This is a genomic window from Streptomyces sp. D2-8 (assembly GCF_023184515.1).
In the GTDB taxonomy this organism is placed as follows: Bacteria; Actinomycetota; Actinomycetes; order Streptomycetales; family Streptomycetaceae; genus Streptomyces.
In genome coordinates, this window is the sequence record NZ_JAAHBP010000015.1 from 1 (window position 1) to 56,505 (window position 56,505).

Consider the following 56,505-nt stretch of genomic DNA (forward strand, 5'->3'; position numbering starts at 1 on the left):
CAGCTCAAACGCGCCATGTTCCTGTCCGCGTTCGCAGCCCTGCACGATCCCGCCTCCCGCACCTACTACGACAAATGCCGGGCCCGGGGCAAGACTCACACCCAGGCCCTCCTCCGCCTCGCCCGCCCCCGCATCAGCGTCCTGTTCGCCATGCTCCGCGACGGCACCTTCTACGAACCACGCCTCCCCGAAGCAACCGCCGCATGACCAGCTCAGGCTTGACGAAAGACATAGAGGCACCCCCCCCCGAGGCCGGTTACGGACGGTCAGTTTTCGGCCAAGCTGCGGGCCCGGCACCGGACTTGGTGCCGGGCCCGCGGCATTCACACACCGTGTGCGCGCCGGGCTCGCATATGCCCCTCGCACACTCTCCCCAGCCGCCCACCAGGCGAGTTGACTCCTCATGCGCATACAAGGGATGTGAAACGACTACGGAAAGGAGCGGACACGTGACCGCCGATCCCGAGCATCCCGTCGTTCATGGAGAACTCGCAGAGTTACGGCGCCGCCTCGATGTGGCATACGCCCGCGTCGAGGGCGGGCTGGCTCTGCTCAGCCACCGCACCGAGGAGACCGCCAAGGAGATCGACGAGCTCAACACCCGGATCCACACGCTCGAACACGCGCGCTGGCCGCTGCCCGCGGTCGCCGCCCTCACCGCCGTGGGTGCCCTCGTCGTGGCGATCTGGCAGGCGCTGGGACATTAGCTCAGGGCACCATGTCCTGACCGAGCCTGAGATGGTGCAGCAGAAGTAACGCGGCCGCCATGTTGGCGGCCGGGACCTCGCCGCGGGCGACCATGTCGGGGACGAGCTTGAGAGGCACCCATTCCCGGCGGTCCGACTCGAAGTCGTCCACGGGGTGCCCGACGTACTCGCCCTCGTCGGCCCAGTACACGTGATGCCGGGCGTCGGTGAGCCCGTTGGACGGCTCCACGCTCATGAGGTGGTACAGGGGTCCCGGCCGCCAGCCGGTCTCCTCCTCCAGTTCCCTGGCGGCCGCGCGGGCGATGTCCTCGCCGTCCTCGACCACCCCGGCCGCGAGTTCCCACCCCCAGCTGTCGGTGATGAAGCGGTGCCGCCAGAGCAGCAGCACCTCGTTGGCCTCGTTCACGACCGTGGCCACCGCAACGGGCCGCAGCCGTATGAGGAAGTGGTCCAGGTGCCGGCCGTCCGGCAGTTCGACATCCGCGAGATTGACGCTGAACCAGCGGTTTGAGTACACAGTTTGTTCGTTGTGTTTCGTCCACTGCACGGTTCTGCCACCTTCCGTCGAGTAAGTGGCAATATCGCAGCAGGGACGGACTGACAGCAGGCGCACGGGAAGCGCCTCGGAGCGACACGGGCACCACCGCCCGGATCTACAACGGTACGCGCAGTGCTCCGTCGATGAGTTCGGCGGCCTCGGCCGTGCCCGCGCAACCACTGCGCACCAGGTGCTCCCGCACCGCGCGCAGCCGGTCGCGCAGCCGCTGGGACTCCATGCCCCGGGCCTGCTCGGCCATCTGCACGGCGATGGCCACCGCCTTGTCGGCGTTGCCCTGCCGCAGCTCGATGGTGCTGAGCATCGCCAGCCGGTGCACCCGGCCGCGGTCGTGCGCCGGGTTGTCGACGGCGGCCGCGGCATGCTCCCCGGCGGCCGCGATTTCGCCCAGGCTCAGCAGCGCCTCCGCCACCTGCACGTTGACCAGGCCCGGCTGCACATAGCCGGTCTCGTCCGGCTCGTAGCCGCGCCGGATGCGCTCGGCGGCCTGCTCGGCCCGCCGGATGCAGGACAGGGCGCTACCGCCGTCGCCGAGATGCGCGTACGCCTTGGCCTGCATCGCGTACAGGTCGGAGGCGAGCGCCGGGGTGATGTGCTTGCCGGCGGCCCGCAGCGCGGCCTCCGCGAAGGCGACCGACTGCCGGTACTCCCGCATGAACAGCGACTGGTTGACGAGCAGGGCGATCACATACGCCCCCAGCCCCCGGTCCCCGCTGGCCTTCGCGAGCCGCAGCGCCTGGTGGAAGTAGCGCTGGGCGAGTCCGTGGGCGTCGGAGTCGTACGCACAGATGCCGGCGACCGCCACCAACCCGCCCGTGGCGCGGTGCAGTTGACGTCCGGTCTCGTCGGTGTAGCTGCCGCGCAGCAGCGGCGCGGCCTCGGCGTTGAGAAAGCCGACGATGCGCGCCCGCGTGGCGATGCCCCCGGCCTTGCGGTACATCTGCTCGTAGTGGGTCCGGGCCGCCCGCAGCGTCTCCAGGTCGCCTGCGGTGACCCGGTGTCTGCCGCCGCGGGATACGTCCACGTCCTCGGGCGGGTTCTCCCACTCCCACACCGGCATCACGGCGGGTGTGCCGGTGAGGGCGGGCGCGCCCAGGATGTGCGGGCGCTGCTGCTGGTCGGAGCGCCACAGGGCGGTGGCCCGTTCGACGAACCCGGACAGGGAGCCGGTGTGCGGGGCGGACGGCTCGCCGGGCACACCGAGGCCGATGTCGTCGAGGGTGACCTGGCGCTGCAGCCGGGCCGCGAGCACCTCGCAGATCAGGTCGGGCACCTGGCCCCGGGGGCGCTGCCCCTTCAACCACCGGGCGACGGCGGTGTGTTCGTACCTCAGGGACAGACCACGTGCCCGTCCCGCCTGGTTGACGTGTGCGGCCAGCCCCGCGTGCGAGATCCCCGCCTCGTCCAGGATCGCGTCGAGCAGAGTGTTGGGCTGCATGTGGGCCCCCCGGATGGCTCGGTGCGGCCAGATTAGTGGTTCCGTCTTCACACGGGGTGTGAACGGAGTGCTCGAATCCGCACTGTGTGCGCACTGTCGCTCAGAGTCGCCGGCCGGTTGACTGAGTTTCCTCGAAAGAGGCCGGCCGGGCCGCCGGCTCCCCCTCGTACAGTGCGGCGGCCCGCTTTCGCCGTCCGCCCGGCTGCCTGCCCGACACTCCGTGGCGGGGCGGACGGCATCGCCGGCGGTGCGTTCTCCCGCCGTGGTGTCAGGGGTGTGTGGTCGGCTGCGGCTACGTCGTGGCCGTTCGCGCAGTTCCCCGCGCCCCCAGGTGAGCGGGCCGCCCGTTCCTCAGTACCAGCAGCGCGCGCTGAGCGGCACCCGCGACCCTGCGCAACTGCCGCATATGCAGGATCAGCCCGGTCCCGACCGCGAAGAACACCGCACTGGTGACGATCCGCGCCGGAAGACCGGTCTCCTGGGCGAGCGGACAGGCCAGCTTGTACGTGGCGGCCGCCGCGCCCCACACCGCGAGCAGACCGAGGCTGCGCACCCGACCCCTGATGCGGATCATGCCGACGGCCCCCCCCAATAGGCCCTGACACACAGAATCGGACCGGCCCAAGAAGGCCGGTCCGATTCTGTCGACAGTGCATCCGCGAGGGCAGGGATCACCGCCGTTTACCACTCGAACGAGTGAGACCTTCAGGGGCGCGGGGAACTGCGCGAACGCCCACGACGAATCGCGGCCGCCAACACTCCGCAGCTCCCCGCCCCTTGGGCTCTCAGCTCCTCAGCTCGGCACCCACCCGCTCGCCCGCGAGGGCGACCGCCGCGTCCCGGGCCGCGGAGGCCTCGTCCACGGTCAGCGTCCGGTCGGTCGCGCGGAACCGCAGCGCGTACGCGAGCGACTTCCGCCCCTCCCCCAACTGCTCGGCGTTCTCGTACACATCGAACAGCCGGATGGACTCCAGCAGCTCCCCGGCCCCGTCCCGCAACGCCGCCTCGACATCCACGGCCGGCACGAACGCGTCGACGACCAGGGCGACATCCTGCGTGGCGACGGGGAACGCGGAGATCCGAGGCGCCGCGGCCGTGGCGTCACCGGCGGCCTCCACCGCGTCCAGGTCGAGCTCCATCGCGCAGGTGCGCGCGGGCAGCCCGAGGGCCTTCACGACCCGCGGGTGCAACTCGCCCGCGTGCCCCACGACCCGCTCGGCGCCGTCCAGGGTGACCGCCAGCTCGGCACACCGCCCCGGGTGCCACGGCCCGTACTGGCTCTTGCGGATGACGAGCTCGGCGCCGGCCTCGTGCGCGATCGTGCGCGCCGCCTCGACCGCGTCGGCCCAGTCGGCCGGACGGCCCTTGCCCCACCAGCCGGCCTGCTCGCGCGCACCGGCGAGGACGACGGCCACCTGCCGCGGCTGGTCGGGCAGCGCCGCGTTCAGCTCGGCGAGCTCCTCGTCGGTCGGGCGGCGGTCGACGGGCAGCACGGCAGCGATCCGCTGCTCCTCGCGCGGCCGGAAGACCAGGCCGGACTCGAACAGCGCGAGGTCGTGCGAACCCCGGCCGTCGTTGCGGCGCAGCGCGGCGAGCAGACCCGGAAGCAGCGACGTGCGCAGCGCGGGCTCCTCGTCGCTCAGCGGGTTGCTGAGCTTCACGACGCGGCGGGCCGGGTCGTCCGCATCGAGGCCGAGCTGGTCGAAGACCTGCTCGCCGATGAACGGGTAGTTCAGCGCCTCGACGTATCCGGCACCGGCCAGGGCTCGGCCGACGCGGCGGTGCAGCCGCTGCCGGTCGGTCAGGCCGAGGCCCGCCGGGGGCTTGGGCAGCGTGGAGGGCAGGTTCTCGTAGCCCTCCAGCCGGATGACCTCTTCGGCCAGGTCGTTCGGGTCGGTGAGGTCGGGGCGCCAGGACGGCACGGTGACGATCAGCTCGTCCTGCCCGTACACGTCGCAGCCGACCTCCTGGAGGCGGCGTACGACGGTCTCGCGGCCGTAGGCGACGCCCGCGACCTTGTCCGGGTGGTCGGCCGGGATGGTGATGGTGTGCGGCGCGGACGGGGCGAGGACCTCGGTGACGCCGGCGTCGGCGGTGCCGCCCGCGAGCAGGACCAGCAGGTCGACGGTGCGCTGCGCGGCGGCCGCCGCGGCCTGCGGGTCGACGCCGCGCTCGAAGCGCCGGGACGCCTCGGAGGACAGCTTGTGCCGACGGGCCGTGCGCGCGATCGACACGGCGTCGAAGTGCGCGGCCTCGATCACGACGTCCGCCGTGGCGTTCTCGGTGTCGTCGTGGTCGGCGATCTCCGTGTTGGCGCCGCCCATGACGCCGGCGAGCCCGATCGGGCCGCGGTCGTCGGTGATCACCAGGTCCTCGGCGTCCAGCGTGCGCTCGACACCGTCGAGGGTGGTGAGCTTCTCGCCCGCTTCGGCCCGGCGCACGCCGATGGTGCCCTGGAGCAGGCCGCGGTCGTAGGCGTGCAGCGGCTGGCCGAGCTCCGTCATCACGTAGTTGGTGACGTCGACGGCGAGCGAGATCGGGCGCATGCCGACCTTCTGCAGCCGGCGCTGGAGCCAGATCGGGGAGCGGGCCTCGGCGCTGAGGCCGGTCACCGTGCGGGCCGTGAAGCGGTCGCAGCCGGTGGGGTCGGAGATCTGCACCGGGTAGCCGTACGCGTTCGGGCCGGGCACGTCGATCAGCGCCGGGTCGCGCAGCGGCAGGCCGTAGGCGGTGGCGGTCTCGCGGGCCACGCCGCGCAGCGACAGGCAGTAGCCGCGGTCGGGCGTGACCGCGATGTCGAGGACCTCGTCGACCAGTTCCAGCAGCTCGACGGCGTCCTTGCCGATCTCGGTCTCCGGCGGCAGGACGATGATGCCCTTGGTGCCGTCGTCGCCCATGTTCAGCTCGTCGCTGGAGCAGATCATGCCGCGGGACATCCGGCCGTAGGTCTTGCGCTCGGCGATCTGGAAGTCACCGGGCAGGACGGCGCCGGGCAGGGCCACGACGACCTTGTCGCCCACGGCGAAGTTGCGGGCGCCGCAGATGATCTCCTGCGGCTCGCCCGTCCCGTTGGCCTGGCCGACGTCGACGGTGCAGAAGCGGATCGGCTTCTTGAACTCCGTCAGCTCCTCGATCGTCGCCACCTGGCCGACGACCAGCGGGCCCTTGAGGTCGGCGCCGAGCTGCTCGACGGTCTCGACCTCCAGACCGGCCGAAATGAGCTTGGCCTGGACGTCCCGGCCGGTCTCCGTCGCCGGCAGGTCGACGTACTCCCGCAGCCAAGAAAGCGGGACCCGCATCAGATCTCCATCCCGAACGGCCGGGTGAACCGGACGTCACCCTCGACCATGTCTCGCATGTCTTCGACGTTGTGGCGGAACATCAGCATCCGCTCGATGCCGAACCCGAAGGCGAACCCGCTGTACTTCTCGGGGTCGACGCCGCAGGCGGTGAGCACCCGCGGGTTGACCATGCCGCAGCCGCCGAGCTCGATCCAGCCCTCGGACGAGCAGGTGCGGCAGGGGCGGTCGGGGTTGCCGATGGACTCGCCCTTGCAGACGTAGCAGAGCATGTCCATCTCGGCGCTCGGCTCGGTGAACGGGAAGTAGTTCGGCCGCAGCCGGGTCTTCATGTCCTCGCCGAACAGGGCCTGGACCATGTGGTCCAGGGTGCCCTTGAGGTCGGCCATCGTCAGGCCCTCGTCCACCGCCAGCAGCTCGATCTGGTGGAAGACGGGCGTGTGCGTGGCGTCCAGCTCGTCGGTGCGGAACACGCGGCCGGGGCAGACGATGTAGACCGGCAGCTCACGGTCGAGCAGCGCGCGGGCCTGCACCGGGGAGGTGTGCGTGCGCAGGACGACGCCGGACCCGGACTCGTCGGTGCCCTCGGGGCCCTGCACGAAGAAGGTGTCCTGCATCTGCCGGGCCGGGTGGTCGGGCAGGAAGTTCAGGGCGTCGAAGTTGAACCACTCCGCCTCGGCCTCCGGCCCTTCGGCGACCTCGTAGCCCATGGCCACGAAGACGTCCGCGACCCGCTCCATCATCGTGGTGAGCGGGTGCCGGGCGCCGGACGGTACACGGTCGTACGGCAGCGTGACGTCCACCGCCTCCTCGACGAGCACCCGCGCGTCCCGCTCGGCCTCCAGTTCCACCTGGCGGGCGGCGAGCGCCTTGTTCACGGCACCGCGGGCCTGGCCGACGCGCTTGCCGGCCTCGGCCTTGGCGTGCGGGGGCAGGGCGCCGATCTCGCGGTTGGCGAGGGCCAGCGGGGAGGTGGGGCCGGTCTGGGCGACCTTGGCCTCGTGGAGCGCGTCGAGGGAGTCCGCGGCGGCGAAGGCGGCGAGCGCCTCGTCCCGCATGCGCTCGATCTCTTCCGGTTTCAACGTCTCGACCTCGACAGGGTCGTACGACTTATTCGGTGCCGACATCTCTTCCCGTGCTTCCGATTGGCTGGCTGAAGGTCCCCGTCACCGACTCGGACGGCCGTCTCCGGGACACGAAGGTGCCAATGGCCGAGTCTAACGGGGTGGAGGTATACGAATGCGCCCGCGGGGCTCAGGCGAGATAGGCCGGAGCGCTCACGGGCAACGTAAATCGGAACTCGGCACCGGCGCCGGGGGCGCGGCCGACCGTGATGGTGCCGCCGTGGGCCTCGACGATGCCCTTGACGATGTAGAGCCCGAGGCCCGTCCCGCCGCGCTTGCTGCCCCGCCAGAAGCGGGTGAAGACGCGGTTCATGGACTCCTCCGGGATGCCGGGCCCCTCGTCGCTCACCGTGACCGACGTGGCTGCGTTCTCGGCGTACTCGCCCTCGCGGAGGGACGCCGTGGCCGTGACGTCGATCGTGACAGTTCCCTCGCCGTGCCGCACGGCATTTTCCAGCAGGTTGCTGAGCACCTGGTCGATCTTGTCGGGGTCGGCCCACAGGGCGGGCAGGGGCTGCTGGACGCGCAGCAGGAACCGGTCGGCGGGCTGCCCGGCGGCGACGTGGGCCTGGATGTGCCGGCTGACGGCGGCGCCCATGTCGACGGGCTGGCGGCGCAGCTCCAGGCGGCCGGAGTCGATCCGGGAGATGTCGAGCAGCTCGGCGATGAGGCGGGTGACCCGGTCGGCGTCGGCGTCGACGGTCTCCAGCATCAGGCGCTTCTGGTCGTCGGTGAAGCGTTCCCACTTGGCGAGCAGGGTGGCGGTGAAGCCCTTGACGGAGGTCAGCGGGGAGCGCAGTTCGTGGGCGACGGTGGCGATCAGCTCGGCGTGGCTGCGCTCGGTGCGGCGGCGGGCCTCGGTGTCGCGCAGGGTGACGACCAGGCGCCGGACGGGTCCGGTGGGCCGGGTGCGGACGTAGCGCGCGGAGACCAGCACCTCACGGCCGCCGGGCAGGAGCAGGTTGCGCTCGGGCTGTCCGACGCGGATGGCGAGGCCGCCGTACGGGTCGGTCAGCTGCCACCAGCGCCGGCCTTCCAGGTCCTCTAACGGCAGGGCCTTCTCCAGGCCCTGCCCGAGGGCGTCCCGGGCGCGGACGGCGGTGATGCGCTCGGCGGCCGCGTTGAAGCAGATGACGCGGCCCTGCTCGTCGGCGACGACGAGCCCGTCGGGCAGCTGGTCGGGGTCGATGCCGAGGCCGGCGGGATCACCGGGTGACCGGGACGCGGCGGGCGGGCTCCCGGCGTCCTGGGCTCCCGGTGCGCTGCTCGTGCCGACGCTCATCCCCGTACCCCACCTCCAAGGCTCCGCAGAGGGGTCCCTGAGCTGGTCACCCTACTAGTTCCCGGTGACGGAGCGGCACCCTCCGGAGGCGCGCTGTGCACGCGCCGACGCGTAGAGACATACGGCGGCGGCGGTGGCGAGGTTCAGGCTCTCGGCCTTTCCGTGGATCGGAACGCGCACGACGGCGTCCGTGAGGGCCCGGGTCTCCTCCGGGAGGCCCCAGGCCTCGTTGCCGAAGACCCAGGCGGTCGGCCCGCCCATGGTGCCCTTGTCGAGCTCGTCGTCGAGGTCGCGGTCGCCCGCCCCGTCGGCGGCGAGGACCCGGACCCCGGCGTCCCGCAGCCCCTCGACGGCCTGCTCCACGGGGACGCCGACGGCGACGGGCAGATGGAACAGGGAGCCGACGGAGGCGCGGACGGCCTTGGGGTTGTACACGTCGACGGAGGCGTCGGTCAGGACCACGGCCTCGGCCCCGGCGGCGTCGGCGCAGCGCAGCACGGTCCCGGCGTTTCCGGGGTCACGGACGTTGGCGAGGAGGGCGACGAGCCGGGGGCGGGCCGCGAGGACCTCCTCGAACGGCGTGTCCAGGAACCGGCAGACGCCGACGAGCCCTTGCGGGGTGACGGTGGTGGAGATGTCGGCGATGACCTGCTCGGCGGCGAGGTGCACCCGGGCTCCGGCGTCCCGGGCCGCCCCGACGATGTCGGCGTGGCGCTCTGCAGCCTCCAGCGTCGTGAACAGCTCCACGAGCGTGGCAGCGCCCCCGGTCAGGTGCCCGGCCGCCTCCCGCACGGCCTGCGGCCCCTCCGCCAGAAAGAGCCGGTCCTTCCCCCGGAAGTTCCGCTTGGCCAGCCGCCGCGCGGCCTGGACGCGGGGGGAGCGGGGAGAGATGAGCTCGGGGGTGGCAGGGGGCATCCTGTTCGCTTTCTCAGTAGCTGCACAGCAGGACCCGCAGACCGTCCGGCCTGCGGGTCCTTCAGTCACATCGGCTCAGAGCCGGCGTCACGCAGCCTTCGGCGCGTTCACGTCGCTCGGCAGCGCCTTCTGGGCGACCTCGACGAGCGCGGCGAACGCACCGGCGTCGTTGACGGCCAGCTCGGCCAGGATCTTGCGGTCGACCTCGATGTTCGCGGCCTTCAGACCCTGGATGAAGCGGTTGTAGGTCATGCCGTTGGCGCGGGCAGCGGCGTTGATGCGCTGGATCCACAGCTGACGGAAGTCGCCCTTGCGCTTCTTGCGGTCGTTGTAGTTGTAGACCAGCGAGTGGGTGACCTGCTCCTTGGCCTTGCGGTACAGGCGCGAGCGCTGACCGCGGTAGCCGGAGGCCTGCTCGAGGATCGCCCGACGCTTCTTGTGGGCGTTGACTGCCCGCTTGACGCGTGCCACTTGTTAACTCCTTGTAGCGGGGTCGTGGGGGTGCTCACACGACCCGAAATCGATTGGGTCCCGGTCTGACGTGCGTCCGGCGCTCACGCGCCCGGGCGTCACTTGCCGAGAAGCTTCTTGATCTTCGCGGCGTCGCCCGGGGCCATCTCGGCGTTGCCGGTGAGGCGACGCGTCACACGGGACGACTTGTGCTCGAGCAGGTGGCGCTTGCCGGCGCGCTCGCGCAGCACCTTGCCGGAGCCGGTGATCTTGAAGCGCTTGCTGGCACCGCTGTGCGACTTGTTCTTCGGCATAGCGCCGTTCTCTCCTCGTCGGTGGCGCTCCGGTGCCCGGTCGCGAAACCGGGCACGGTGGAGCGTCGTCTTGTATCGGTTGCTTCCTGGGACTGGCGTCCCGGGGAGTCACGCCTCGGCGGGCTCCTCAGCCGGCGCCTCGGCCATCGCCTCGGCCTCCGCGGCGTTCTGCGACTTGCCGGGGTTGGCCTTCGCTTCCGCCTTGCGGGCTTCCTGCGCCTGGCGGGCCTCGGCCATCGCCTCGGTCTTCTTCTTGTGCGGACCGAGAACCATGATCATGTTGCGGCCGTCCTGCTTCGGGTTCGACTCAACGAAACCGAGGTCGGCAACGTCCTCCGCGAGCCGCTGCAGCAGTCGGTAGCCCAGCTCGGGCCGGGACTGCTCGCGACCACGGAACATGATCGTGATCTTGACCTTGTCGCCCTGCTTGAGGAACCGAACGACGTGACCCTTCTTGGTGTCATAGTCGTGCGGGTCGATCTTCGGCCGGAGCTTCATCTCCTTGATGACCGTGTGCGCCTGGTTCTTGCGCGCCTCACGGGCCTTCATGGCCGACTCGTACTTGAACTTCCCGTAGTCCATGAGCTTGCACACGGGCGGACGGGCGTTCGCCGCGACCTCGACCAGGTCCAGGTCGTACTCCTGCGCAAGCTCCAGTGCCTTGGCCAGGGGGACGATGCCCACCTGCTCGCCACTGGGACCGACAAGTCGCACCTCGGGAACGCGAATCCGGTCGTTGATGCGGGGCTCGGCGCTGATGGATCCTCCTCGGTAGCACCACGCGACGGTCTGGCGGACGGCCGCGTAACGTCTGTGTTCGATAGACCTAACCGCGTCGAAGCAACAAAAATGCCCCGGACGATCCCAGGCGGGGCTCCTCGAACTACCGGAGCACCGCCGTGGGGGGCCACGGGGCGCGCTTTCGGACGGATCGCCGCCGCTGGGACGGGACCGCCTGACCGGTGACCCGCCGCCCAGAGGGCGATCGGGTGGGAGTTCGAAAGCCTCCACTTGTGGGCCGGATTCGCGGGCTGTGAGGCACACGTGTCCGACCGGTCGTTACACGAGGTTACCAGCAAGGGCCAGGAACGGCCAATTGCGGCGAGCCGGGGTCACGTGGGGGTCGCCCGCTTCCTGCGCCTATCGTGTGGGGCATGAGTGAGACCCCTCCTGAGTCCCCCGACTTCGACGCCATGGCCCGCGACATCGCCGAGGTCCCGGCGGTCGAGGTGATCGTGACGGTCGCCGTCAACCTGATGAGCGCCGCCGCGGTGAAGCTCGGTCTGACCGAGGAGGGCGAGAAGCACAAGGACCTGGACGAGGCCCGCAAGCTGGTGCACGCCCTGGCCGGTCTGCTGGACGCGACGGCGACCGAGATCAGCTCCTTCCACGCGGCGCCGCTGCGCGACGGCCTGAAGTCGCTGCAGCTGGCGTTCCGCGAGGCCTCGCTCGTCCCGGACGAGCCGGGCCAGGGCCCGGGCGAGAAGTACACGGGCCCGGTCTACGGCTAGGTCTACGGCTGGTTCAGCCGCGTACGTACAGGGGCTCGCCCGGTGGCGTCGCCTCGGCCGGCAGCAGTGCCAGGTCGAGGCCGCGCACCAGGCGGGCCCTCAGTGTTTCGTCGGCGGCGAGCCGCTGGGCGACGGACCGGGCGGCCTCGGCGGGGGCCGCGGACGGGTCCAGCACCAGGGCGAGGGTGCCGTCGGCCTGGCCGGGTCCGAGGTGGGCGCGCAGGACGGCGGGCTCGGCGGCCACGGCACCGCGTACGGCGTCGACGACGGCCGGGTCCACGAGCGGGTCGGTGCTCGCGCGGCCCTCGGCGAGGGCGAGCAGGGCGGGGCCGGTCAGCTCGAAGGGCACCGGTCCGGCCATGTCGAGCACGATCGTGTCCGCCTTCTCGTGCGCGGCGGCCTGCAGGGCCTGGTGCAGCGGTACGGCGACGGGGCGGGCCTGCGGGTCCCAGCGGGCGAGGGAGTCCGTGGAGGTGAAGGCCGGCAGGGCGGTGCGGTCGCCGGCCTTCAGGGTCGGTACGGCCATGTCGCTGGTCTTCTCGCGGCGCAGTCCCCGCTCGTCCTCCTCGACCTCGCCGAGCACGGCCACGACGGGCACGAGGAGCCGGGCACCCTTGAGTGCGGCGAGGACCGGACCCACGGCGCCGCGGTCGGCGGACCAGGCGGCGAGTGCCGCGCTCAGCCGGGGATCGGCGGAGCCGTCGTCGTCGGAGAAGCCGGAGTCCGGGATGTTCTTGTTCGCCACGCGTCGACCCTATCGGCCGGATGAGCCGCTCCCGGCAGCGGCTCAGAAGTCCTCGCGGCTCGTACGGCGGCCGCGCCACAGGACGACCGCCGCGACCAGCAGGACGCCGCCGGCGCTGCCCGCGAGAGGGGCGGCCCAGTCGGCGGTGTCGTCGCCGGAGGCGTCGGCGTCCGGTCCGCTGCCGAAGTACTTCGCGCCGTAGGACGCCGACTGGAGGCCCTCGGGCTTGAGGCGGCCGGCGGCCTCGATGGCGGCGGCCGGGTCGACGAAGCCGAAGCCGCGGGAGTCGTCGCGGCCCCCGGAGGGGGCGTTGCGGGCGGTGTCCTCCAGGAGCGACTTGATCTGGGCCGGGGCGAGGTCCGGGTGGGCGGCCTTGACCAGGGCGGCGGCGCCGGAGACGAAGGCGGCGGCGGCGCTGGTGCCCCAGCCCTCGTAGTACTTGTGGTCGGGGTCGGCGATGACGACGTCGACGCCGGGGGCGCTGACGGTGGCGTACCAGCGGCGGGTGGAGAAGGAGGCGCGGGTTCCGGCGCGGTCGACGGCGGTGGCGGCGATGACGCCCGGGTAGGCGGCCGGGTAGGAGATGTGGTCGCCCTTCTCGCCGCCGTTGCCGGCGGAGGCGACGACGACCACGCCCTTCTTCAGGGCGTACTGGATCGCCTGGTCCTCGGTGGGTTCGGGGTGCGCGGAGGCGGAGTCGTCGCCGAGGGAGAGGTTGATGACGTCGGCGCCGTGGTCGGCGGCCCAGCGGATGCCCTCGGCGAGGGCGTTGCCGCGGGTGCTGCGGGCCTTGGCGCGGGAGGGGTCGCCGTCCTCCAGGATCACGCGGACGGGGAGGATCTTCGCCTCGGGGGCGATGCCGAGAACGCCGTCGGCGTCGCCCGGGCCGTGTCCGTGGCCGGCGATGATGCCGGCCATGGCGGTGCCGTGCCGGGCCCAGGCGCGGTCCCCGGGTTCGGCTCCGAAGCCGACCAGGTCCTTGCCGGGGAGGACGTTGCCGGCCAGGTCGGGGTGGTCTTCCTCCACGCCGGTGTCCAGGACGGCGACGGTGACGCCCTGGCCCTTCGTGGTCTGCCAGGCCTGCTCGGTGTGCATGGCCTCCAGGGCCCACTGCTGGGCGCGGATGCCGTCGGCGTGCGCGGTGGCGGCGGGGAGGAGGACGAGGCCGGCGGTGAGCAGGGCGCCGAGGGCGGTGGCCCTCCGGGACGGCCTGCGCGGGCGTTTCCGGGCCGGGGGGTGCACTGCGGTCACGAGGGCTGCTCCGAGGCCGAGCGGACGTTTCTGCGGAAGTCGCGTTCGACGCGGTCGGCGAGGCCCTTCGCCTCGTTGCCGAGTCCGGCCTGGGCGACGGTGCTGGTGGCGCCGGCCTCCACGGCGTTCCCGGCGGGCTGTGGGTCGTCGACGGTACGGCCGTCGGCCCAGCCGGAGACGGCGTAGACGACGACGGGGGCCTCGGTGAGCACGGAGACGGTCCAGGAGGCACGCTGCGGGGCGCCGAAGCCGGCGGCGGGCGTGCCCTTCGCGGCGTAGGGCAGGGGCATCAGGTCGCTGCGGCGGTCCAGGCGTTCCTTGCGGAAACGGTTCGCGAGGGCGGTCATGCCGGGGGCGTCGGCCGTGGTGAAGAGCAGGCCGACGGTGGTCAGGTAGCTCTCGGTGGCGTCGGTGTAGGTGGCGCGCAGGAGACGTTCGCAGCCGGCGGGGGCGAGGGCCTTGCGCAGCAGCGGGTCGAAGGCGTCCTTGCAGCCGCTGTCCGGGGCGACGGCGATCCGGGTCCAGGTGCGGTCGGCTCCGCCGGGGCCGGCGCCCCGGCCCTGCACGGTGGGCGGGAACAGCTGGTCGACCGGGACGCTGTGCCAGAGGCTTCCGGCGGCGGCGAAGGTACTGGGTGAGCCCTCCTCCCCGGAGTCCCCGACGAGCCAGCTGCCGGTGACCGCTCCCGAGATGAGGCCCAGCCCGAGCACGAGGCAGACGGCGGCCGCGGCGGCCTGCGACGCGCCACGCCGGCCGAGCGGCCGGGGCCGGGCGTCGCCGCCGTAGCCCTCGGGCTCGCCGAACGACACCAGGGGGCGCGTGGCGCTCCAGGAGAATGCGGGATCCGGAGACACGGGGGTGGGGTTCCGGGGTGGTGGGGCGGAGGGGGCCGACGGTTCGTGTGCGGGGCGCGGCGGCGTGGTGGGGCGCGCGGAGCCGGGGCGGGCTGTCGTCGTCCCCTGCGGGGCGGGGCGGCCGAAGGGTGCGGCGGGCTCGTCCGGTGCCGGGTCCGCGGGGACCGGGCGCAGACGCGCGGTCGTCTCGGACGCGTGCTCGCCGGGGGCACCGGTACGGCGGGGCGCGGGGAGGCGGAAGGGCCGGCCGGACGTCTCCGACGGCGCCCCGGCCGAACCGTCCGAACGGCCGGGTACGGGAAGGCGGAAGGGGCGGCCCGACGTCTCCGACGCGGTCCCGCCCGGAGCGTCCGAACGCCCCGCCCGGCCGGAGGAGCCCGGCGTGGGGAGGTGACGCGGTCGCGGCGGGGCGTCAGACGCCGGCGAGGAGGACGGCCTGCCCGCGTCGGGACGGGTCTGGCGGCCGACGCCAGGAGACGTATTCGCCTCGGGACGGGCCTCGCGGCCGGCGCCGGACGAGGCGTTCGCGTCGGGACGGGTCTGGCGACCGAAACCCGGCGAGGTGTTCGCGTCGGAGCGGGTCTCGCGACCGAAACCCGGCGACGTATTCGCCTCGGGACGGGCCTCGCGGCCGAAGCCGGGCGAGGTGTTCGCGTCGGAGCGGGTCTCGCGACCGAAACCCGGCGACGTATTCGCCTCGGGACGCGCCTCGCGACCGAAACCCGGCGACGTATTCGCCTCGGGACGCGCCTCGCGACCGAAACCCGGCGAGGCATTCGCGCCGGGACGCGTCTCACAGTCGACGCCGGAGGGCGTGTTCACCTCGGGGCGGATGTCGCGGCCGACGCCGGGCGGCGCGTCGGGGAAGCGGGTGGAGGCGTGGGGCGGGGGCGGGGCTGCGGGCTCGGTGCGTCGGGGGGCGGCGGCGCCGAGGTTCGCGGCGCCGAGGTTCGGGAATCGGGGGCGGCCGTTCGTGTTCGGCCTGTCGGAGGACTTGGCCCCGTCCGTGCGCGCGGCCGTCCCGGCTGTGGTCGCGGGGCCGGAGGCAGTGCCCGGGGTGTCCCGCTCGTCCGTCGCCGCCGGATCCTCCGGCGCGGCCGGGGGGTGTGACGGGCGCGGTGGTGTGGTGGGGCGTGGGGGGAAGGAGGCGCGTTGCGCTTCCGTGCTCATGCACCCCCCGTTTCCTCATGCCCGGGCCGCTCGTCTCGCGCGGGCCGGTGTCCTGCCCGAGGCCCGGCACGGAATCGTCCCGGGCACACATACCCGTACGGACGGGGCGTCATCCCGGCGCGGATCTCCGGCCGGCGTCGCCCGCCGTACGTGCGCGTCACTCTACGGCTTGTTCCTGGGCGAACGGGAACCAGTCCGCGACGCCGGGGCATCTGCCCGGAACGTCCCCCTACCCTGCGGTAATCCAGTCTGGCAGGCTGCGTTCATGACTGCGCGCGCCGCCGACCGGGCCCGTTACGACCGGGCCACCGCCCATCTCGACGCCCCTCTCGCGATCGTGGACCTGGAGGCTTTCGACGCCAACGCCGCCGACCTGGTGCGCCGCGCCGGGGGCAAGCCCGTCCGGGTCGCCAGCAAGTCCGTGCGGTGCCGGGCGCTGCTGGAGCGCGTCCTGGCCCGGGACGGTTTCGCGGGGATCATGTCGTTCACCCTCGCCGAGTCGCTGTGGCTGGCCCGCTCGGGGTTCGAGGACGTGCTGCTCGCCTACCCGTCCGCCGACCGGGGCGCGTACGCCGAACTCGCCGGTGATCCGAAGCTCGCCGCCGCCGTGACCGTGATGGTCGACGACGTCGCCCAGCTCGACCTGATCGACGCCTCGCGGGGTGGCGGGCGCGAAGTCGTGCGGGTGTGCCTGGAGTTGGACACCTCACTGAAGCTGCTCGGCGGGCGGGTGCGGGTCGGGGCCCGGCGTTCACCGCTGCACTCCCCCGCCCAAGTCGCGGACGTGGCACGGGCGGTGACCCGGCGGCCCGGCTTCGAGGTCGTGGGGATCATGGCGTACGAGGGGCATGTCGCCGGTGTCGGTGACGCGCTGGCGGGACGGCCACTGCGGTCCCGTGCCATCCGGCTGATGCAGGCCGCCGCCAAGCGTGAACTCGCCGAGCGGCGTGCGGAGGTGGTGCGCGCGGTGCGGGCCGTGGTGCCGGGTCTCGAGTTCGTCAACGGCGGCGGTACCGGTTCGGTGCAGCACACGGCGGCCGAGGACGCGGTGACCGAGATCGCCGCCGGGTCGGGGCTGTACGTGCCGCGCCTGTTCGACAACTACACGTCGTTCAGCGGCCGTCCGGCGGCCCTCTTCGCCCAGCCCGTGGTGCGGCGGCCTGGGGTCGGGGTCGTGACGGTCCTCGGCGGCGGGTATCCCGCCTCGGGTGCGGCCGGGGCCGACCGTTCGCCCGTGCCGTATCTGCCCGAGGGGCTGCGCTACGACCCGCAGGAGGGTGCCGGTGAGGTGCAGACGCCGCTGCTCGGCTCGCCCGCCGACGATCTGCTGATCGGGGACAAGGTGTGGTTCCGGCACGCGAAGGCCGGTGAGCTGTGCGAGCGGTTCGACGTGCTGCACCTGGTCGAGGGCGACGCGGTGACGGCGACCGTGCCCACCTACCGCGGCGAGGGTCACACGTTCCTGTAGGCCGTCAGTCCGTCGGGCCGATGCTGCTGCCGACGCCGCCGCCCGTGTCCGCGTCGCCGAACGGACGGATGCCCTTGGTGATGCGGTCCATGTCGGCGAGCGGCGGGCCGTCCTCGCCCGCGTCGAAGACGTACCGGACGAGCACCGGTGACTCGGTGCCGACGCTGGAGGGGAAGACCAGCGACTGGACGTAGCCGCCCGGCCCCTTGGCGGTCTTGACGCGCCAGCGCACGAGGTACCCGGCGCGGCCCGCCACCGCGACCGGCCCGGACTTCACGACCTGGTGCGACTCCAGGCCCCCGTAGGGCTTGCGGCCGAGCTGGTCGCGGTCGTAGGCCTCGTCGGCCGCCTCGGAGATGTCCGCCTTGGCGAGGGCCTCGGGGGACTTCTCGTCGTTCTCGGTCACCGTGCGGGAGAAGACGAGGCCGTGCCGGCACAGGCCGGCGCCGCCGGGGCAGTCGTAGGTGCCGTCGGTCGTCATGACGACGTCGTCCTGGGCGACGTGCTGCGGGCGGACCCAGCCGTCGAGCAGGGGGAACGTGACGCCGTTGAGCTGGTCCTCGACCAGGGCGGGGTCGTCGGCGGAGGGCTCGGACGTGGACGCCTGGGGGGTCGGCTCCGGCGAGTCGGGCGTGGCCTCGGGGGCGGAGGTCGGGGCCGTCCTGGTCTCCGTGCCGGAGCCGTCGCCCCCGCCGAGGGCGACGGCTCCGGTGACGATCGCCGCGACCAGGACGACGCCCGTGGCGGTCAGGGCGACCGCCTTCGTGCGGCCGGTGCCGCCACCCGGCGGCGGGGTGGCGGAGGCCTCGTGCGCTCGGCGGTGCTCGGTCCAGGCCGTGCCGTCCCACCAGCGCTGCAGGTGCGGGGCGTGCGGGTCGGGATACCAGCCGGGCGGAGGCGTCATGCTCATCCCGGCACTGTAGGGCGCGAACCCGACCCGCCGGACACCGGCTTACAGGGGTGTGACGTACGCCCCGGCGATCCCGCCGTCGACCAGGAAGTCGGTGGCGTTGATGAAGGAGGAGTCGTCGCTGGCCAGGAAGGCCACGGCGGCGGCGATCTCCTCGGCCTCGGCGAACCGGCCCAGCGGGATGTGCACCAGGCGGCGCGCGGCCCGCTCCGGGTCCTTGGCGAACAGCTCCTGGAGCAGCGGGGTATTGACCGGACCGGGGCACAGGGCGTTCACGCGGATGCCCTCGCGGGCGAACTGCACGCCCAGTTCACGGGACATGGCGAGGACGCCGCCCTTGGAGGCCGTGTACGAGATCTGCGAGGTGGCCGCGCCCATCCTGGCGACGAACGAGGCCGTGTTGATGATCGAGCCCCGGCCCTGGCGCCGCATGTAGGGGATGGCGGCCTTGCAGCACAGGTAGACGGAGGTGAGGTTGACCTCCTGGACGCGCTTCCAGGCCTCCAGGCCGGTCTCCAGGATGGAGTCGTCGTCGGGCGGGGAGATGCCGGCGTTGTTGAACGCGATGTCGACGCTGCCGTAGGTGTCGTGGGCAGTCTGGAAGAGGGCCTCGACCTGCTCGGGGTCGGTCACGTCGACGTTCACGAAGGTACCGCCGACCTCCTCGGCGGCCGCCTTGCCGCGGGCCTCGTCGACGTCGCCGCAGACGACGTGCGCGCCCTCGGAGGCGAGGCGGCGGACGGCGGCGAGGCCGATGCCGCTGCCGGCTCCGGTGACGACGGCGGTACGGCCGACCAGGCGGCGGCAGATGTTTTCCTGGGCAGTCACTGTGCGGGGCCCTCCGTGCTGATGAAGACGTTCTTGGTTTCGGTGAAGGCGGCCAGGGCGTCGGGGCCGAGCTCCCGGCCGACACCGGACTGCTTGTAGCCGCCGAACGGGGTCCAGTAGCGGACGCTGGCATGGGAGTTGACGGACAGGTTGCCGGCGCGGACGGCCTGGGAGACGCGCAGGGCACGCCCGACGTCCCGGGTCCAGATGGAGCCGGAGAGGCCGTAGGGGGTGTCGTTGGCCAGGCGAATCGCGTCCGCCTCGTCGGTGAACGGCAGGAGGACGGCGACGGGGCCGAAGATCTCCTCGCAGGCCGCCGCCGAGTCGGGGCTCTCCCCGGTGAGGACGGTGGGCGGGAACCAGAAGCCGGGGCCCTCGGGCGCGCTGCCGCGCAGGGCCGGGGCGTCGTCCGGCACGAAGCCCTTGACGCGGTCGAGCTGCTGCCGGGAGATCAGCGGGCCCATCTGGGTCTTCTCGTCGGCCGGGTCGCCCACCACCACGGCGGCCAGCGCCTCGGCGAGCAGCTCGCGGACCTCGTCGTAGACCGGCTCCTGGACGAGGATGCGGGTGCGGGCGCAGCAGTCCTGGCCGGAGTTGTCGAGGAAGGAGAAGGGGTCGACGGCGGTCTTCAGGTCGGCGTCGCCGAAGACGATGTTGGGGCTCTTGCCGCCGAGTTCGAGGGTGACGGGCTTGACCTGCTCGGCGCCGAGGGCCGCGACGCGTGTGCCGGTCCGGGTGGAGCCGGTGAAGACGATCTTGGCGACTCCGGGGTGGCGGACCAGGGCGTCGCCCGTGATGTCGCCGCGCCCCGGCAGGACCTGGAAGAGGTGCTCGGGGAGCCCGGCCTCCAGGGCGAGTTCGGCGAGGCGCAGCGCGGTGAGCGGGGTGGTCTCGGCGGGCTTGAGGATGACGGCGTTGCCGGCCGCGAGGGCGGGGGCGGTGCCCCAGGCGGCGATCGGCATGGGGAAGTTCCAGGGGGCGATCACGCCGACGACGCCGAGCGGTTCGAGGATCGTGACGTTCAGGCCGCCGGGCACCGGGATCTGCCGGCCGGTGAGCCGCTCCACTCCCCCGGCCGCGTAGTCCAGCAGGTCGCGGACGTTGCCGGCCTCCCAGCGGGCGTTGCCGATGAGGTGCCCGGCCTCGCGGACCTCCAGGCGGGCGAGTTCCTCCAGATGCTCGTCGACGGTGGCCGCGAAGCGGCGCAGCAGCCGGGCGCGGTCTCCGGGGGTGAGGGCGGCCCAGATCCGCTGTGCCCTGGCGGCGTGGGTGACGGCCGCGTCGATGTCCGCCGGACTCGCCCCGGCGATGGCGGCGACGACCTCCTCGGTCGCGGGGTTCAGTACTTCAAGAAGGTGTTCGGAGGACAAGAGGGGCCTCACAGACGTTCGAAGGAGCGGCGCAGCTCCCAGTCGGTCACCGCGGCGTCGAAGGATTCCAGTTCGACCCGCGCCATGTTGCGGTAGTGCGCGACGACCTCGTCGCCGAAGGCGGCCCGGGCGATGGGGCTGTTCTCCCAGAGTTCGGCGGCCTCGCGCAGAGTGGTGGGGACGTGGGCCAGGTCGGCGGCGTAGGCGTTGCCGGGACAGGGCTCGGGGAGCTCCAGCTTCTGCTCGATGCCGTGCAGGCCGGCCGCGACCAGCCCGGCCACGGCGAGGTAGGGGTTGACGTCGCCGCCGGGCAGGCGGTTCTCGAAGCGCAGGGAGCGGCCGTGGCCGACGACGCGCAGCGCGCAGGTGCGGTTGTCGTGGCCCCAGGCGACGGCGGTCGGGGCGAAGGAGCCGGGCTGGAACCGCTTGTAGGAGTTGATGTTGGGGGCGTAGAGGAGGGAGAAGTCGCGCAGCGCGGCGAGCTGGCCGGCGAGGAAGTGCCGCATGACCTCGGACATGCCGCCTTCGAGGTCGCCGGCCATGGCGTTGGTGCCGTCGGCGTCGGCGAGCGAGAGGTGGATGTGGCAGGAGTTGCCCTCGCGCTCGTTGTACTTGGCCATGAAGGTGATCGACATGCCCTCCTGGGCGGCGATCTCCTTGGCGCCGGTCTTGTAGACGGCGTGCTGGTCGCAGGTGACCAGGGCCTCGTCGTAGCGGAAGGCGATCTCGTGCTGGCCGGGGTGGCGCTCGCCCTTGGCGGACTCGACGGTGAGGCCGGCGGCGGCCATCTCGTTGCGGATGCGGCGCAGCAGGGGCTCGATGCGGCCGGTGCCGAGGACCGAGTAGTCGATGTTGTACTGGTTGGCCGGGGTGAGGCCCTTGTAGCCCGCGTCCCAGGCCTGTTCGTAGGTGTCCTTGAAGACGATGAACTCCAGCTCGGTGCCGACCTGGGCGGTGTAGCCGAGTTCGGCCAGGCGCTCCAGCTGGCGGCGCAGGATCTGGCGGGGGGCGGCGACGACCGGGGAGCCGTCGCTCCAGGCGAGGTCGGCGTGGAGCATGGCCGTGCCCTCGTTCCAGGGGACGCGGCGCAGGGTGGTGAGGTCGGGGTGCATGGCGAAGTCGCCGTAGCCGCGGTCCCATGAGGACATGGCGTAGCCGTCGACCGTGTTCATCTCGGTGTCGACGGCGAGCAGGTAGTTGCAGCCCTCGGTGCCGTGCCGGAGGACTTCGTCGAGGAAGAAGCGTGCGGCGAACCGCTTGCCCTGGAGCCGCCCTTGCATGTCGGGGAAGGCCAGGACGACAGTGTCGATCTCACCGCCGGCGACGAGGGTGTGCAGTTCCTCGACGCTCAGCGGGGCTGTGCGGTCTGCCACGGGAAGGCCTCCTAGGCTCCTTGGATCCGCTGCCTTGGATCCGCCGGGAGCCATAAGGTATTGCGGAGAACCATTGCTTGGGAAGGGGGTACGGCCACATGCCGGAGGAGGAAGGCGCTGGCGGCGAGGTGCGGGACGGGCTGACGCCGGTGCTGCGGCCGGTGCGCGCGGGCAACGGCTTCGAGGAGGCACTGGAGCAGATCCTGCAGGTCGTCCGGCTGGGTCTGGTGCCGGGGGGCGAGCGGCTGCCGGCCGAGCGGGAGCTGGCGGAGCGGCTGGGGATCAGCCGGGTGACGCTGCGCGAGGTGTTGAAGGTGCTCCAGGACCAGGGCCTCGTGGAGTCGCGGCGCGGCCGGTACGGCGGCACGTTCGTGCTGCCGCGCGCCGACACCGTCGGCGAGGACGAGCTGCGGCGCCGGGTCGCCGAGGTCGACATAGAGGACGTGCTGCGATTCCGGGAGGTGCTGGAAGTGGGCGCGGCCGGACTGTGCGCGGCGCACGGGCTGGACGAGAAGCAGGCCGACCGGCTCCGCGAGGCCCTGGCCCGCACGCACGACGCGCCGCTCACCGAGTACCGCCGCCTGGACACGCTGCTGCACCTCACGATCGCCGAGCTGTCCGGCTCCCCCACGCTCACCGCCCAGTACGCGGCCGTCCGCGCGACGGTCAACGACCTGCTCGACGGCATTCCGCTGCTGGTGCGCAACCTGGAGCACTCCCAGCGGCAGCACACCGCACTGGTGGAGGCCGTGATCGAGGGCGACGCCGACCAGGCACGGGAGATCATGCGCGAGCACTGCGGGGGCACGGCGGCACTGCTGCGGGGCTTCCTCGGCTGAGCCGGGCGCCGTCGTGGGGCGGTGAGGATTTACGGGCGATTAACGCAGGGGTCTTGCCTTCCCCCGTTCGGCACCGCAAAGGTATGGCTCCATTCCATTGGATCGAAGCCCGCTCGCCCCCCGTGACCGCCGCCGCCCCGTCGGGAGTCTGCCCATGTCCCAGGAACCCACCATCACACCCGCCGCCCCGGAGGGCGACGACTATCTGGAACGCAGAGCGCTGCGCCGCGGCAGCGCCGGCTGGGTGCTGCTGACCGGCCTCGGCGTCGCCTACGTCGTCTCCGGCGACTACTCGGGCTGGAACTTCGGCCTGGCCGAAGGCGGCTTCGGAGGCCTGGCGATCGCCATGGTGCTCATGGGCGCGATGTACGCGTGCATGGTCTTCGCCCTCGCCGAGCTGTCCTCGATCCTGCCGACGGCGGGCGGCGGCTACGGCTTCGCCCGGCGGGCGCTCGGCCCGTGGGGCGGCTTCCTGACCGGCACGGCGATCCTGATCGAGTACGTCCTCGCGCCCGCCGCGATCGTCATCTTCATCGGCGACTACGTCGAGTCGCTGGGCCTGTTCGGGCTGGAGTCCGGCTGGCCGATGTACCTGGTCTGCTTCGCGATCTTCCTCGGCATCCACCTGTGGGGCGTGGGCGAGGCGCTGCGCTTCAGCTTCGTCGTCACCGGCATAGCCGTGGTCGCCCTGATCGTGTTCGCGCTGGCGGCACTGCCCGACTTCTCCTTCGCGTCGCTGGACGACATCCCGGTCGACTCCGCCGCCGCCGGGTCGAGCTCCTGGCTGCCGTTCGGCCTGCTCGGCATCTGGGCGGCGTTCCCCTTCGGCATGTGGTTCTTCCTGGGCGTGGAGGGCGTGCCGCTGGCCGCCGAGGAGACCAGGGACCCGGCCCGTACGCTGCCGAAGGCGATCCGCTGGTCGATGGGCATCCTGGTGGTGCTGGCGGTGGTCACGTTCTTCGCGGCGGCCGGGGCACGCGGTTCCGACGCGATCCAGGGGGCGGGCAACCCGCTGGTCGAGGCACTCCAGCCGAACGGCGAGGCGACGGCCCTCAGCCGGATCGTGAACTACGCGGGCCTGGCCGGTCTGGTGGCGTCGTTCTTCTCCCTGATCTACGCGGGCTCGCGCCAGCTGTTCGCCCTGTCCCGCGCGGGCTATCTGCCCCGCTTCCTGTCGCTCACCAGCCGCCGCAAGGCGCCGTACCTGGGCCTGCTGGTGCCCGGCACGATCGGCTTCCTGCTGGCGGCGGTCTCCGGCAACGGCGCGCGGATGCTGAACATCGCCGTCTTCGGCGCCACCATCTCCTACGCGCTGATGTCCCTGTCGCACATCGTGCTGCGCCGCAAGGAGCCGGAGCTGCCGCGGCCGTACCGCACGCCGGGCGGGGTGGTGACCTCCTCGGTCGCCTTGGTGCTGGCCTGTGCGGCGCTGGTGGCCACGTTCCTGGTGGACGTGACGGCCGCGTTCATCGCGCTCGTGGTCTACGCCGTGGCCGTCGCGTACTTCGGCCTGTACAGCCGGAAGCGGCTGGTGGCGAAGGCGCCGGAGGAGGAGTTCGCCGCGCTGGCGGCGGCCGAGGCAGAGTTGGCACGGGACTGACGCATCGAGTGTGAGGGAGTTTTCGTGGGCAGGCCGTTGATCGGGGTCAGCACCTATCTGGAGTCCGGCGCGCGCTGGGGTGTGTGGGAGCTGGAGGCTGCCCTGCTGCCGGTCGGCTACCCCCGGCTGGTCCAGCGGGCGGGCGGCCTGGCCGCGATGCTGCCGCCGGACGACCCGCGGTTCGCCGCGGCTGCCGTGGCCCGGCTGGACGGGCTGGTCATCGCGGGCGGGCCGGATGTGGAGCCGGTGCGGTACGGCGCGGAGCGCGAGCCGCGGACGGGGCCGCCGGCGCCGGAGCGGGACGCGTGGGAGCTGGCGCTGATCGAGGCGGCGCTCTCGGCGGGCCTGCCGCTGCTGGGGATCTGCCGGGGCATGCAACTGCTGAACGTCGCGCTCGGCGGGACGCTCGTGCAGCACATCGACGGGCACGCGGAGGTCGTGGGCGTCTTCGGGGGGCATGCCGTCAAGCCGGTACCGGGCAGTCTGTACGCCGGGGTCGTGCCGGAGGAGACGTTCGTGCCGACGTACCACCACCAGGCCGTCGATCGTCTGGGCGAGGGCCTCGTCCCCACGGCGTATGCGGCGGACGGGACGGTGGAGGCGGTGGAGCTGCCTTCTGCCGACTGGGTGCTGGGGGTGCAGTGGCACCCGGAGATGGGGGAGGACGTACGGGTGATGCGGGCATTGGTGGAGGCGGCGACCAAGACCTGATCGGCGGCCCGGCAGCTCGGCGGCTGGGCGGCCCAGCGGCGGGGCGACGCAGCAGCCCGGCGCCGTTGCTGCCCAGCACGTCGGGCGACGCCGCGGCCCGGCGCCGCAGCGGCCCAGCGGCCCAGCGGCCCAGCGGCCCAGCGGCCCAGCGGCCGGGCAGCGTAGCGGCCCAGCGGCCCAGCGGCCGGGCAGCGTAGCGGCCCAGCAGCTCGGCGGCCCGACGGCCCGGCGGCCCAGCAGCCCGGCAGCTCGATCGACCCGGCAGCCCAGCCGACCCAGCGGCCCAGCAGCCGGCAGCGCAGCGGCCCGGCAGCGCAGCGGCCCAGCAGCGCAGCGGCCCAGCAGCCCAGCGGCCGGGCGACGCAGCGGCCCAGCAGCCCAGAGGCCGGGCGACGCAGCGGCCCAGCAGCCCAGAGGCCGGGCGACGCAGCGGCCCAGCAGCCCAGAGGCCGGGCGACGCAGCGGCCCAGCAGCCCAGAGGCCGGGCGACGCAGCGGCCCAGCAGCTCGGCGGCCCGGCGGCCCGGCGGCCAGCAGCCCGGCAGCTCGGCCGACCCAGCGGCCCAGCAGCCCAGCAGCCCAGCAGCCCAGCAGCCCAGCAGCCCAGCAGCCCAGCAGCCCAGCAGCCCAGCAGCGAGACGCTACCCCCGCGTCAGCGACAGCAGGTCCCGTGCCGGTCCGGCGGGGCGGTGTCCCGTGGGCCACACCGCCCTCAAGTCCCGCGCCAGGGCCACCCCGTCCACCGGCACCCGCACCAGCCGCCGCATCGCCAGCTCCTCCCCCACCGCCAGCTCGCTCAGCACCGCCGGGCCCGCACCGCTCACCGCCGCGGCCTTCACCGCCGTCGTCGAGGACAGCTCGATCAGCGGCCGGGCCAGACCGCCGAGCGCCGCGTCCAGCACCTGCCGCGTCCCCGAGCCCTCCTCGCGGAGGATCAGCGGCGTCGACGCCAGTTCCTCCGCGGCCAGCGACCGCCGCCGCCGAGCCCACGCATGCCCCGGCGCGGTCACCACTATCAGCCGGTCATGGGCGATGACGGCCGAGTCGAGGCCGGCCGGCACCGACAGCCCCTCCACGAACCCCAGATCCGCCTCGTCCGACAGCAGCCGCTCCGCCACCACCGTCGAGTTCCCCGCGTGCAGCGACACCGCCGTGTCGGGCCGCTGCGCGCGCAGCGCGAGCAGCCAGCCCGGCAGCAGATACTCGGCGATGGTCATGCTCGCGGCCACCCGCAGCCGGGAATCGCGACGGACGCGCAGCGCCTGCGCCCCCACGTCGAACGCCTCCGCCGCCTCCACGATCCGCCGCGCCCAGTCCGTCACCAGCGCCCCGGCGTCCGTGAGCCGGGACCCGCGGGGCGACCGGTCGACCAGCGCAACGCCGAGCTGCCGCTCCATCGACCGGATACGGCTGCTGGCCGCGGGCTGGGTGATGCCGAGTTCCCGCGCCGCCCCACCGAGGCTGCCGAGCCGCGCCACCGCCAGCAGCAGCTCCAGGGCGCCCAGATCCGGCACCCGGTGCGCCAGGGCGCCGGAGACCGCCGGCCCGGCCTGCTCATCCGCGTTGCTCATAAACCCAGCTTATGTCGCCATAGAGGCATGGTCCCTGGTGGTGCGCCTCCCCCGGCCCCACCGTGGAGTCATGGTCACCGCAGCCCAGCCCCTCGCGTACCCGCTCTCCGTCCGTCATCTCGGACCCAACTGGTACGCCACCGTGATGGGCACCGCCGTCGTGGCCACCGCGGGAGCCGCCCTCGCGTCGCATGTCCCGGGGCTGCGCGGCGTGCTCGCGGCCGTGTGGGCCCTCTCGCTCGTCCTCCTCCTGGCGCTGCTCGTGGGACGGGCCGTGCACTGGACCCGGCACCGGGACCAGGCCCGCGCCCACCTCCTCGACCCGGCGACGGCCCCCTTCTACGGCTGCCTCGCCATGGCCCTGCTGGCCGTGGGCGGCGGTGCCCTCACCGTCGGCCGGGACTGGATCGGCCTGCGGGCGGCCGTCGCACTCGGCGCGGTGCTGTTCACCGCCGGCACGGTTCTCGGGCTCGCCGCGGCGGTCGTGGTGCCGTATCTGATGGCCGTACGGCATCGGGTGGAGCCGGGTCAGGCCACGCCCGTCTGGCTGCTGCCGCTCGTCGCGCCCATGGTGTCGGCCGCCGTCGGGCCGCTGCTGGTGCCGCATCTGCCGCCCGGTCAGGGCCGGGAGACGCTGCTCCTCGTCTGCTTCGCGCTGTTCGGGCTCAGCCTGCTCGCGACCCTGGTCATGCTGCCGCTGGTATTCGCCCGGTCGCTCACCGGCGGGCCGCTGCCCCTCGCCCTCACCCCGACGCTGTTCCTGGTGCTGGGCCCGCTCGGGCAGTCCACCACCGCCGTCGGCGCCTTCGCGGACGTCGCGCCCGGGGTCGTACCGGAGCCGTACAGCGAGGGTTTCGGCGCCCTCGCCGTGCTCTACGGCGTGCCCGTGATGGGGTTCGCGCTGCTGTGGTTCTGCCTGGCCGCCGCCCATGTGCTGCGCGCCCGGCGGCACGGGATGCGGTTCTCGATGACCTGGTGGTCGTTCACCTTCCCGGTCGGCACCTGTGTCACGGGCGCCGAGGCGCTGGGCCGGCACACCGGGCTCATCGCCTACGCGGGACCGGCGGTCGTGCTGTACGCGGTTCTGGTCGCGGCCTGGGGCACCGCCGTCGTGGGCACCGTAGGCGGGCTGCTCAGGGGCGAGCTGCTCGCAGCGCCCGGCCCAGCACCCGCGGCGCCTCGGCCAGTGACGGCCCGTACCACGTCAGGTGCCGTCCGCTGACGAGCGCGCAGGGCAGGCCGGGGAAGGCCTCGGGGCCGTCGTCCGCGGTGAAGCGGTAGGGCTCGTCCGGGAGGACCACCACGTCGGGTGCCGAGGCGCGGAGTTCCTCCAGCGCGATGCGCGGGTAGCGGTCGGGGTGCGTCGCGTACAGATGGTCGACGCCGAGACGGGCGAGGACGTCACCGGCGAACGTGTCACGGCCCAGGACCATCCACGGCCGGCGCCAGATCGGCACGACCGCCGTCAGCCGTGCCCCGGGCTCCGGCAGGGACGACCAGGTCCGCTCCGCCTCCTCCAGCCAGCGCGGGCGGGCCGTCACCCCGCAGGCGTCCAGCACCCGGGCCAGTTCCCGGAAGGCCTGCGGCACGTCGCGGATCTCCGTCACCAGGACCTCGACGCCCGCCGCGCGCAGGGCCGCGAGGTCGGGCTCGCGGTTCTCCTCCTCGTTGGCGATCACGAGGTCGGGAGCGAGGGAGACGATCCGGTCGGTCTTCGGGTTCTTCGTGCCGCCGACGCGTACGACGTCGAGGCCGGGCGGATGGGTGCACCAGTCGGTGGCGCCGGCCAGGGTTCCGGGCGCCGACCGGGCCACGGCCTCGGTCAGCGACGGGACCAGCGAGACGACCCTCACCGGCGTGGCCGGTCCCGGACCGCTTCGATGTGCTCCGCCACGGCGACGACGATCACGCGGGTGTCCGACTCGGCCGCCCGCCAGCGATGCCGTACGCCGCCGGTCAGGTACAGGGTGTCGCCACGGCCGAGGCGGTAGGCACGGCCCTCCGCCTCGATCTCCACCGCGCCGTCGGCGACGTACATCAACTGGTCGTTGCGGTACTGGAATTCACGTCCGGCGTCATGGTCGCCGGTGAACTCGGAGGCGTGCATCTGATGGTGGCCGCGGACCAGGGAGCGGGTCCGGGGCTGGGGCTGCGGCTCGGTGTCGTCGGCACGGACGACGTCCACGCTGCACGCCGGGTCGGCCGCGGCGAGGAGCTCCACGGCGGTGGTGCGCAGGGCGTCGGCGACCTTCTCCAGGGAACTGGTGCTGGGCCGGGCCCGGTCGTTCTCGATCTGGCTCAGGAAGGGGACCGACAGACCGCTGCGCGCGGCCACGACGGCGAGGGTGAGCTCCAGCGCGCGGCGCCGCCGGCGCACGGCCGCGCCCACCCGAAGGGGTTGCTCTTTGTGGTCGCCCATCGCTCCGGCTCCCTCCTTCGCCCGTCGATCCGCGTCCCGTGCGGCGGTGTCCCGGCACACTGCTTCTGTTGAGTTGTCTGCACCCTACGCATGTTCGGCAAACCGTTTCATGCGCCCGTCACATCGACGTCATACGGGACGGTGCACGACCTCACACTTCGCGCCAGAGGATCCCTCGCCGGAGGGGGCGGGGCGAGCCGTCCTCCCGCGGAGGAACAGGCGGGGAGCGGGGGTTCAGGGGGTGGCGTAGCGCTCTGTGGTTGTCCGGATCCCGTTCGTGGGATCGGTCCGGGTGGGACGCGGCGTGTCGCGCGCCCCACCCGGAACCCTACTGCGGTGTCATGCGCTGCACCATGTCCGGGTGCTGCTCGAGCCACTCGGCCACGGCCTCTTCCTCATGGCCCTGGCCGCGGTCCTTGATCTCGCTCTCCAGGCTGCCGAGCTCGTCCTCGCTCATCTTGAAGTTCTTGATCCACTTCGTGAGCTGCGGGTACTCCTCGGGGAACTTCTCGTTGGAGATGGTGCGGATCGTGTTGCCCTCGCCGAAGGCCTTCTCGGGGTCCTTCAGCTTGGTCAGCTCGTAGTCGCTGTACGCCCAGTGCGGCGACCAGAGGGTGACGGCGATCGGCTCCTTCTTGGCGTACGCGCGCTTCAGCTCGGCCAGCATCGCGGGCGTGGAGCCGTCGACGACCTCGTACTCGTCGTCCAGGCCGTAGCCGGGCAGGACCTTGTTCTTCAGCAGATCCATCTCGCCGGTGCCCGGCTCGATGCCGATGATCTTCCCCTTGAAGGTGCCGGACTTGCCCTTGAGGTCCTCCAGGGAGTCGACGCCCTTCACATAGGACGGTACGGCGATCTCCAGGGAGGTCGGTTCGTACCAGGTGCCGAGGTCCTTGAGCCGGTCCTTGTTCTTGTCCCAGTAGTTCTTCTGGGCGTAGGGCAGCCAGGCGTCGAAGTTGAGGTCGAGATCGCCCGAGGCGAGGCCGGTGTAGACCGGGCCGACGTCCATCTGCTTCAGGTTCAGCTTGTAGCCGCGCCGCTCCAGGACGTTCTTCCACAGGTAGGTGACGGCGATGTCCTCGTCCCAGGGGAACCAGGCGACGTCCAGGGGCTGCTTGGCCTCGGCGGGCGTACTGCCGCCGGAGTCCCGCACCGGGGCGAGCTTGTCGACGACGCCGGGGTTCTGCTTCAGCCAGGCGCGGACGGCGTCCTGCTGGTTGCCCTTGCCCGCCTTGTTGATCTCGGCCTCGAGGCTGGTGAGCTGCTTCTCGCTCATCGTGAAGTTCTTCAGCCACCCGGCGACCGTCGGGTCGTCGTCGGCGAAGCCCTTGCGGGACAGGGTGTGCACCCCGTCGCCCTCGCCCCAGGCGCCCTTCGGGTCCTTGAGCTTCTTGAGGTCGTAGTCGTTGTACGCCCAGTGCGGCGACCAGAGGGTGGTGACGATCGGCTTCTTCTGGGCGTAGGCGCGCTGGAGCTCGGCGAGCATCGCGGGCGTGGAGCTGTCGACGACCTCGTACTCCTTGTCGAGGCCGTACTCCTTGAGGACCTTGCTCTTCAGCAGGGCCATCTCGCCGGCGCCGGACTCGATGCCGGTGATCTTGCCGCCGAACTCGGAGGCCTTGCCCTTGAGGTCCTCCAGGGAGTCGATGCCCTTCATGTAGGCGGGCACGGTGAGCTCCAGGGACGTCTTGTCGTACCAGGCGCCGAGGTCGTCGAGCTGCTTGCCGTACTTCTTCCAGTACTGGGCGTGGGTGGTGGGCAGCCAGGCGTCCGTCTGGAAGTCGACGTCGCCCTGGGCGAGGGAGGTGTACAGCGGGCCGGCGTCGAACTGCTTGGCCTCGACCTCGTACCCGCGCTGCTCCAGGATCTCCTTCCACAGGAAGGTGGAGGCGACGCCCTCGTCCCAGGGGATGTAGCCGATGCTGATCTTCTTGCCCTGGCCGACGTTCTTGCCGTTCGCCACGGCCTCGGTGCCACTGGTGCCACCGAAGACACCCATGCCGCCCGCGGTGAGCGCGAGGACGACGACACCGATCACGGCGACCGCCGGACGCGGCCGGTACGACCAGATCTTCAGTCCCTGGGCGGCGCGCAGCCTGGCGGCGGCACGGCGGCCGAGCGGGGAGACCTGGGTGCCCAGGGCGCTGGTCATGCGGTCCAGGTAGATCGCGAGGATCACGATCGCCACACCGGCCTCGGAGCCGAGGCCCACGTTGAGCTGGCCGATGGCCTCGTTGACGTCGCCGCCGAGGCCGCCGGTGCCGACCATGCCGGCGATCGCGGCCATGGACAGACCGAGCATGATGACCTGGTTGACGCCTGCCATCACGGTGGGCAGGGCGAGCGGCAGCTGGACGCGCAGCAGGGTGTTGCGCGGCGAGGTGCCGAACGCCTCAGCCGCCTCGACCAGTTCCTTGTCGACCTGCCGGATGCCCAGCTCGGTCATCCGCACGCCCGGGGCGAGCGCGAAGATCAGCGTGGCGACGATGCCCGCGGGGGCGCCGGTGCCGAAGAAGAGGATCGCCGGGATGAGGTAGATCATCGCGGGCAGCGTCTGCATGAAGTCCAGGACGGGCCGGACCAGACCGCTGACGCGGTCCGAGCGGGCCGCCCAGATGCCCACGGGCAGGGAGATCACGAGTGCGATGACGGTCGCCACGAGGACGAGTGACAGGGTGATCATCGCGTTCTCCCACAGTTCGAGGGAGTCGATGAACGCGAATCCGGCGAACGTGAGGACACCGGCGAGCGTGCCGCGCAGCCAGAAGGCGATCACGGCGAAGATGCCCGCGAGGAGCAGCGGTTCGGGGGCCTGCAGGACGGCGTTGATGCCGTCGTAGAGGCCGAGGAAGACGGTCTTGCAGAAGTCGAACAGCCACGCCATGTGGGTGGTGAGCCAGTCGACCGCGTCGTTGACCCAGGTACCGAGTTGAATCCTAGGCACGGGCGGTCACCTTCTCTCCGCCCTTGTCGCGCGGGGTGTCACAGGACGCGGGGGTGGCGTCCTGCTCGTCGCCGAGGAAGCCGATCAGGCGCTGCCGGGGGACGACGCCGATCTGCTTGTTGTCCGTGTCCACGACGGAGACGGGGTGGGAGAGCCGGGCGCTGATCGCGCACAGCTCCGTGAAGGGGGTGTCGGCCGTGGCGGTCTCGCAGCGGCAGCCGGGGTCGTCGCCGGTGACCGAGGCGTCCATGATCTCGCCGGCGGTCAGGACGCGGGAGCGGTCGACGTCCTGGGTGAAGGAGGCGACGTAGTCGTTCTCCGGCCGCAGCAGGATGTCCTGGGCGGTGCCGATCTGGACGATGCGGCCGTCGCGCATGACGGCGATGCGGTCGCCCAGGCGCATGGCCTCGTTCAGGTCGTGGGTGATGAAGACGATCGTCTTCTTGAGTTTCTGCTGGAGCTCCAGGAGCTGGTCCTGCATGTCCCGGCGGATCAGCGGGTCCAGGGCGCTGAAGGACTCGTCCATCAGCAGCAGGTCGGCGTCGGTGGCGAGCGCGCGGGCCAGACCGACCCGCTGCTGCATGCCGCCGGACAGCTCGTCGGGCCAGGACTTCTCCCAGCCGGCCAGGCCGCACAGGGCGAGCGCCTCGTCGGCGCGGCGTGCGCGCTCGGCGCGGGGCACGCCCTGCACTTCCAGACCGTAGGCGGCGTTCTCGCGCACGCTGCGGTGCGGGAAGAGCGCGAAGTGCTGGAACACCATGCTGATCTTCCTGGAGCGGACCTCGCGCAGTTCACGGCCGCCGAGCGTGGTCAGGTCCTGGCCGTCGAAGCGCACATGCCCGGCGGTCGGCTCGAGCAGGCCGTTCAGCATGCGCAGCAGGGTGGACTTGCCGGAACCGGACAGGCCCATGACGACGAAGATCTGGCCGGGCTCCACGGTGAAGGACGCGTCGATCACGGCGGCGGTCGTGCCCTCGGCCCGCAGTTCGTCCCGGTCGGCCCCGCCGCGCAGCCGCTCGACGGCCCGGTCCGGTCTCCTGCCGAACACCTTGTACAGACTCTCTGCCTCAAGCGTCGCTGACACGTGCACCTCTATTTCCACGGGAACAGAACAGAGCGAGGACAGGGCGCAAACAGTTGAAATGCGCAACCAGCCTCGCTCCGGGCCCGCGCCTTCCCAAGATCCCGGATCCCAAACACACAAGTGGGGCGCGTCACATGCGAGGCGAGTGACTGTCGACGGCGTACGGCATGATGCGTGGCGTGACCGGACGACTGATGCTCCTCGACACCGCTTCCCTGTACTTCCGCGCCTACTTCGGCGTCCCGGACTCGGTCAGGGCCCCGGACGGCACGCCGGTGAACGCCGTGCGCGGACTGCTCGACTTCATCGACCGCCTGGTCAAGGACCACCGGCCGGACCTTCTGGTGGCCTGCATGGACGCCGACTGGCGGCCGCAGTGGCGGGTGGACCTGATCCCGTCCTACAAGGCGCACCGCGTCGCCGAGGAGCACGCGGTGGGCCCGGACGAGGAGGAGGTGCCCGACACGCTGTCGCCGCAGGTGCCGGTCATCGAGGCGGTGCTGGACGCGGTGGGCATCGCGCGCGTGGGCGTCGCCGGATACGAGGCGGACGACGTGATCGGCACGTTCACCGCACGGGCGAAGGGCCCGGTCGACATCGTCACGGGCGACCGCGATCTGTACCAGCTCGTGGACGACGCGCGCGGGGTGCGCGTGCTGTACCCGCTGAAGGGCGTGGGCACGCTGCAGCACACCGATGAGGCGGTGCTGCGTGAGAAGTATGGGGTCGACGGCAACGGGTACGCGGATCTGGCCCTGCTGCGCGGCGACCCCAGCGACGGCCTGCCGGGTGTGCCGGGTATCGGAGAGAAGACGGCCGCCAAGCTGCTGGCCGAGTTCGGGGACCTGGCCGGGATCATGGCGGCGATCGATGACCGGAGGTCGAAGCTGACGCCGACCCAGCGCAGGCGGCTGGACGAGGCGCGCCCCTATCTCGCGGTCGCGCCGAAGGTGGTCCGGGTCGCCGACGACGTGCCTACGCCGGATGTCTCCACCGCGCTGCCGCGGACGCCGCGCGACCCGGCGGCACTGGAGGCGCTGGCGGTCCGCTGGGGACTGGGCGGGTCGCTGGAGCGCCTGCTGGCGACGCTCGCGACGTGATCTCTCGCCTCGAGAGGTGTGAAGTGGGGACGAGGTGCTAACTTAGGTAACCCTAACTATACGAGACAGGGAGGTCCTCATGGCAGAGCGACCGGGACGCCAGCCGCGCAGGCTCCACTCCGCGCAGGTCGTGCGCACCGAGCGGCTGACCCCGCACATGCAGCGTGTGGTGCTCGGCGGCGAGGGCCTCGCCGATTTCGCGGCGGGCACGTGCACCGACCACTACGTGAAGCTGCTGTTCCCGCCCGTGGGCGTCACCTATCCGGAACCGTTCGACCTGCAGCGCGTCCGGGACGAGCTGCCGCGCGAACAGTGGCCGGTGACCCGGACCTACACGGTCCGCCAGTGGGACGCCGCGCACCGCGAACTGACGCTGGACTTCGTCATCCACGGTGACGAGGGCCTGGCCGGCCCGTGGGCCGTGCGCGTCCGGCCGGGCGAGACGGTGCGCTTCATGGGCCCCGGCGGGGCGTACGCGCCGGACCAGAGCGCCGACTGGCATCTGCTCGTCGGCGACGAGAGCGCGCTGCCCGCGATCGCCTGTGCCCTGGAGGCGCTGCCGCGCGGGGCCAGAGCGTACGCCTTCGTGGAGATCTCCGGCCCCGAGGAGGAGCAGAAGATCGACTCGGACGTGGACGTCGTCTGGCTGCACCGCGGCGCCCGGCCGCTCGGTGAGGCGCTGGTCGAGGCCGTACGGAACCTGGAGTTCCCCGAGGGCCGCGTGCACGCCTTCGTCCACGGCGAGGCGCACTTCGTCAAGCAGCTGCGCCATCTTCTCCGTGTGGAGCGCCACGTCCCGCGCGAGGGCATCTCGATCTCCGGCTACTGGCGCCGCGGCCACAACGAGGACGGCTGGCAGGCCTCCAAGCGCGAGTGGAACGCCCGGATCGAGGCGGAGCAGGAGAGCGCGTCCGCGGCCTGAGGGCAGCCGGATCACCCGGGCGGAGCGGCGTGCGGGCTCGGCTCACTCCCCGTGCACCCGCGCATGCAGATGCATGTCGTGCCATCCGTCGGGCTGCATGATCGCACTGCGCTTGGTGCCCTCCAGCTCGAAGCCGGTCCTGGTGGCGACCCGGCACGAGGCCTCGTTGCGCACGGCGTGCAGAAGCTCCAGGCGGTGGAAGCCCGTCTCGTCGAAGGCCCAGCGGGTGAGCGCGGTCGTGGCGCGGACGGCGACACCCCGCCCCCGGGCCGCCGGGACGGTCCAGTACGCCGCCTCCGCCGTCCCGTCGTCGAGCCGTATCTCGCGCAACGCCACCCGGCCCAGCAGCGCGCCGGACTCCGCGCCGGCCACGGCCCAGTGCGCCTCCCGCTCCCCCTCCCACGCCTGACGCCACGCGCGGATCCAGCCCCCGGCCTCCTCCACGGAGTCGGCGGTCCGGGCGTGCCACTGGTGCATCAACGGGTCCTGGAAGACCTCGTACACCGCGGGCGCGTCCCCGGCCCACCAGGGGCGCAGCACGAGTCCGCCGTCGGCGGGGAGAGTCGGTTGCGGGCGGTCCGCGAGGGCCCCGGCGATCAGGACCGGGCTGATGAGGAACGGCATGCCCGCATCCTGGCAAGGGCCGGCCCGGCGGTCCCAGTGGTTTTCCGCCCCCGCGCCCCGGCCTCGTACGCTGGGCCGCGATGAGACGCAAGACCCCCATCCCGCCCTCTCCCCTGCCGCAGCGCCACGGCGTGGACCCGGTGCGGGTGCGGCTGCCCGCCGCGGGGACCTGGGGCACGGTGCGCGAACACCTGGTGGAGCGGCTCTCCGGGGCGGGTGGCGGAGTCGTCGACGGCATGTTCGCCGCGGGCCGGATCGTCGGGGCGGACGGACGGCCCGTCACGGCCGACGCCCCCTTCGTGCCGGGGATGTTCGTGTGGTTCCACCGGGACCTGCCCGACGAGGTGCCGGTGCCCTTCCCGGTGGCGGTCGTGCACCGGGACGAGCACATCGTGGTCGCCGACAAGCCGCACTTCCTCGCCACCACCCCGCGTGGCAGCCATGTCGCCGAGACGGCCCTGGCCCGGCTCCGCCGCGAGCTGGACCTCCCGGCGCTCACCGCCGCGCACCGGCTGGACCGGCTCACCGCGGGACTCGTGCTGTTCACCGTGCGCCCCGAGGAGCGCGGCGCGTACCAGACGCTGTTCCGCGACCGCCGGGTCCGCAAGGAGTACGAGGCCGTCGCACCGTACGCCCCCGCCCTCGCCCTGCCCCGGACGGTCCGCAGCCGGATCGTGAAGGAGCGCGGGGTGCTCACCGCCCGGGAGGTGCCGGGCGAGCCCAACGCCGTGAGCCGTGTCGAGCTCGTCGAGCACCGCGACCGCCCCGGCGGGCCCGGCGGGCTCGCCCGGTACCGGCTCTCACCCGCCACCGGGCAGACGCACCAGCTGCGCGTCCACATGACCGCGCTGGGCGTGCCGATCCTCGGCGACCCGCTCTACCCGGAGGTGACCGCCCCCGGGCCGGCAGGCGACTTCCGCCGCCCGCTCCAACTGCTGGCGAGGTCCCTGGAGTTCACCGATCCCGTCACGGGCGAGGAGCACCGGTTCCGCAGCGGCCGGGTGCTCGCGGCGTGGGCGTCGTACGACCGGTGGGCCGCCGGGACGTACGACGGCCCGTCGGACGGTCAGTAGCCGCGCCACCAGCTCAGGAACCGCCGCCAGGCGCCCTTGCGGCGGGGCGGTTCCGCGACGGCCGGCTGGGGCGGTACCGGGACCGGCTGCGGCTGCACATGAGCCGGCTGCGGCTGCGCGGCGGCCGGCTGGGGCTGCGCGGCGGCCGGTGCCGCTTGCGGCTGCGCGTTGCCGATCTGCCAGTCCGAGCGCTGCGCGGCGACCGGCTTGTGGCTCGGCACCTCCTGCACGTCCTGCGGCGGCTTGGGCGCGAACTGCACCGGCAATTCCATCAGGTGCCGGGAGGCGATGGACGCCGTCCAGCGCAACTCCTCCTCGTCGCAGTCGAGTTCGACGTCCGGCAGCCGCATCAGCAGCGCGTCGACGCCTACGTCGGCGATGGAGCGGCCGATGTCCTGCCCGGGGCACTCGTGCGGGCCGCCGCCGAAGGCGAGATGCGAGCGGTTGCCCTGCATGCTGGCCTTCAGGTCCGGCCGCACCCGCGGGTCGACGTTGGCCGGCAACGGCGCGAAGAGCAGCCCGTCGCCCCGGCGGATGCGCTGCCCGCCCAGCTCGGTCTCCTGCTTGGCGAAGTAGGCGAAGACCGTACTGAACGGCGGCTCGTTCCACAGCGACTGCTCCACCGCCTCCGGCACCGTCATCTGGCCGCCGTTGAGCTGCGCCCGGAAGCGCGGGTCGATCAGCACCGTGAGCAGCACGTTGGACAGCAGGTTGGTGGTGGCCTCGTAGGCGGCGAAGAGCACCAGGCGCAGGTGCTCCCTGACCTCGTCGTCGCTCAGCCGGGCCGGGTGCGTGATCAGGTAGCTGGCGAGGTCCTCCTCCGGCTGGGCGCGGCGCTTGGCCGTGAGCCGGCTCAGGGCGTCCATGACGTACGTGTGGCTGGCGATCGCGGTCTCGGTGCCCTTGAGGGCGTCGCGGGCGGCCTCGACGAGCCGGTCGTTGTACTCGTCGGGCATGCCGAGGATCTCGCACATCACCGCCATCGGCAGGTGCTCGGTGAACTGGCCGACGAGCTCCGCCTCGCCCGCCTCGCAGAACCGGTTGACGATCGTCTGCGTGCTGCGGTTGATGTAGCGGCGCAGGCTGCGGAAGTCGATGGTGGAGATGGCGCCCATGACCGCTCCGCGCAGCCGCTTGTGCTCGTCGCCCTCGGCGTGCGAGGCGATGGGCTGCCAGGCGATGTGCGGCATCAGCGGGTGGTCGGGCTTGACGAGGCCCTCCCTGAGCGGGGTCCAGATACGGCTGTCCCGGCAGTACTGCGAGGGCGAGCGCACCATGTGCAGATTCTCGGCGTGGCCGAGGACGATCCACATCGGCACGTCGTCGTGGAGCAGCACGGGCGCCACGGGACCGTGCTGCTCCCGCAGTCGCTCGTACAGCGCTCCCAGGTCCTCCGCCTCGTGCAGCCGGTGCAGTCCCCCGGGCCCGAGGCCGTGCGCGGGGCAGCCGGGGGGCGGGCCGGGCGGGAGGTCGTCCGTACTGGTCGGGGCGTGGGATTCAGGCGTCACAGAATCGCTCCGAAACTGAGGTGGTTCCAGGTGTATGGGGGGAGGTGGGGGTGGGCGGTACGGGTCAGGTGAGTGAGCCCGTCATGGCGAGCGAGTGCAGGAAGCGCATGAGGGTCATCAGGACGTCGCGGCTGGAGGCCCGCCGCCGCGCGTCGCACTCGATGATCGGGATGTCCGGCGTGAGGTCGAGGGCCGTGCGCAGCTCCTCGACGGCGTAACGAGGGGCGTCGGGGAAGGAGTTGATGGCGACCACGAACGGCACGCCGCGCTCCTCCAGGCGACCCATGACGTCGAAGCTGACCTCCAGCCGCCGGGTGTCGACCAGCACCACCGCGCCGAGCGCGCCCTCGAACAGGCCGTTCCACAGGAACCAGAAGCGCTGCTGGCCGGGCGTGCCGAAGAGGTAGAGCACGAGCTGGTCGGTGACGCTGATCCGGCCGAAGTCCATGGCGACGGTGGTGGCCGTCTTGGACGCGGAGCCGAAGTTGTCGTCGACACCGATGCCGGCCTGCGTCATGGTCTCCTCGGTGGTCAGCGGTGTGATCTCGCTGACCGAGCCGACCATGGTCGTCTTGCCGACGCCGAAGCCACCCACGATCACGATCTTGGCCGCGGCCTGCGCCGTGTGGGGCAGCTGGTCCTCGGCCCGGGGGCCCGGGATGGTGTCAGAGCCGTTGAAGTCCATTCATCACCGCTTCGAGGAGGGAACGGTCGGAACGCGCCTTGCGGACGATCGGGGCGCGCGCCTGCACCAGTTCCGCCGTCAGCAACTCGGTGAGCAGCACGCCCATCGCGCTGAACGGCAGGTGGAGGTAGGCCGACAGCTCGGCCACGGACAGGGGGGCGGCGCAGAGTCGGAGCAGCGCCGCCTGCTCGGGAGAGGCGGAGGGCGGCGGGTCCGTGGCACGCGCCACGATTAACGTCACCAGGTCGAGCTCGGCCCGTTCACCGTCCGGGCCGGCCACCACGTACATCCGCTCCGGGTTACCGGGTTTGCCCTCGCCCTCCCGGGGCGTGGGCGATTCCGGGGCGAGGTCGCGCCTCTGGCGTTGCGGAGGCGTCATACGATCTGCCCGTTCCGCCGGGGCGGACTGGTGAGATGACCGCCGATCCGGACGACCAGGTCGCGCATCATCGCGCTCATCCGGCCGGGTTCGCACCGCACGTCGGAGAGCACCGCGAGGAAGGCGTTGGCGCCGGCCTTCATCAGATAGAAGTAGCCGCGGTCGATCTCGATCATGACGAGCTTCATCTCACCGTCGCCGACGGTGAGTTCCTGGCAGATGCTGCCCGCGAGGGACTGCAGGCCCGCGCAGGCCGCGGCGACCCGGTCGGCGGCGTCGGGCTCGCCGCCGTAGCGGGCGATGCGAAGGCCGTCGGCCGAGAGCACCACGATCATCTCGATGCCCGGCACGCCGTCGGCGAGCTGCTTGAGCATCCAGTCGAAGTTTCCTCGCTGCTGGATCACTTGAGGTCCCCCTCGTCGTCGGCCTCGGTGGGAGCCGGATCGTTGATCAGGTGCAGGTACTTGGTCGGGTTCTGAATGAAGTCGGTCGGGTGCGTGCCGGGTTCGATGCCCTGCTTGAGCCCCTCCCAGAAGGCCTCGAGGCCCTTGCCGGGCGCGTCGGGGGCGTTCATGTCGAGCAGGGGCGCGGGCTCGGGCTCCGCGGTCGCCCAGGGGTTGTACTCGCCCCGCTCGGCGGCCTCCCGGTCGGCCTTCTCGTAGGCGGCCTGCTGGGCGAGTCGCTCGGCGAGGGGCATCTTCACCCTGCTGCGGCGCTGCGGCAGACCGTTCGCGGTCCACTCGGTGACCTCGGGGACGTCGTCGTCCTCCAGGGAGACCGTGGCGGGGATCTTCGGGCTGGTGGGGCGTCGCCTCTTGGGTGCGCGCTTCGGGCCCTCGGGGATGCCGACCGTCATGGGGATGCCGGTGGCGCCGATGCCGTGGGCGAGTCCGACACCGGGCTCGTGTGTGATCATCTCGCTCGGCACGATGAGGATGGCCCGGACGCCGCCGTACGCGGAGGCGCGCAGCGAGACCTGCATGTTGTACGCCGTGCAGAGGCGGCCCACCACGGCCAGTCCCAGACGCGGGTGCTCGCCGATGTCCTGCAGGTCGACGCCCGCCTTGGCGGCCTCCAGCATGCCCTCGATCCGGGCGCGTGCCTCCTCGTTGAGGTTGACACCGCCGTCCTCGATCTCGATGCAGACGCCGGTCTGCACCTCGGTGGCGGTGACGTGCACCTTGGTCTGGGGCGGCGAGTAGCGCGTGGCGTTGTCGAGGAGTTCGGCGGCGGCGTGGATGACCGGCTCGACGTAGATGCCCTTGACGCTGACCTTGGCGATGGAGGAGAGCTGGATGCGCCGGTACTCCAGGATGCGGGACATGGCGCCGCGCAGGGTGCTGTACAGGGACACCGGCTCGGGCCACTGCCGTCCGGGGCGGCCGCCGCCGAGGACGGAGACGGAGTCGGCCAGGCGGCCGATCAGGGCGTTGCCGTGGTCGATGCGCAGCAGGTCGTCGAAGACCTCCGGGTTGCGGCCGTGGTCCTCCTCCATCTCCCTGAGTTCCTCGGCCTGTTGGTGGATGATCGCCTGGACGCGCCGGGCGACGCTGACGAAGGAGCGCGCGGCGGCGTCGCGCATGGTCACTTCGCGGTCGACGATCTTGAGCACCGTCAGCAGCGTCTCGGCCTGCGGGGCGGGGAGGTTGCGGAACGCGGGGTCGACGAGGCCGAGCTTGCGGATCACCTCCCGGGGGGATTCTCCGGTGCGCAGCAGGTCGAGTGCGGCGGGGACGATCTCCCTCGAGAAGCCGACCAGTTCGCTCTCGTGGGCGGCGATCCGCTGTTCCAGGTGCGCGCTGTGCCGGGCGTGCTCCGCACGCTGGTTGCGCAGCGCACGGCCGCGGCGCACCGCCTCGGCCGCCGTCGCGAGCACCAGCGCGGTGGCGATGCCGCCGCACCAGCCGACGGCGCCCCGGGCCGGCTCCGCCACCAGGGCGACGGCGGCTCCGGTCGCCGCCGCCATGACTATGGCCGGCAGCAACAGCACGCGCGCGTAGGGAAGTTCACGGCGACCGGGAGGGGATTGAACACTCACCATGTGGGCCTTCTGACAGGAGTCGACTGAGGTTCGGGGGGACTTTCAGGGGGGTATGTCATGAAACTGTCGGGATCTTCCGCACATTGGGGAACAAGCGCACGAATTCAGCGCAAGATGGTGCGCCGCGGGCGAGCTTAGTCCGACCGGATCAACGCCGTGTCATATTCAGCAACTGCCGGAAACCGGACGCGAAGGGATAGTACGCTCGGTCGTTTACACGCTGCGACATCGTTCGAATGCGTTACGTGACGGCGTACAGGCATACGAAAGTCCCCCACCGTTACGGGTGAGGGACTCTCGGAACAACGTCCTCAGGGGGCGCGGGACTGTGTCACATGTGCGGCTCCGCCGCGGGGACGCGAGCAACCACAGACGACCGGCACCCGCGCAACAAGCTCACCCCACCGACGAGTAGGCGACAACACCCCGCAGCAACAGATCAACGGCCTTGCGCGCGTTCTTCACGACACTGGAACCGTGCGGGGCGGCCGCAGCGATCTGCCCCAGCACGTCGATGACCTGCTTGCACCACCGCACGAAGTCCCCCGCCGGCATCTCCGCCTCGCGCAGCACCTCGTCGAGTCCCTTCCCGGAGGCCCACATGTACGCGGCCCAGGCGAAGCCGAGATCGGGCTCGCGCTGCCCGACGCCCTCGGTCTGGGTGATCCGGAACTCCTCCTCCAGCGCGTCCAGCCGCCCCCAGATCCGCACCATCTCGCCCAGCGCGGCCTTGGCCTTCCCGGACGGCACCTTCGGGGCCATCGCGTCGTCCGCGACCCGCGACTCGAACACCAACGCCGAGACGCACCCGGCCAGTTCGGCCGGGCCGAGGCCCTCCCAGACTCCCTCGCGCAGACACTCGCTGGCGAGCAGGTCCAGCTCGCCGTAGAGCCGCGCGAGCCGCTTGCCGTGCTCGGTGACCTCGTCGGCGCGCAGATAGTCCAGCTCGGTCAGCAGCGCCACGATGCGGTCGAATGTCCGGGCGATCGTGTTCGTACGGCCCTCGATCCGCCGCTCCAGCTGCGAGGTGTCGCGCATCAGCCGGTGGTACCGCTCGGCCCAACGGGCGTGGTCCTCACGGTCGTTGCAGCCGTGGCAGGGGTGCGCGCGCAGCGCGGTCCGCAGCCGGGCGATCTCACGGTCGTCGGCCGCCTGGGAGCGCCGCTTGCGGTGCCGCTCGGCCGGGATGTGCCCGGCCTTGGTGCGCAGCGCCGACGCGAGATCCCGACGGGACTGCGGGGAGCGGGGGTTGAAGGACTTCGGGATCCGCATCCGCTCCAGCGGCTCGACGGGTACCGGGAAGTCCATGGACGCCAGCCGCTTCACCTGCCGCTCCGCGGTCAGCACCAGCGGGCGCGGCCCGTCGTGGTGCTCGAAGCCGCGGTGGCCGTTCGAACGGCCCGCCGGCAGGCCCGGGTCCAGCACCAGCGCCAGGCCGGCGTACTTGCCGGTGGGCACGTGGATGACGTCACCGGGCTTCAGCTTCTCCAGCGCGACGGCGGCCTCCGCGCGCCGCTGGGCCACGCCCTGCCGGGCGATCTCGTTCTCCCGGTCCTTCAGTTCGCGGCGCAGTCGCGCATACTCCTCGAAGTCGCCGAGGTGGCAGGTCATGGAGGCCTTGTAGCCCTCCAGCCCTTCCTCGTTGCGCTGCACCTGCCGGGAGATGCCGACGACCGACTTGTCCGCCTGGAACTGCGCGAACGACGTCTCCAGCAGCTCGCGCGAGCGATGCCGCCCGAACTGCTCGACCAGGTTGACCGCCATGTTGTACGACGGCTTGAAGCTGGAGCGCAGCGGGTACGTGCGCGTGCCGGCCAGGCCCGCGAGGTGCTCGGGGCTCATACCGCGCTGCCAGAGCACCACGGCGTGGCCCTCGATGTCGATGCCGCGCCGCCCGGCACGGCCCGTCAGCTGGGTGAACTCGCCCGGGGTGATGTCCGCGTGCTGCTCGCCGTTCCACTTGACGAGCTTCTCCAGCACCACCGAGCGGGCGGGCATGTTGATGCCGAGGGCGAGGGTCTCGGTCGCGAACACGGCCTTGACCAGACCGCGCACGAACAGCTCCTCGACGACCTCCTTGAAGGTCGGCAGCATGCCCGCGTGGTGGGCGGCGATGCCGCGCTCCAGGCCCTCGAGCCACTCGTAGTAGCCGAGGACGTGCAGATCCTCGCGCGGGATGGACGCCGTGCGCTCCTCGACCAGGGCGCGGACCTTCTCGCGCGCCTCCTCGTCGTTGAGCCTGAGCCCGGCGTACATGCATTGCTGGACGGCGGCCTCGCAGGCGGCGCGGCTGAAGATGAAGGTGATGGCGGGCAGCAGCCCCTCGGCGTCGAGCCGCTCGATGACCTCGGGCCGGCTCGGCGTCCACACCCGGGAGCGCTGCCTGCGGTCGCGCTCGCGGTCGGCCTCGCGCAGCCGGCCGCGTCGGCGGTCCTGGTACGACGGCCGGCTCGCCTCCATGCGCGCCATGCGCGTGAGGTCGGGGTTGACGGCCTTCTTGTGGCCCTCGCCCTCCTCGAACAGGTCGTACATCCGCCGTCCGGCGAGCACATGCTGGAACAGCGGCACCGGCCGGTGCTCGGAGACGATCACCTCGGTGTCGCCGCGGACCGTGTCGAGCCAGTCGCCGAACTCCTCGGCGTTCGACACCGTGGCCGACAGCGAGACGAGCGTGACCGACTCGGGAAGGTGAATGATCACTTCTTCCCAGACGGCGCCCCGGAACCGGTCGGAGAGGTAGTGCACCTCGTCCATGACCACGTAGCCGAGGCCCAGGAGGGTCTGGGAACCGGCGTACAGCATGTTCCGCAGCACCTCGGTGGTCATCACGACCACCGGCGCCTCGGAGTTGACGCTGTTGTCGCCGGTGAGCAGGCCCACCTTGTCCGTGCCGTAGCGGCGGCACAGGTCGGCGTACTTCTGGTTCGACAGCGCCTTGATGGGGGTCGTGTAGAAGCACTTCCTGCCCTGCTCGAGGGCGAGGTGGACGGCGAACTCGCCGACGATCGTCTTGCCGGAGCCGGTGGGCGCGGCGACCAGCACGCCCTTCCCCGCCTCGAGCGCCTGGCAGGCCTCGATCTGGAAGGGGTCGAGGCCGAAGTCGTACATCTCGCGGAAGGGGGCGAGCGCGGTGGCCTGCTCGGCAGCGCGCTTACGGGCTGCCGCGTACCGCTCGGCCGGTGAGAGGTCCTCTGTCATCGTGCTTTCGAGCGTACCGGGCCGCACTGACAACAGGACGATCATTATCCGGATCCGTTGCTGTGGAACCTGGGATCGGCGCAGCTCAGGGGCCGACGACCCGCACTCCCCCGCGTACGCAGCGCGCGCTCAGCGGCAACGGGCCGAGCGGCTCCCCGTCGGCGTAGCCGGTGATGCCCTCGGCGGCGATCTCGACCCGGGCCGCCCGCAGCACGGTCACCTTCGGATGATCGACGTGCGTCCCCCGGTACACCCTCGGGAACACCCGCAGCAGGGTCGACCGGCTGCAGTCCCCGACCACCGTGACGTCGAACAGCCCGTCGGTCAGGTCGGCGCCGGGGCAGATCCGCATGCCGCCGCCGTAGGAGGAGCCGTTGCCGACGGCCACCAGGGTCGCCTCGACCTCCCGGACCTCGCCGTCGTCGAGCCGGATCCGGTACGGGACGGGCCGGAACTCGGCGAGTTCGGCGATCATCGCCAGGTCGTACTTCAGGCGGCCGGTGGGCCACCGCATGCGGTTGCCGCGGTCGTTGACGCGGGAGTCGAAGCCGGAGGCGAGGACGGTGCCGAACCAGCGGTCGCCGACCTGCCCGAGGTCGATGTCGCGGAGCCGGCCGCACTTGAGGGCGTCGGCGATCATGCGGCCCGCGGCGGCGGGCTCCCGCACGGGCAGGCCGAGGGTGCGGGCGAAGTCGTTGCCGGTGCCGACGGCGACCAGGCCCAGCGGGGTGCGCGTGCCCGCGACCGCCCGCAGCGCGAGGCCCGCCATCCCGTCACCGCCGACGGCTATCAGCGCTCCGGTACCGCCCTGGACGGCCGCACGCGCGCGCACGAGGGCGTCCGCGGCGTCCTCCCCGAGGACCGTCCGCACCGAGAAGCCGGCCGCCCGCAACGCGGAAGCGGCCGGCTGCGCCGCGCGGGCGCCCCGGCCGCGGCCCGCGGTGGGGTTGACGAAGAGGGTGATCTCGCTGGTCACACGACCGACCCTACGAGCTGCCCGCCGATCTTCAGGTCACGTCGTCATAACCGTTGACCCGGTCCGAGCGGTCCGCACTCGCCTGCTCCGGCAGGGCGGCCCGGCTGGTGGTCACGGGTTCGATCTCGCCGATGTCGTCGGGCGTCAGGTCCAGCTCGGAGGCCTCGTCGTCGGCGGGGCCCAGGGCCTCGCGGCGGCTGCGTCGGCGGTCGTTGAGCAGGGAGAAGGCGACGGCGGCGAAGTACAGGATCCAGATCGGCCCGGCGAGCATCAGCATGGTCAGCGGGTCGGTGCTGGGCGTGGCGATGGCCGCGAAGACCGTGATGCCCATGATCATGCCGCGCCACCAGCCGAGCATGCGCTTGCCGGTGAGCGCCCCGGTGAGGTTGAGCATGATCAGCAGCAGGGGCAGCTCGAACGAGAGGCCGAAGACGATGACCATCCGCATGACCAGGTCGAGCAGGTCGTCCAGCGGGAGGAGGTTGGACGTGCCCCCCGGGGTGAACTCGAGGAGCACCCGCGCGGTGGTGGGAAGCACCGTGTAGGCGAAGTAGGCGCCGGTGATGAACAGCGGGGCGCCCGTGCAGACGAAGGCGTAGGCGTACTTCCTCTCGTGCCGGTGCAGACCCGGCGCGACGAAGGCCCACAGCTGGTAGAGCCAGGCCGGCGAGGCCAGCACGACACCGGCCATCAGCGACACCTTCAGCGCCAGTGTGAAGGGGGTGATCAGACCGTTGATGGTGATCTGCGCACACGGCTTCGAGGACTGCGACCTGGCCAGTTCCTGGAAGGTCTTGTCACAGCCGACCGAGTCGAGGATCGGCTTGGTGATCAAGTTGATGATGTCGTTGTAGAAGAAGGCGGCGACGACCGTGACCGCGACGATCGCCAGCATCGCCTTGGCGAGCCGGTTGCGGAGCTCGCGAAGGTGCTCCGCGAGGGGCATGCGCCCCTCGGGATCCCTCTCCTGCTTGCGGGCAGACTTCAGCAACCCACGTTCCCATCTCGTGCGGCGGGCCGGAGGTCACCGGCCCTGCGTCAGCGCTTGGTCGTGTCCGTGGGCTCGTTGACCGGGCGCGAGCTGGTCACGTCACCGGGCGCCGCCTGGATGGTGCGCTGCGAGGGCTCGTCGTTGTTCGGCGGGCCGGCCGGGGTCGTGGACGACTTGTTCTCGTCCTTCATCGCCTTGGCCTCGCTCTTGAGGATGCGGGCGGACTTGCCGAGCGACCGAGCCATGTCCGGAAGCTTCTTCGCGCCGAACAGCAGGATGATGACGACGAGGATGAGAATGATCTCGGGGGCTCCGAGCCTTCCGAACATAAGTCTTTACCTTCTCACCGAGGCGGCTGTGGTGGGGTGCGCTGTCCGACCGGTCGGACACATGTCCGAACGATCGTGCTGGCAGCGATCGTAACGCTCGGGGGTAAACGTGAGGCAATCCCTCTGCATCCCCTGTGCGTACTCCCGTCCGCGACCAGTGCCTCGTTAACCGGGCCGCGACCAGCAGCGTACCTGCCCGAACCACCGACGTGACAGGGCGAACTGCCCCAAAGCGCGACTCACAGCCGCCCTCGGGACGGCTCACAGAGCGTCCACGGAACGGGCCGCGCTCTCCGCCGCCCGCTCCAGATCCTCGGCGGCCCGGTTGATACGGCGCGCCGAGTCCGTGACCTGCCTGCCCAGGCGCTGTGCCGCCACGAAGACCCGCACGGCGAGCACCCCGAGTACGACGAGACTCACGAAACCCACGGCAACCGCGAACATCGGCCAGAACATGACGTCGAGCCTAGACCGTCCCGAGCGGGCGAACGCCCCGACCCACTAGTGCCGGGGCGCTAGACGGTGGAGTGCAGCCGCAGGGTCCGCACACCGCCGCCGGTGAGCAGCTCCACGATCCGCTCCCCCGCCGGCTTGCGGACGGACGCGCCGCACTCCGGGCAGGTGAAGGAGTAGAAGGTGGTGCGGCTCGTGGCGCCGATGGCCAGGCGCAGGGCGCCCGCGGCGAGCTCGAAGCGCTCCCGGCAGTCGGGGCAGCCCGCCCTGAACACGACGGGGGTCACGCTTCTCATCCCGGCGAACGCGGACTCCACCGTCATGCCCCCGACACCACCGGACGTCGCCGACTCGTTCAAGCCCTCGCTCCTCTTTCTGGGGTCGTTCGCCTCCGGGGCGCCGCGGCCGGTGTCGCAATCCGGCCACGCCCGGCCGTGGACCCCGGTGGGCGCCGGTGGCTCAATCGGGTCCGTCGCCCGGCCCGTCCGGAACCGCGTGCACCGCGTGCGGTCCACGCACGTCGGCCTCCACGGCGGAAGCCGTCGACCCGGCCTCGATCCCGTCGTACGCCGCCAGTGCCTCGCGGGCCGCCTGCCGGGCGCTGTCGGCGAGCTCCGGCGGCGAGACGATCCGGCCGTCCCGCCCGAGCCGCAGTGCCAGGCGCCGGAGCGACGCCGGGTCGGGGGTCCGCAGAGTGATACGGAGCCCGCCCTCCGGGAGCTCATCCGCACTGTCGTGCGGGTAGTACTCCGCGACCCAGCGGCCGCCGGGCCCGACCTCGACCACGACCTCAGGGTCCTCGGCCGCGGGCTGCACCAGCGCCTCCGAGAGGTCCCGCAGCTCGATCTCGGGCGGCGCCGACGGCTCGTCCAGGATCTTGATCTCGGCGACCCGGTCGAGCCGGAAGGTGCGGCGCGCCTCGGAGCGACGGCACCAGGCCTCGACATAGGTGTGCCCCACGCTGACCAGGCGGATGGGGTCGATCTCCCGCTCGGTGACCTCGTCGCGCGCGGGCGAGTAGTAGCGGATCCACAGCCGGCGGCGCTCGGCGATCGCCCGGTCGACGTCCGCGAAGACACCGCCCTCGGACTCGAAGGTCACCGACAGGCGCGAGCTGGCGCCCGCCGCCTCGCCGGCCGCGGTCTCCACCTTGGCCGTCGCCCGCAGCAGCGCCTGCCGGTCGCTCTCGCGCAGTCCGGGCAGCGTGGACACCGCCCGGGCGGCGACGAGCAGCGCGGTGGCCTCGTCGGCGGCGAGCCGGAGCGGCTCGGCGGCTTCCGCCGCGAGAGCGGCCGGGTTGTGCCACCAGATGCGCTCGCCGTCGGTGTCGATGTCGAGCAGGTCGCCGCCGCGGAAGCTGGTGCCGCACATGGGCAGCACGTCGAGGTCGGAGACCAGTTCGTCCTCGCTGATGCCGAAGGCGCGCGCGACGTCCTCGACCCGGGCTCCGGGGCGCTCCTTCAGATACGTCACCAGCGAGAGCATCCGCCGGGTCTGGTCGATGGCGTTCACGGGCCTGACCGGTTTGCCTGCCACTGTCTTTCCGCTCCCCCTCAGCCCTTGGCCACGGCCCGCAGCCGGTCCACCACGTCACCCCGCAGCTCGGCGGGCTCCAGGACGACCACGTCCGGCCCGAACTCCACCAGCCAGGCGTCCAGCCCGTGGCCGTACGGAATCTCCAACTCGTCCCAGCCGTCGCCGAGTTCCCGGACGGAGGTGGCCTTCGCCCGAAGGGGGTACCCCGCGCCCGTGCGCAGCCGGATCCGCGCGGAGCGGTCGGCGATCTCCCCGGCCCAGCCCGCGACGGTCTCCCGGACGGTGACGACGTCCGGCACGTCGGCGGTGTACCGGCCGCTGCGCGAGCGGACCTTGCCGGTGATCCGGGACAGCCGGAAGACCCGCTCGGCGGCCCGGTCGCGGTCCCAGCCCGCCAGGTACCAGTGGCCCCGCCAGCACTCCAGCGCCCACGGCTCCACGTGCCGCTGCTCGGGGCGGGCGGCGGTGGCCTTGCGGTAGTCGAAGGCGACGGGCCGGCGGTCCCGGCAGGCCAGCATCAGCGGCTCGAAGGCGGCCTCGTGCACAGGGATGCGCGGCTCCAGCGCGCCGTGCGAGCCGTAGGGGTCGACGTCCTCGGGGAGTCCGGCCGCGCGCAGCTTCTGCAGGGCGCCGCTGGCCGCTCCGGCGAGCCGGGCCTGCTGCCACACCTTGGCGGCGAGCCCGAGGGCGGCGGCCTCCTCGGCGTCCAGGGTGATGGGCGGGAGGCGGTTGCTGTCACGGCGGGCCATGTAGCCGACCTCGCCGTCGAGGTTCTCCACGGTCTCGATGACCAGCCCGAGTTCGCGCAGGTCGTCCTTGTCGCGCTCGAACATGCGGTTGAAGGAATCATCGGAGCCGGTCGCGCCGTTGCCCGGCCCGAAGGCCTCGACGTAGGCCTCGATGGAGTCGCGCAGCTCACGCTTGCTGAGCGGCCGCCGCGTCCCGAGCAGACACAGCGCCAGGTTCATCAGCCGCTCTGCCTTGGCAATGGCCATCGACGCGCTTCGCCTCCCTATGGTGCTTACGAGCGATGACCGTACCGCCACACGGTGGCACGGCAAAAGCCGAGGGCCCATGCCCGAACAGGCATGGGCCCCACATGATCGAGTCCGGTCGGAGCTTGCTCAGACCCCGAGCAGGTCGACCACGAAGATCAGCGTCTCGCCCGGCTTGATCAGAGGGGTCGGGCTCTGGTTGCCGTAGGCCAGGTGCGCGGGGACGGTCAGCTGGCGGCGGCCGCCGACCTTCATGCCCTGTACGCCCTGGTCCCAGCCCTTGATGACCCGGCCGCCGCCCAGCGGGAAGCGGAACGGGGTACCGCGGTTCCAGCTGGCGTCGAACTCCTCGCCCGTGCTGAAGGCGACACCGACGTAGTGCACGGTGACGGTCTGGCCGGCCTGCGCGACCGGGCCGTCGCCCTCCCAGATGTCCTTGATCTCGAGGTCCGCCGGGGGCTCGCCGCCCGGGAAGTCGATCTCGGGCTTGTCGATGCTCACTTCATCTCTCCTTGTTACGTGACCTGCGTCGGGGACAGTCTCACAGACCGGCCGGGTCAGACCGTGCCGAGGATGTCCACCGTGAAGACCAGTGTGTTCTTGGCCAGCTCGCTCTGAGGGCTCGCGCCGTAGCCGAGCGAGGGCGGGATCACCAGCAGCACGCGGTCGCCCACGTGCTTGCCGACGAGGCCCTTGTCCCAGCCCGCCACCACGGAGCCGTTGCCGATCTGAAAGGCGGTGGCCCCGCCGTGGTCCCAGGAGGAGTCGAACTTCTTACCGTCCTCCCACTTGACCCCGGTGTACTGGGCGATGAGCCCCTGGCCGGCCTCGACCTTCTTGCCGTCGCCCTTGATCAGCACCTGCTCCTTGAGGTCCTTGGGAGCCTTCTCGCCCTTGGGGACCGTGATGACCGCGGCCTTCTGCGACGGGGACTTCACCTCGGGCATGCCCGGCTCGGAGGGCGCCTGCTCGCCCTTCGCCTCGGCCTTGGTGTCGACACTGGCGGCACCGACCGGGTCGACCACCCAGATCAGCACGTCCTTCGCGGAGATCCCGGAGGAGGTGTTCAGACCCTGACCGATCAGATCGCCCGCGGTGCCCTGCACCAGGACGCGGCTGCCGGGCTTCTTGCCCTTCACGGCGTCGAGGACCTTCTCGGGCAGCTGCTGGCTCTGCTTGCCGATCTGCTCGATGGACTGCCGCCGGGGCGCCTTGTCACCCGCCGCTCCCGCGGCCCAGGTGCCGCCGAGCTCCTGGTCGCCGCCCCACTTCTCGACGGTCCAGTCCAGCCGGACGAAGTCCGAGCCCTTGATCGGCGATCCACTGCCCGCCGAGACCGTCTTGACCACGGTCTTGTCGGACGGCTTGCCGTCCTTGGGCACGGAGATCTCGGGCTTCGCCCCGACCTTGCCCTTGACCTCGGCGACGCCTCCCGCCGCGTCGCCGTTGTTCCCGTCGTCCGATCCGCACGCGGCGGTGAACAACAGGGCGGGAACGGCCAGCAGCGCGGCCACGCGTCGTTTCGTGTTGTAGTTCATCAGTCCAACTGGGATCGGGGGTGGGGGGCAATGGCCGCCACTCTACGGCGTACCCGCTCCTCACTCCCCTCACCGCGCGACACGACGTCGCCCGGGCCACTCCCGGCCGGGCGGAACCAGGCGGGAAAAGCCGGTGCCCGGAGGTACGAGAACCCCCGGGCACCGGCTTTTCGGACGGGCCGGAACAGGCTCACATTCCGGCGATCAGCTTCTCCACCCGATCGTCCACGGAACGGAACGGGTCCTTGCACAGCACGGTCCGCTGAGCCTGGTCGTTGAGCTTGAGGTGAACCCAGTCCACCGTGAAGTCACGGCGCTGTTCCTGGGCCCGCCGGATGAAGTCGCCGCGCAGCCGGGCCCGAGTGGTCTGCGGCGGAACGGACTTGCCCTCGAAGATCTTCAAGTCGTTGCAGATGCGGGCCGCCTGGCCCTTCTTCTCGAGCAGGTAGTACAGGCCACGACGGCGGTGGATGTCGTGGTAGGCGAGGTCTATCTGCGCGACCCGCGGGTGCGACATGGTCATGTTGTGCTTGGCGCGGTACCGCTCGAGGAGCTTGTACTTCATGACCCAGTCGATCTCGGTGCCGATACGGTCGAGGTCCTCGGCCTCGATCGCGTCCAGCGTGCGGCCCCACAGCTCAAGGACCTGGTCGACGGTGCCGGTGCGGATGCCCCGGCGCTCGCAGAAGTCCAGGGCCTTCTCGTAGTACTCGCGCTGCACCTCCAGGGCGGAGGCCTCGCGTCCGCTGGCCAGGCGCACCTTGCGGCGGCCGGTGATGTCGTGGCTGACCTCACGGATCGCCCGGATCGGGTTCTCCAGGGTGAGGTCCCGCATCACCGTGCCCGCCTCGATCATGCGCAGCACCAGGTCGGTGGCACCGACCTTGAGCAGCATGGTCGTCTCGGACATGTTGGAGTCGCCCACGATGACGTGCAGGCGGCGGTAGCGCTCGGCGTCCGCGTGCGGCTCGTCACGCGTGTTGATGATGGGCCGGGAGCGGGTCGTCGCCGAGGAGACGCCCTCCCAGATGTGCTCGGCCCGCTGACTGACGCAGTACACGGCTCCGCGCGGCGTCTGCAGCACCTTGCCGGCACCGCACAGCAACTGCCGTGTGACCAGGAACGGGATGAGAATGTCCGCGAGTCGGGAGAACTCCCCGTGCCGGGCGACCAGATAGTTCTCGTGGCAGCCGTACGAGTTGCCCGCCGAGTCGGTGTTGTTCTTGAAGAGGTAGACGTCGCCCGCGATTCCCTCCTCGTGCAGGCGTCGTTCGGCGTCCACCAGGAGTCCTTCGAGAATGCGCTCGCCTGCTTTGTCGTGGGTGACCAGTTCGGTCACGTTGTCGCATTCCGGTGTCGCGTATTCCGGATGCGATCCCACGTCGAGATAGAGGCGGGCGCCGTTTCGCAGAAAGACATTGCTGCTGCGGCCCCATGACACGACACGGCGGAAGAGGTACCGCGCCACCTCGTCAGGAGACAGGCGGCGCTGTCCCCTGAACGTGCACGTGACGCCGTACTCGTTCTCCAGCCCGAAAATGCGGCGGTCCATGAGGGAACATTACGCCCGATCCCCTGAACTGAAACGGGGTTCGACGGCACGGTTTGGATCATTTTCCGAACCGGCCGCAACAACCGCTCCCTGGCCGGGAGCTGCGACTACCCGTCCTGTGGCGGTCAAAACCAGCAGAGACACGCCACCGGCGACACCCGGAACGGCGAAGCCCCACAGGGCCCCGCCCGCCTCGACCACGGGCCCCGCGACGCCCGTTCCGACCGAGTGGCCCACGGTGAACGTCGTCACCAGCCAGGAGAACGCCTCGGTGACCGTGCCGCGCGGCGCGTGCCGGTCGACCAGGACGAACGCGCAGGCGATGGCGGGCGCGAGGAAGACACCGGCGAGCGCGGTGAGCGCCACCATGGGCACGGCGTCCGGCATGAGCATCAGCGGGAGGTAACACACCACCAGAAGGCCCACCAGCACCCGCAGTCGCCGCGCGGGCTCACCGGCCCACTGCCGCGCCCCGTAGACGGCACCGCCGACCAGCGCCCCGAAACCCAGGGCGGCCATCAGCCAGCCGTACACGGCGTCCCCGCCGTGGTCGTCCGCGTAGGGCACCGAGGCGACCGTGATGGATCCGAGCGCCATCCCGATGAACAGGAACGCCGCGAGCAGCGCGAGCAGCCCCGGGGAGCGCAGCGCGCCGAGCCAGTGCGCCTCGCGCGGCGCCGACCGCCAGGCCCGCGAGGGCTCCGACACCACGACGGACAGCGCCCCCAGCACCCCGACCACGTTCAGCACGAGCAGCGCGGCCTGGGCCGACCACAGGGACACGCACAGCGTCACGAGCAGCGGCCCGACGGTGAACATCACCTCCTGCGCCACGGCGTCCATGGCGTACGCCGTGTGCACCTGGTCCTCCCTGCGCAGCACGGAGGGCCACAGCGCCCGCAGGCCGCCCTCCAGGGGCGGTGTGAAGAGCCCGGCACCGGCGACGGCGGCGTAGGCGAGCGGCAGCGTCCCGATGCCGGAGAAGGCGAAGACGGCCATGGCCAGCGCGGACAGCACAGCCGCGGGCAGCTGCACACGCGGCTGCCCGCGCAGATCCACGATCCGGCCCAGCACGGGCTGACCGACGGCGTTGGCGACGCCGTACACGCCCGCCAGCGCCCCCGCGAGGGTGTACGAACCGCCTTCGGCCCGCACGAACAGCAGGATCGCGATGGCCCCCGTGGCATTGGGCAGCCGGCCCACGAGCGTGCCGACGAGCAACCGGGCGGCGTGTCGCGCCCGAAGGATCTCCAGGTATCCCGTGGCCATGCCCCTACCCTAGGTTTTACGTATAACGTCGGCTTCCATACGTACCATGTCCGCTGTTCACGCGTCCATACGAAAGAGCAGGCCGACGGTGGCACAAGGCAGCACCCGACCCACGAGCCGGGACGTCGCCCAGGTCGCCGGCGTCTCCCAGGCGGCGGTCTCCCTGGTCCTCGGGGACAAGTGGCGCGGGCGCGTCTCGGCGGCGACGGCGGAGCGGGTCCGGGAGGCCGCCCGCGACCTGGGCTACCGCCCGAACCTGGCCGCCCGCAACCTGCGCCTGGGCCGCACCCGCACGGTCCTCCTGGTCGTCCCGGCCCTCACCACGGAGTTCTTCGCCGGCGTCTACACGGGCGCCGCCCGCGTCGCCGCCGAGCACGGCTTCGGCGTGGTCCTCTACCCCTCCCCCGAGGGCATCGGCCCCGCCCGCGACCCGTTCGCCTCCGCGCAGGCCGCACTGGACGGCGTCATCGCCTCCTCCATGGCCGCGGACGCGCTGACCGCGATCCGCGGCGAGGCGCTGCCGCTGGTGATGCTGGACAGCGACCCGGAGGGCAGCCTGGGGGCGGCGACGGTGAACCTGGACATCGCCGACGGCGTCCGTCAGGTCGCGGAGCACCTGCTGTCCCTGGGCCACCGCCGCTTCCTTCATCTGGCGGCGGACGTCCCCTCCTGGACCTTCGAGGTACGTGCCCGGGAACTGGCGGCCCGGCTGGACGAGGTGCCGGGCACATCGGTGCGCACGGCCCGGGCCCTCATCTCCATCGAGGGAGCGGTGGCGGCCGCCGAAGCGGCTCTCTCGGCCCCCGGCGTTCGCCCCACCGCAGTGATCTGCGACGACGATCAGCTCGCGGCCGGCACGTACAAGGCGGCCCGCCGCCTGGGGCTGCGCGTCCCGGACGACCTGTCGGTCACGGGCGTCGACGACCTGGCCCTGGCCACAGCCATGGATCCGGAACTGACGACGGTCCACCTGAACGCCGAGCTCTTCGGGGAGCGCGGCATGCGGGCCCTGCTGGCCGTCCTGGAGGACCGGGCACCCGAAAGCGGGGACATCCCGGTGCGCCTGGTGCTACGAGGCTCCACGGCCAGGCCCCGTTAGGGGTGCTCGCCGGTGCGCCCCGGCCGCACAGCGACCGGGGCGCACCGCACCGCCTCAGCGCTACTCGGCGTCGTCGTCGGACGCCGTCTCCTCGGCACCCCCGTCGCCGTCTGCGTCCGCCCCCAGCAGCCGGGACAGCTGGCGGCCGCTGATCCGCCTGAACTTGCGCTTCTGCGGGCGGGTGCGGTCCAGCACCGCCACCTCGAGCCGCTCCGCGGGAATCTCCCGCTCGCTGCCGTTGGTGTCGCGGGACAGCGCCTGCACCGCCAGCTTCAGCGCCTCCGCGAGGGTCATGCCCTCCTGGTGGCGCTGGTCCAGATAGCTGCTGATCTGCTCGGCGTTGCCGCCCACCGCGACCGAGCCGTGCTCGTCCACGATGGAGCCGTCGTGCGGGAGCCGGTAGATCTGGTCGCCCTCGGGCGTCTCACCGACCTCGGCGACGACCAGCTCCACCTCGTACGGCTTCTCGGCGGCGCTGGAGAAGATCGTGCCCAGCGTCTGCGCGTACACGTTCGCCAGGCCCCGGGCCGTCACGTCGTCCCGGTCGTAGGTGTAACCGCGCAGGTCGGCGTAGCGCACGCCGCCGATCCGCAGGTTCTCGTACTCGTTGTACTTGCCGGCGGCCGCGAAGCCGATCCGGTCGTAGATCTCGCTGAACTTGTGCAGCGCACGGGACGGGTTCTCGCCGACGAACACGATGCCGTCGGCGAACTGCAGCACGACCAGGCTGCGACCACGGGCGATGCCCTTCCGGGCGTACTCCGCCCGGTCGGCCATGGCCTGCTGGGGTGAGACATAGAACGGCGTCGACACCGGTTATCCGTCCCTCTCTTGAAGATTCCGTCGGTTCACTGGACCACCCTCACGAAGACGATCGCCGCTACAGCAGCGCGGCCCGCGGCCCGTCGGGCTGCTCGAGACGCCGCTCCAGAATCGAGCGGGCGATCTCGGACGCCTCGGTCTCGGTGAGCCGGCGGAAGCCGTCGTCGGTGATCACGGTGACGATGGGATAGATCCGGCGGGCGACATCGGGACCGCCGGTCGCCGAGTCGTCGTCTGCCGCGTCGTAGAGCGCCTGGACCACGAGCGTCGTGGCCTCGGCCTCGCTGAGGTCCTCCCGGAAGAGCTTCTTCATCGCGCCGCGCGCGAAGATCGACCCGGAGCCGGTGGCCGCGTAGTGCTGCTCCTCGGAGCGGCCGCCGGTGACGTCGTAGGAGAAGATCCGGCCCTTGCCGCGGTCCACGTCGTACCCGGCGAACAGCGGCACCACGGCCAGGCCCTGCATGGCCATGCCGAGGTTGGAGCGGATCATCGTCGACAGCCGGTTCGCCTTGCCCTCGAGGGACAGCTGCGCGCCCTCGACCTTCTCGAAGTGCTCCAGCTCCAGCTGGAACAGCTTCACCATCTCCACGGCCAGACCCGCCGTGCCGGCGATGCCGACCGCCGAGTACTCGTCGGCCGGGAAGACCTTCTCGATGTCCCGCTGCGCGATGACGTTGCCCATG

The 56,505-nt window shown here is 71.9% G+C and carries 52 protein-coding genes and 2 pseudogenes (1 of these 54 only partly in view); 12 read left to right on the forward strand and 42 right to left on the reverse strand.

Annotated features, from left to right (window positions below):
- Positions 1-207, forward strand: a pseudogene (locus G3I77_RS25140) (IS110 family transposase); the annotation flags it as partial.
- A 242-nt stretch (positions 208-449) separates the two neighbouring features.
- On the forward strand, positions 450-707 hold the full coding sequence (locus G3I77_RS25145) for a hypothetical protein (RefSeq protein ID WP_248507369.1): 258 nt from the start codon (positions 450-452) through the stop codon (positions 705-707).
- Between the two features lies 1 nt (position 708).
- On the opposite strand, the gene G3I77_RS25150 is transcribed toward G3I77_RS25145, so the two are convergent.
- The 10 genes and pseudogenes from G3I77_RS25150 to infC all read right to left on the reverse strand — a co-directional run bounded on the left by G3I77_RS25150 (position 709) and on the right by infC (position 10,844).
- Positions 709-1,254: an NUDIX hydrolase gene (locus G3I77_RS25150; RefSeq protein ID WP_248507370.1), complete on the reverse strand. Its 546-nt coding sequence runs from the start codon at positions 1,252-1,254 to the stop codon at positions 709-711.
- A 106-nt stretch (positions 1,255-1,360) separates the two neighbouring features.
- Positions 1,361-2,701, reverse strand: a complete 1,341-nt coding sequence (locus G3I77_RS25155; protein ID WP_248507371.1) for a transcriptional regulator — start codon at positions 2,699-2,701, stop codon at positions 1,361-1,363.
- A gap of 358 nt (positions 2,702-3,059) precedes the next feature.
- Positions 3,060-3,275: pseudogene (locus G3I77_RS25160) on the reverse strand (serine/threonine-protein phosphatase); the annotation flags it as partial.
- Positions 3,276-3,486: 211 nt separating this feature from the next.
- The gene (gene pheT / locus G3I77_RS25165; protein WP_248507372.1) at positions 3,487-6,000 is read right to left on the reverse strand and encodes a phenylalanine--tRNA ligase subunit beta; all 2,514 of its coding nucleotides are present in this window, start codon (positions 5,998-6,000) and stop codon (positions 3,487-3,489) included.
- Positions 6,000-7,127, reverse strand: a complete 1,128-nt coding sequence (pheS, locus tag G3I77_RS25170) for a phenylalanine--tRNA ligase subunit alpha (RefSeq protein WP_248507373.1) — start codon at positions 7,125-7,127, stop codon at positions 6,000-6,002. Before pheS ends, pheT begins: the two co-directional genes overlap by 1 nt.
- 127 nt (positions 7,128-7,254) lie before the next feature.
- Positions 7,255-8,406: an ATP-binding protein gene (locus G3I77_RS25175; protein WP_248507374.1), complete on the reverse strand. Its 1,152-nt coding sequence runs from the start codon at positions 8,404-8,406 to the stop codon at positions 7,255-7,257.
- A gap of 54 nt (positions 8,407-8,460) precedes the next feature.
- On the reverse strand, positions 8,461-9,321 hold the full coding sequence (locus G3I77_RS25180; RefSeq protein WP_248507375.1) for an RNA methyltransferase: 861 nt from the start codon (positions 9,319-9,321) through the stop codon (positions 8,461-8,463).
- Between the two features lie 87 nt (positions 9,322-9,408).
- Complete coding sequence (gene rplT / locus G3I77_RS25185; RefSeq protein ID WP_010045263.1) at positions 9,409-9,792, reverse strand: 50S ribosomal protein L20; 384 nt, start codon at positions 9,790-9,792, stop codon at positions 9,409-9,411.
- 98 nt (positions 9,793-9,890) lie between these two features.
- Complete coding sequence (gene rpmI, locus G3I77_RS25190; RefSeq protein WP_003977225.1) at positions 9,891-10,085, reverse strand: 50S ribosomal protein L35; 195 nt, start codon at positions 10,083-10,085, stop codon at positions 9,891-9,893.
- Positions 10,086-10,193: 108 nt separating this feature from the next.
- A complete protein-coding gene (gene infC / locus G3I77_RS25195; RefSeq protein WP_185009647.1) occupies positions 10,194-10,844 on the reverse strand; it encodes a translation initiation factor IF-3 in 651 nt (216 codons plus the stop codon).
- Between the two features lie 395 nt (positions 10,845-11,239).
- Here infC and G3I77_RS25200 point away from each other — a divergent pair, with 395 nt between their 5' ends.
- Entirely contained in the window at positions 11,240-11,596 is a 357-nt protein-coding gene (locus G3I77_RS25200; protein ID WP_062925865.1) for a DUF1844 domain-containing protein, read from the forward strand.
- A 13-nt stretch (positions 11,597-11,609) separates the two neighbouring features.
- Here G3I77_RS25200 and G3I77_RS25205 read toward each other — a convergent pair whose 3' ends face one another.
- From G3I77_RS25205 to G3I77_RS40925, 3 genes are read right to left on the reverse strand one after another with little or no spacing between them, the layout of a single operon-like run.
- On the reverse strand, positions 11,610-12,341 hold the full coding sequence (locus tag G3I77_RS25205) for an SseB family protein (RefSeq protein WP_248507376.1): 732 nt from the start codon (positions 12,339-12,341) through the stop codon (positions 11,610-11,612).
- 42 nt (positions 12,342-12,383) lie between these two features.
- Positions 12,384-13,592: a type VII secretion-associated serine protease mycosin gene (gene mycP / locus G3I77_RS25210; RefSeq protein WP_374386611.1), complete on the reverse strand. Its 1,209-nt coding sequence runs from the start codon at positions 13,590-13,592 to the stop codon at positions 12,384-12,386.
- Entirely contained in the window at positions 13,589-15,616 is a 2,028-nt protein-coding gene (locus G3I77_RS40925; RefSeq protein ID WP_308311416.1) for a hypothetical protein, read from the reverse strand. The genes mycP and G3I77_RS40925 overlap by 4 nt, the downstream gene beginning before the upstream one ends.
- 265 nt (positions 15,617-15,881) lie before the next feature.
- Here G3I77_RS40925 and G3I77_RS25220 point away from each other — a divergent pair, with 265 nt between their 5' ends.
- Positions 15,882-17,084: an amino acid deaminase/aldolase gene (locus G3I77_RS25220; RefSeq protein WP_248507377.1), complete on the forward strand. Its 1,203-nt coding sequence runs from the start codon at positions 15,882-15,884 to the stop codon at positions 17,082-17,084.
- Between the two features lie 4 nt (positions 17,085-17,088).
- Here G3I77_RS25220 and G3I77_RS25225 read toward each other — a convergent pair whose 3' ends face one another.
- From G3I77_RS25225 to G3I77_RS25240, 4 genes are read right to left on the reverse strand one after another with little or no spacing between them, the layout of a single operon-like run.
- Entirely contained in the window at positions 17,089-17,988 is a 900-nt protein-coding gene (locus tag G3I77_RS25225) for a DUF2510 domain-containing protein (RefSeq protein WP_248507693.1), read from the reverse strand.
- A 48-nt stretch (positions 17,989-18,036) separates the two neighbouring features.
- A complete protein-coding gene (locus G3I77_RS25230; protein ID WP_248507379.1) occupies positions 18,037-18,822 on the reverse strand; it encodes a 3-oxoacyl-ACP reductase in 786 nt (261 codons plus the stop codon).
- Entirely contained in the window at positions 18,819-20,192 is a 1,374-nt protein-coding gene (locus G3I77_RS25235) for an aldehyde dehydrogenase (protein ID WP_248507381.1), read from the reverse strand. Before G3I77_RS25235 ends, G3I77_RS25230 begins: the two co-directional genes overlap by 4 nt.
- An 8-nt stretch (positions 20,193-20,200) precedes the next feature.
- Positions 20,201-21,565, reverse strand: coding sequence for a glutamine synthetase family protein (locus G3I77_RS25240; RefSeq protein WP_248507383.1), 1,365 nt, complete (start codon positions 21,563-21,565; stop codon positions 20,201-20,203).
- Positions 21,566-21,663: 98 nt separating this feature from the next.
- On the opposite strand from G3I77_RS25240, the gene G3I77_RS25245 reads away from it, so the two are divergent.
- The 3 genes from G3I77_RS25245 to G3I77_RS25255 all read left to right on the forward strand — a co-directional run bounded on the left by G3I77_RS25245 (position 21,664) and on the right by G3I77_RS25255 (position 24,715).
- Positions 21,664-22,404: a FadR/GntR family transcriptional regulator gene (locus G3I77_RS25245; RefSeq protein ID WP_248507385.1), complete on the forward strand. Its 741-nt coding sequence runs from the start codon at positions 21,664-21,666 to the stop codon at positions 22,402-22,404.
- A 154-nt stretch (positions 22,405-22,558) separates the two neighbouring features.
- Positions 22,559-24,004 (forward strand): ethanolamine permease, encoded by a 1,446-nt coding sequence (eat, locus tag G3I77_RS25250; protein WP_248507387.1) that lies wholly within the window; start codon positions 22,559-22,561, stop codon positions 24,002-24,004.
- Between the two features lie 36 nt (positions 24,005-24,040).
- Positions 24,041-24,715: a gamma-glutamyl-gamma-aminobutyrate hydrolase family protein gene (locus G3I77_RS25255; protein ID WP_248507694.1), complete on the forward strand. Its 675-nt coding sequence runs from the start codon at positions 24,041-24,043 to the stop codon at positions 24,713-24,715.
- Between the two features lie 640 nt (positions 24,716-25,355).
- Here G3I77_RS25255 and G3I77_RS25260 read toward each other — a convergent pair.
- Positions 25,356-26,285, reverse strand: a complete 930-nt coding sequence (locus G3I77_RS25260; protein ID WP_248507389.1) for a LysR family transcriptional regulator — start codon at positions 26,283-26,285, stop codon at positions 25,356-25,358.
- A 70-nt stretch (positions 26,286-26,355) separates the two neighbouring features.
- On the opposite strand from G3I77_RS25260, the gene G3I77_RS25265 reads away from it, so the two are divergent.
- A complete protein-coding gene (locus tag G3I77_RS25265; protein WP_248507392.1) occupies positions 26,356-27,507 on the forward strand; it encodes a TDT family transporter in 1,152 nt (383 codons plus the stop codon).
- On the opposite strand, the gene G3I77_RS25270 is transcribed toward G3I77_RS25265, so the two are convergent.
- The 4 genes from G3I77_RS25270 to G3I77_RS25285 form a co-directional block, all read right to left on the reverse strand.
- On the reverse strand, positions 27,419-28,138 hold the full coding sequence (locus tag G3I77_RS25270; RefSeq protein WP_248507394.1) for a helical backbone metal receptor: 720 nt from the start codon (positions 28,136-28,138) through the stop codon (positions 27,419-27,421). The two genes, G3I77_RS25265 and G3I77_RS25270, sit on opposite strands and share 89 nt — an antisense overlap.
- Entirely contained in the window at positions 28,135-28,704 is a 570-nt protein-coding gene (locus tag G3I77_RS25275) for a helix-turn-helix domain-containing protein (protein ID WP_248507396.1), read from the reverse strand. Before G3I77_RS25275 ends, G3I77_RS25270 begins: the two co-directional genes overlap by 4 nt.
- Before the next feature lie 328 nt (positions 28,705-29,032).
- Positions 29,033-31,648 carry an ABC transporter permease/substrate binding protein gene (locus G3I77_RS25280; protein ID WP_248507397.1) on the reverse strand — a complete coding sequence of 872 codons (2,616 nt, stop codon included), beginning with the start codon at positions 31,646-31,648 and terminating at the stop codon, positions 29,033-29,035.
- The gene (locus G3I77_RS25285; protein ID WP_248507398.1) at positions 31,641-32,732 is read right to left on the reverse strand and encodes a glycine betaine/L-proline ABC transporter ATP-binding protein; all 1,092 of its coding nucleotides are present in this window, start codon (positions 32,730-32,732) and stop codon (positions 31,641-31,643) included. Before G3I77_RS25285 ends, G3I77_RS25280 begins: the two co-directional genes overlap by 8 nt.
- Before the next feature lie 170 nt (positions 32,733-32,902).
- Between G3I77_RS25285 and G3I77_RS25290 the strand changes: the two genes are divergently transcribed.
- Together G3I77_RS25290 and G3I77_RS25295 are read left to right on the forward strand one after the other, a co-directional pair.
- Entirely contained in the window at positions 32,903-33,832 is a 930-nt protein-coding gene (locus tag G3I77_RS25290; protein ID WP_248507695.1) for a 5'-3' exonuclease, read from the forward strand.
- Between the two features lie 79 nt (positions 33,833-33,911).
- Complete coding sequence (locus G3I77_RS25295; protein WP_248507399.1) at positions 33,912-34,754, forward strand: siderophore-interacting protein; 843 nt, start codon at positions 33,912-33,914, stop codon at positions 34,752-34,754.
- Between the two features lie 42 nt (positions 34,755-34,796).
- Here G3I77_RS25295 and G3I77_RS25300 read toward each other — a convergent pair whose 3' ends face one another.
- Entirely contained in the window at positions 34,797-35,378 is a 582-nt protein-coding gene (locus tag G3I77_RS25300; RefSeq protein WP_248507400.1) for a GNAT family N-acetyltransferase, read from the reverse strand.
- A gap of 80 nt (positions 35,379-35,458) precedes the next feature.
- Here G3I77_RS25300 and G3I77_RS25305 point away from each other — a divergent pair, with 80 nt between their 5' ends.
- Complete coding sequence (locus G3I77_RS25305; protein WP_248507401.1) at positions 35,459-36,451, forward strand: RluA family pseudouridine synthase; 993 nt, start codon at positions 35,459-35,461, stop codon at positions 36,449-36,451.
- On the opposite strand, the gene G3I77_RS25310 is transcribed toward G3I77_RS25305, so the two are convergent.
- The 17 genes from G3I77_RS25310 to G3I77_RS25390 all read right to left on the reverse strand — a co-directional run bounded on the left by G3I77_RS25310 (position 36,445) and on the right by G3I77_RS25390 (position 53,901).
- Positions 36,445-37,959, reverse strand: coding sequence for a cytochrome P450 (locus G3I77_RS25310; RefSeq protein ID WP_248507403.1), 1,515 nt, complete (start codon positions 37,957-37,959; stop codon positions 36,445-36,447). The two genes, G3I77_RS25305 and G3I77_RS25310, sit on opposite strands and share 7 nt — an antisense overlap.
- 64 nt (positions 37,960-38,023) lie before the next feature.
- On the reverse strand, positions 38,024-38,644 hold the full coding sequence (locus G3I77_RS25315; RefSeq protein ID WP_248507405.1) for an ATP/GTP-binding protein: 621 nt from the start codon (positions 38,642-38,644) through the stop codon (positions 38,024-38,026).
- Entirely contained in the window at positions 38,625-39,023 is a 399-nt protein-coding gene (locus G3I77_RS25320; protein WP_248507407.1) for a DUF742 domain-containing protein, read from the reverse strand. Before G3I77_RS25320 ends, G3I77_RS25315 begins: the two co-directional genes overlap by 20 nt.
- A complete protein-coding gene (locus G3I77_RS25325) occupies positions 39,020-39,427 on the reverse strand; it encodes a roadblock/LC7 domain-containing protein (protein ID WP_248507409.1) in 408 nt (135 codons plus the stop codon). The genes G3I77_RS25320 and G3I77_RS25325 overlap by 4 nt, the downstream gene beginning before the upstream one ends.
- The gene (locus tag G3I77_RS25330) at positions 39,424-41,064 is read right to left on the reverse strand and encodes a sensor histidine kinase KdpD (protein WP_248507412.1); all 1,641 of its coding nucleotides are present in this window, start codon (positions 41,062-41,064) and stop codon (positions 39,424-39,426) included. Before G3I77_RS25330 ends, G3I77_RS25325 begins: the two co-directional genes overlap by 4 nt.
- A gap of 396 nt (positions 41,065-41,460) precedes the next feature.
- Positions 41,461-44,307 (reverse strand): RNA helicase, encoded by a 2,847-nt coding sequence (locus G3I77_RS25335; protein ID WP_248507414.1) that lies wholly within the window; start codon positions 44,305-44,307, stop codon positions 41,461-41,463.
- Positions 44,308-44,347: 40 nt separating this feature from the next.
- Positions 44,348-45,238: a diacylglycerol kinase gene (locus tag G3I77_RS25340; protein ID WP_248507416.1), complete on the reverse strand. Its 891-nt coding sequence runs from the start codon at positions 45,236-45,238 to the stop codon at positions 44,348-44,350.
- 31 nt (positions 45,239-45,269) lie between these two features.
- Positions 45,270-46,229, reverse strand: coding sequence for a twin-arginine translocase subunit TatC (tatC, locus tag G3I77_RS25345; protein ID WP_248507417.1), 960 nt, complete (start codon positions 46,227-46,229; stop codon positions 45,270-45,272).
- Between the two features lie 47 nt (positions 46,230-46,276).
- Entirely contained in the window at positions 46,277-46,558 is a 282-nt protein-coding gene (gene tatA / locus G3I77_RS25350; RefSeq protein ID WP_033311911.1) for a Sec-independent protein translocase subunit TatA, read from the reverse strand.
- A gap of 261 nt (positions 46,559-46,819) precedes the next feature.
- Positions 46,820-47,014 (reverse strand): hypothetical protein, encoded by a 195-nt coding sequence (locus tag G3I77_RS25355; RefSeq protein WP_248507418.1) that lies wholly within the window; start codon positions 47,012-47,014, stop codon positions 46,820-46,822.
- A 59-nt stretch (positions 47,015-47,073) separates the two neighbouring features.
- The gene (locus G3I77_RS25360) at positions 47,074-47,370 is read right to left on the reverse strand and encodes a phage terminase large subunit family protein (protein WP_248507419.1); all 297 of its coding nucleotides are present in this window, start codon (positions 47,368-47,370) and stop codon (positions 47,074-47,076) included.
- Between the two features lie 100 nt (positions 47,371-47,470).
- Positions 47,471-48,547 (reverse strand): WYL domain-containing protein, encoded by a 1,077-nt coding sequence (locus G3I77_RS25365; protein WP_248507420.1) that lies wholly within the window; start codon positions 48,545-48,547, stop codon positions 47,471-47,473.
- Between the two features lie 17 nt (positions 48,548-48,564).
- On the reverse strand, positions 48,565-49,542 hold the full coding sequence (locus G3I77_RS25370; RefSeq protein WP_248507421.1) for a YafY family protein: 978 nt from the start codon (positions 49,540-49,542) through the stop codon (positions 48,565-48,567).
- Between the two features lie 129 nt (positions 49,543-49,671).
- Positions 49,672-50,043, reverse strand: a complete 372-nt coding sequence (locus tag G3I77_RS25375; RefSeq protein ID WP_248507422.1) for an FKBP-type peptidyl-prolyl cis-trans isomerase — start codon at positions 50,041-50,043, stop codon at positions 49,672-49,674.
- Between the two features lie 56 nt (positions 50,044-50,099).
- Positions 50,100-51,080, reverse strand: coding sequence for an FKBP-type peptidyl-prolyl cis-trans isomerase (locus G3I77_RS25380; protein ID WP_248507423.1), 981 nt, complete (start codon positions 51,078-51,080; stop codon positions 50,100-50,102).
- Between the two features lie 190 nt (positions 51,081-51,270).
- Complete coding sequence (gene pafA, locus G3I77_RS25385) at positions 51,271-52,632, reverse strand: Pup--protein ligase (protein WP_248507424.1); 1,362 nt, start codon at positions 52,630-52,632, stop codon at positions 51,271-51,273.
- A 9-nt stretch (positions 52,633-52,641) separates the two neighbouring features.
- A complete protein-coding gene (locus G3I77_RS25390; RefSeq protein WP_248507426.1) occupies positions 52,642-53,901 on the reverse strand; it encodes an MFS transporter in 1,260 nt (419 codons plus the stop codon).
- 46 nt (positions 53,902-53,947) lie between these two features.
- On the opposite strand from G3I77_RS25390, the gene G3I77_RS25395 reads away from it, so the two are divergent.
- Positions 53,948-55,000, forward strand: coding sequence for a LacI family DNA-binding transcriptional regulator (locus tag G3I77_RS25395; RefSeq protein ID WP_248507428.1), 1,053 nt, complete (start codon positions 53,948-53,950; stop codon positions 54,998-55,000).
- A 60-nt stretch (positions 55,001-55,060) separates the two neighbouring features.
- Here G3I77_RS25395 and prcA read toward each other — a convergent pair whose 3' ends face one another.
- Positions 55,061-55,813 (reverse strand): proteasome subunit alpha, encoded by a 753-nt coding sequence (prcA, locus tag G3I77_RS25400; protein ID WP_248507430.1) that lies wholly within the window; start codon positions 55,811-55,813, stop codon positions 55,061-55,063.
- A 67-nt stretch (positions 55,814-55,880) separates the two neighbouring features.
- Positions 55,881-56,505, reverse strand: the 3' portion of a protein-coding gene (prcB, locus tag G3I77_RS25405; RefSeq protein ID WP_248507433.1) for a proteasome subunit beta. It continues 221 nt past the right edge of the window; 625 of the gene's 846 nt are visible here — the last part of the coding sequence; its start codon lies beyond the right edge, outside the window; it ends in the stop codon at positions 55,881-55,883.

What these genes read in the sequence shown, in the direction of transcription:
- G3I77_RS25320 (WP_248507407.1), bottom strand. Translation starts at nt 39,023, where the DNA reads ATGACGCCTCCGCAACGCCAGAGGCGCGACCTCGCCCCGGAATCGCCC.
- G3I77_RS40925 (WP_308311416.1), bottom strand. Translation starts at nt 15,616, where the DNA reads ATGAGCACGGAAGCGCAACGCGCCTCCTTCCCCCCACGCCCCACCACA.
- G3I77_RS25180 (WP_248507375.1), bottom strand. Translation starts at nt 9,321, where the DNA reads ATGCCCCCTGCCACCCCCGAGCTCATCTCTCCCCGCTCCCCCCGCGTC.
- eat (WP_248507387.1), top strand. Translation starts at nt 22,559, where the DNA reads ATGTCCCAGGAACCCACCATCACACCCGCCGCCCCGGAGGGCGACGAC.
- G3I77_RS25305 (WP_248507401.1), top strand. Translation starts at nt 35,459, where the DNA reads ATGAGACGCAAGACCCCCATCCCGCCCTCTCCCCTGCCGCAGCGCCAC.
- G3I77_RS25225 (WP_248507693.1), bottom strand. Translation starts at nt 17,988, where the DNA reads ATGACGCCTCCGCCCGGCTGGTATCCCGACCCGCACGCCCCGCACCTG.
- G3I77_RS25335 (WP_248507414.1), bottom strand. Translation starts at nt 44,307, where the DNA reads ATGATCGTCCTGTTGTCAGTGCGGCCCGGTACGCTCGAAAGCACGATG.
- tatA (WP_033311911.1), bottom strand. Translation starts at nt 46,558, where the DNA reads ATGTTCGGAAGGCTCGGAGCCCCCGAGATCATTCTCATCCTCGTCGTC.
- G3I77_RS25295 (WP_248507399.1), top strand. Translation starts at nt 33,912, where the DNA reads ATGGCAGAGCGACCGGGACGCCAGCCGCGCAGGCTCCACTCCGCGCAG.
- G3I77_RS25395 (WP_248507428.1), top strand. Translation starts at nt 53,948, where the DNA reads ATGTCCGCTGTTCACGCGTCCATACGAAAGAGCAGGCCGACGGTGGCA.
- G3I77_RS25315 (WP_248507405.1), bottom strand. Translation starts at nt 38,644, where the DNA reads ATGGACTTCAACGGCTCTGACACCATCCCGGGCCCCCGGGCCGAGGAC.
- G3I77_RS25355 (WP_248507418.1), bottom strand. Translation starts at nt 47,014, where the DNA reads ATGTTCTGGCCGATGTTCGCGGTTGCCGTGGGTTTCGTGAGTCTCGTC.
- G3I77_RS25370 (WP_248507421.1), bottom strand. Translation starts at nt 49,542, where the DNA reads ATGGCCATTGCCAAGGCAGAGCGGCTGATGAACCTGGCGCTGTGTCTG.
- G3I77_RS25260 (WP_248507389.1), bottom strand. Translation starts at nt 26,285, where the DNA reads ATGAGCAACGCGGATGAGCAGGCCGGGCCGGCGGTCTCCGGCGCCCTG.
- G3I77_RS25380 (WP_248507423.1), bottom strand. Translation starts at nt 51,080, where the DNA reads ATGAACTACAACACGAAACGACGCGTGGCCGCGCTGCTGGCCGTTCCC.
- G3I77_RS25245 (WP_248507385.1), top strand. Translation starts at nt 21,664, where the DNA reads ATGCCGGAGGAGGAAGGCGCTGGCGGCGAGGTGCGGGACGGGCTGACG.
- G3I77_RS25390 (WP_248507426.1), bottom strand. Translation starts at nt 53,901, where the DNA reads ATGGCCACGGGATACCTGGAGATCCTTCGGGCGCGACACGCCGCCCGG.
- pafA (WP_248507424.1), bottom strand. Translation starts at nt 52,632, where the DNA reads ATGGACCGCCGCATTTTCGGGCTGGAGAACGAGTACGGCGTCACGTGC.
- G3I77_RS25175 (WP_248507374.1), bottom strand. Translation starts at nt 8,406, where the DNA reads ATGAGCGTCGGCACGAGCAGCGCACCGGGAGCCCAGGACGCCGGGAGC.
- G3I77_RS25275 (WP_248507396.1), bottom strand. Translation starts at nt 28,704, where the DNA reads ATGGGCGACCACAAAGAGCAACCCCTTCGGGTGGGCGCGGCCGTGCGC.
- G3I77_RS25155 (WP_248507371.1), bottom strand. Translation starts at nt 2,701, where the DNA reads ATGCAGCCCAACACTCTGCTCGACGCGATCCTGGACGAGGCGGGGATC.
- rpmI (WP_003977225.1), bottom strand. Translation starts at nt 10,085, where the DNA reads ATGCCGAAGAACAAGTCGCACAGCGGTGCCAGCAAGCGCTTCAAGATC.
- G3I77_RS25200 (WP_062925865.1), top strand. Translation starts at nt 11,240, where the DNA reads ATGAGTGAGACCCCTCCTGAGTCCCCCGACTTCGACGCCATGGCCCGC.
- pheS (WP_248507373.1), bottom strand. Translation starts at nt 7,127, where the DNA reads ATGTCGGCACCGAATAAGTCGTACGACCCTGTCGAGGTCGAGACGTTG.
- pheT (WP_248507372.1), bottom strand. Translation starts at nt 6,000, where the DNA reads ATGCGGGTCCCGCTTTCTTGGCTGCGGGAGTACGTCGACCTGCCGGCG.
- G3I77_RS25330 (WP_248507412.1), bottom strand. Translation starts at nt 41,064, where the DNA reads ATGGTGAGTGTTCAATCCCCTCCCGGTCGCCGTGAACTTCCCTACGCG.
- G3I77_RS25300 (WP_248507400.1), bottom strand. Translation starts at nt 35,378, where the DNA reads ATGCCGTTCCTCATCAGCCCGGTCCTGATCGCCGGGGCCCTCGCGGAC.
- G3I77_RS25290 (WP_248507695.1), top strand. Translation starts at nt 32,903, where the DNA reads ATGCGTGGCGTGACCGGACGACTGATGCTCCTCGACACCGCTTCCCTG.
- G3I77_RS25265 (WP_248507392.1), top strand. Translation starts at nt 26,356, where the DNA reads ATGGTCACCGCAGCCCAGCCCCTCGCGTACCCGCTCTCCGTCCGTCAT.
- G3I77_RS25220 (WP_248507377.1), top strand. Translation starts at nt 15,882, where the DNA reads ATGACTGCGCGCGCCGCCGACCGGGCCCGTTACGACCGGGCCACCGCC.